The 57,671-nt window shown below is 34.2% G+C and carries 52 protein-coding genes and 2 pseudogenes (2 of these 54 only partly in view); 32 read left to right on the top strand and 22 right to left on the bottom strand.

Features of this window, described 5'->3' with window-relative positions:
- From F6U93_RS13740 to F6U93_RS13750, 3 genes and pseudogenes are all read right to left on the bottom strand, one after another.
- Positions 1-867 (bottom strand): annotated as a pseudogene (locus tag F6U93_RS13740) (M1 family peptidase); the annotation flags it as partial.
- A gap of 138 nt (positions 868-1,005) precedes the next feature.
- The gene (locus tag F6U93_RS13745; RefSeq protein WP_150940804.1) at positions 1,006-2,616 is read right to left on the bottom strand and encodes a S8 family peptidase; all 1,611 of its coding nucleotides are present in this window, start codon (positions 2,614-2,616) and stop codon (positions 1,006-1,008) included.
- Between the two features lie 30 nt (positions 2,617-2,646).
- Positions 2,647-3,507 carry an MBL fold metallo-hydrolase gene (locus F6U93_RS13750; RefSeq protein WP_150940805.1) on the bottom strand — a complete coding sequence of 287 codons (861 nt, stop codon included), beginning with the start codon at positions 3,505-3,507 and terminating at the stop codon, positions 2,647-2,649.
- 320 nt (positions 3,508-3,827) lie between these two features.
- On the opposite strand from F6U93_RS13750, the gene F6U93_RS13755 reads away from it, so the two are divergent.
- Positions 3,828-5,672 carry a cation:proton antiporter gene (locus F6U93_RS13755; RefSeq protein WP_150940806.1) on the top strand — a complete coding sequence of 615 codons (1,845 nt, stop codon included), beginning with the start codon at positions 3,828-3,830 and terminating at the stop codon, positions 5,670-5,672.
- A gap of 69 nt (positions 5,673-5,741) precedes the next feature.
- Here the strand turns inward: F6U93_RS13755 and F6U93_RS13760 are convergent, their stop codons facing one another.
- The 6 genes from F6U93_RS13760 to F6U93_RS13785 all read right to left on the bottom strand — a co-directional run bounded on the left by F6U93_RS13760 (position 5,742) and on the right by F6U93_RS13785 (position 12,072).
- Positions 5,742-8,147, bottom strand: coding sequence for a glycoside hydrolase family 31 protein (locus F6U93_RS13760; RefSeq protein ID WP_150940807.1), 2,406 nt, complete (start codon positions 8,145-8,147; stop codon positions 5,742-5,744).
- Positions 8,148-8,358: 211 nt separating this feature from the next.
- Positions 8,359-9,324: a tRNA dihydrouridine synthase gene (locus tag F6U93_RS13765; RefSeq protein WP_150940808.1), complete on the bottom strand. Its 966-nt coding sequence runs from the start codon at positions 9,322-9,324 to the stop codon at positions 8,359-8,361.
- A 62-nt stretch (positions 9,325-9,386) separates the two neighbouring features.
- On the bottom strand, positions 9,387-10,085 hold the full coding sequence (locus F6U93_RS13770; protein ID WP_150940809.1) for a DUF2490 domain-containing protein: 699 nt from the start codon (positions 10,083-10,085) through the stop codon (positions 9,387-9,389).
- Between the two features lie 118 nt (positions 10,086-10,203).
- Positions 10,204-10,620 carry a DUF3995 domain-containing protein gene (locus F6U93_RS13775; protein WP_150940810.1) on the bottom strand — a complete coding sequence of 139 codons (417 nt, stop codon included), beginning with the start codon at positions 10,618-10,620 and terminating at the stop codon, positions 10,204-10,206.
- A gap of 24 nt (positions 10,621-10,644) precedes the next feature.
- Positions 10,645-11,025: a DUF2200 domain-containing protein gene (locus F6U93_RS13780; protein ID WP_150940811.1), complete on the bottom strand. Its 381-nt coding sequence runs from the start codon at positions 11,023-11,025 to the stop codon at positions 10,645-10,647.
- A gap of 135 nt (positions 11,026-11,160) precedes the next feature.
- Complete coding sequence (locus tag F6U93_RS13785; RefSeq protein ID WP_191963526.1) at positions 11,161-12,072, bottom strand: polysaccharide lyase family 7 protein; 912 nt, start codon at positions 12,070-12,072, stop codon at positions 11,161-11,163.
- Positions 12,073-12,329: 257 nt separating this feature from the next.
- Here F6U93_RS13785 and F6U93_RS13790 point away from each other — a divergent pair, with 257 nt between their 5' ends.
- Positions 12,330-12,716, top strand: coding sequence for a hypothetical protein (locus F6U93_RS13790; protein ID WP_150940813.1), 387 nt, complete (start codon positions 12,330-12,332; stop codon positions 12,714-12,716).
- Positions 12,717-12,759: 43 nt separating this feature from the next.
- On the opposite strand, the gene F6U93_RS13795 is transcribed toward F6U93_RS13790, so the two are convergent.
- The 9 genes and pseudogenes from F6U93_RS13795 to lepA all read right to left on the bottom strand — a co-directional run bounded on the left by F6U93_RS13795 (position 12,760) and on the right by lepA (position 22,529).
- Positions 12,760-13,533 (bottom strand): peroxiredoxin-like family protein, encoded by a 774-nt coding sequence (locus F6U93_RS13795; RefSeq protein ID WP_150940814.1) that lies wholly within the window; start codon positions 13,531-13,533, stop codon positions 12,760-12,762.
- 156 nt (positions 13,534-13,689) lie between these two features.
- Positions 13,690-14,271 (bottom strand): outer membrane beta-barrel protein, encoded by a 582-nt coding sequence (locus F6U93_RS13800; RefSeq protein ID WP_150940815.1) that lies wholly within the window; start codon positions 14,269-14,271, stop codon positions 13,690-13,692.
- Between the two features lie 37 nt (positions 14,272-14,308).
- Positions 14,309-14,827: pseudogene (locus tag F6U93_RS14915) on the bottom strand (GNAT family N-acetyltransferase).
- 23 nt (positions 14,828-14,850) lie between these two features.
- The gene (locus tag F6U93_RS13815) at positions 14,851-15,309 is read right to left on the bottom strand and encodes a GNAT family N-acetyltransferase (protein WP_225312718.1); all 459 of its coding nucleotides are present in this window, start codon (positions 15,307-15,309) and stop codon (positions 14,851-14,853) included.
- Between the two features lie 34 nt (positions 15,310-15,343).
- The gene (gene glgB, locus F6U93_RS13820; RefSeq protein WP_150940819.1) at positions 15,344-17,251 is read right to left on the bottom strand and encodes a 1,4-alpha-glucan branching protein GlgB; all 1,908 of its coding nucleotides are present in this window, start codon (positions 17,249-17,251) and stop codon (positions 15,344-15,346) included.
- Positions 17,252-17,254: 3 nt separating this feature from the next.
- On the bottom strand, positions 17,255-18,520 hold the full coding sequence (locus F6U93_RS13825) for a glucose-1-phosphate adenylyltransferase (protein ID WP_150940820.1): 1,266 nt from the start codon (positions 18,518-18,520) through the stop codon (positions 17,255-17,257).
- 7 nt (positions 18,521-18,527) lie between these two features.
- Positions 18,528-19,937: a glycogen synthase gene (locus F6U93_RS13830; RefSeq protein WP_150940821.1), complete on the bottom strand. Its 1,410-nt coding sequence runs from the start codon at positions 19,935-19,937 to the stop codon at positions 18,528-18,530.
- A gap of 447 nt (positions 19,938-20,384) precedes the next feature.
- Complete coding sequence (locus F6U93_RS13835; protein WP_150940822.1) at positions 20,385-20,645, bottom strand: hypothetical protein; 261 nt, start codon at positions 20,643-20,645, stop codon at positions 20,385-20,387.
- 87 nt (positions 20,646-20,732) lie between these two features.
- Positions 20,733-22,529 (bottom strand): translation elongation factor 4, encoded by a 1,797-nt coding sequence (gene lepA, locus F6U93_RS13840; RefSeq protein ID WP_150940823.1) that lies wholly within the window; start codon positions 22,527-22,529, stop codon positions 20,733-20,735.
- Positions 22,530-22,747: 218 nt separating this feature from the next.
- On the opposite strand from lepA, the gene dusB reads away from it, so the two are divergent.
- The 4 genes from dusB (at position 22,748) to F6U93_RS13860 (ending at position 27,844) form a co-directional block, all read left to right on the top strand.
- Entirely contained in the window at positions 22,748-23,743 is a 996-nt protein-coding gene (dusB, locus tag F6U93_RS13845) for a tRNA dihydrouridine synthase DusB (protein WP_150940920.1), read from the top strand.
- A gap of 201 nt (positions 23,744-23,944) precedes the next feature.
- Positions 23,945-25,132 carry a phosphoglycerate kinase gene (locus tag F6U93_RS13850; RefSeq protein WP_150940824.1) on the top strand — a complete coding sequence of 396 codons (1,188 nt, stop codon included), beginning with the start codon at positions 23,945-23,947 and terminating at the stop codon, positions 25,130-25,132.
- Between the two features lie 82 nt (positions 25,133-25,214).
- Positions 25,215-26,795 carry a LysM peptidoglycan-binding domain-containing protein gene (locus F6U93_RS13855; RefSeq protein WP_150940825.1) on the top strand — a complete coding sequence of 527 codons (1,581 nt, stop codon included), beginning with the start codon at positions 25,215-25,217 and terminating at the stop codon, positions 26,793-26,795.
- Between the two features lie 65 nt (positions 26,796-26,860).
- Positions 26,861-27,844: a DUF4837 family protein gene (locus F6U93_RS13860; RefSeq protein ID WP_150940826.1), complete on the top strand. Its 984-nt coding sequence runs from the start codon at positions 26,861-26,863 to the stop codon at positions 27,842-27,844.
- A gap of 81 nt (positions 27,845-27,925) precedes the next feature.
- On the opposite strand, the gene tatA is transcribed toward F6U93_RS13860, so the two are convergent.
- On the bottom strand, positions 27,926-28,111 hold the full coding sequence (gene tatA / locus F6U93_RS13865; protein ID WP_150940827.1) for a twin-arginine translocase TatA/TatE family subunit: 186 nt from the start codon (positions 28,109-28,111) through the stop codon (positions 27,926-27,928).
- Positions 28,112-28,259: 148 nt separating this feature from the next.
- Here tatA and F6U93_RS13870 point away from each other — a divergent pair, with 148 nt between their 5' ends.
- The 24 genes from F6U93_RS13870 (at position 28,260) to F6U93_RS13985 (ending at position 53,690) form a co-directional block, all read left to right on the top strand.
- Complete coding sequence (locus tag F6U93_RS13870; protein ID WP_150940828.1) at positions 28,260-29,129, top strand: M23 family metallopeptidase; 870 nt, start codon at positions 28,260-28,262, stop codon at positions 29,127-29,129.
- A complete protein-coding gene (locus tag F6U93_RS13875) occupies positions 29,130-30,617 on the top strand; it encodes a GH3 auxin-responsive promoter family protein (protein ID WP_191963528.1) in 1,488 nt (495 codons plus the stop codon). It abuts the gene before it with no gap.
- A 45-nt stretch (positions 30,618-30,662) separates the two neighbouring features.
- Positions 30,663-32,351 (top strand): DUF6909 family protein, encoded by a 1,689-nt coding sequence (locus F6U93_RS13880; RefSeq protein WP_150940829.1) that lies wholly within the window; start codon positions 30,663-30,665, stop codon positions 32,349-32,351.
- A gap of 6 nt (positions 32,352-32,357) precedes the next feature.
- The gene (locus tag F6U93_RS13885; protein WP_150940830.1) at positions 32,358-33,425 is read left to right on the top strand and encodes a hypothetical protein; all 1,068 of its coding nucleotides are present in this window, start codon (positions 32,358-32,360) and stop codon (positions 33,423-33,425) included.
- Between the two features lie 82 nt (positions 33,426-33,507).
- A complete protein-coding gene (gene rfbB, locus F6U93_RS13890; protein ID WP_150940831.1) occupies positions 33,508-34,551 on the top strand; it encodes a dTDP-glucose 4,6-dehydratase in 1,044 nt (347 codons plus the stop codon).
- Positions 34,552-34,561: 10 nt separating this feature from the next.
- On the top strand, positions 34,562-35,428 hold the full coding sequence (rfbA, locus tag F6U93_RS13895) for a glucose-1-phosphate thymidylyltransferase RfbA (RefSeq protein ID WP_150940832.1): 867 nt from the start codon (positions 34,562-34,564) through the stop codon (positions 35,426-35,428).
- Positions 35,429-35,974, top strand: a complete 546-nt coding sequence (gene rfbC / locus F6U93_RS13900; RefSeq protein ID WP_150940833.1) for a dTDP-4-dehydrorhamnose 3,5-epimerase — start codon at positions 35,429-35,431, stop codon at positions 35,972-35,974.
- Positions 35,971-36,825 carry a dTDP-4-dehydrorhamnose reductase gene (gene rfbD, locus F6U93_RS13905; protein ID WP_150940834.1) on the top strand — a complete coding sequence of 285 codons (855 nt, stop codon included), beginning with the start codon at positions 35,971-35,973 and terminating at the stop codon, positions 36,823-36,825. Before rfbC ends, rfbD begins: the two co-directional genes overlap by 4 nt.
- A 109-nt stretch (positions 36,826-36,934) precedes the next feature.
- Complete coding sequence (gene gmd / locus F6U93_RS13910; RefSeq protein WP_150940835.1) at positions 36,935-38,053, top strand: GDP-mannose 4,6-dehydratase; 1,119 nt, start codon at positions 36,935-36,937, stop codon at positions 38,051-38,053.
- Between the two features lie 6 nt (positions 38,054-38,059).
- Complete coding sequence (locus F6U93_RS13915; RefSeq protein WP_150940836.1) at positions 38,060-39,112, top strand: GDP-L-fucose synthase family protein; 1,053 nt, start codon at positions 38,060-38,062, stop codon at positions 39,110-39,112.
- Positions 39,113-39,134: 22 nt separating this feature from the next.
- Positions 39,135-39,785, top strand: a complete 651-nt coding sequence (locus F6U93_RS13920; RefSeq protein WP_150940837.1) for a phage head spike fiber domain-containing protein — start codon at positions 39,135-39,137, stop codon at positions 39,783-39,785.
- Between the two features lie 43 nt (positions 39,786-39,828).
- Positions 39,829-41,379 (top strand): aldolase catalytic domain-containing protein, encoded by a 1,551-nt coding sequence (locus tag F6U93_RS13925; RefSeq protein ID WP_150940838.1) that lies wholly within the window; start codon positions 39,829-39,831, stop codon positions 41,377-41,379.
- Positions 41,376-42,053, top strand: coding sequence for an acylneuraminate cytidylyltransferase family protein (locus tag F6U93_RS13930; protein WP_150940839.1), 678 nt, complete (start codon positions 41,376-41,378; stop codon positions 42,051-42,053). Before F6U93_RS13925 ends, F6U93_RS13930 begins: the two co-directional genes overlap by 4 nt.
- 13 nt (positions 42,054-42,066) lie before the next feature.
- Entirely contained in the window at positions 42,067-42,684 is a 618-nt protein-coding gene (locus tag F6U93_RS13935) for an HAD family hydrolase (protein WP_225312720.1), read from the top strand.
- 6 nt (positions 42,685-42,690) lie between these two features.
- Complete coding sequence (locus F6U93_RS13940) at positions 42,691-43,914, top strand: hypothetical protein (protein WP_150940841.1); 1,224 nt, start codon at positions 42,691-42,693, stop codon at positions 43,912-43,914.
- Position 43,915: 1 nt separating this feature from the next.
- Positions 43,916-45,148, top strand: coding sequence for a hypothetical protein (locus F6U93_RS13945; protein WP_150940842.1), 1,233 nt, complete (start codon positions 43,916-43,918; stop codon positions 45,146-45,148).
- A gap of 43 nt (positions 45,149-45,191) precedes the next feature.
- Entirely contained in the window at positions 45,192-46,454 is a 1,263-nt protein-coding gene (locus F6U93_RS14705) for an O-antigen polymerase (RefSeq protein WP_191963529.1), read from the top strand.
- Positions 46,451-47,698 carry an O-antigen ligase family protein gene (locus F6U93_RS13955; protein WP_150940843.1) on the top strand — a complete coding sequence of 416 codons (1,248 nt, stop codon included), beginning with the start codon at positions 46,451-46,453 and terminating at the stop codon, positions 47,696-47,698. Before F6U93_RS14705 ends, F6U93_RS13955 begins: the two co-directional genes overlap by 4 nt.
- The gene (locus tag F6U93_RS13960) at positions 47,691-48,779 is read left to right on the top strand and encodes a glycosyltransferase family 4 protein (protein ID WP_150940844.1); all 1,089 of its coding nucleotides are present in this window, start codon (positions 47,691-47,693) and stop codon (positions 48,777-48,779) included. Before F6U93_RS13955 ends, F6U93_RS13960 begins: the two co-directional genes overlap by 8 nt.
- Positions 48,776-49,330: a WcaF family extracellular polysaccharide biosynthesis acetyltransferase gene (locus F6U93_RS13965; protein WP_317132892.1), complete on the top strand. Its 555-nt coding sequence runs from the start codon at positions 48,776-48,778 to the stop codon at positions 49,328-49,330. The genes F6U93_RS13960 and F6U93_RS13965 overlap by 4 nt, the downstream gene beginning before the upstream one ends.
- Entirely contained in the window at positions 49,323-50,534 is a 1,212-nt protein-coding gene (locus F6U93_RS13970) for a WcaI family glycosyltransferase (RefSeq protein WP_191963530.1), read from the top strand. The genes F6U93_RS13965 and F6U93_RS13970 overlap by 8 nt, the downstream gene beginning before the upstream one ends.
- Positions 50,535-50,552: 18 nt before the next feature.
- The gene (locus tag F6U93_RS13975; RefSeq protein WP_150940845.1) at positions 50,553-51,539 is read left to right on the top strand and encodes a UDP-glucuronic acid decarboxylase family protein; all 987 of its coding nucleotides are present in this window, start codon (positions 50,553-50,555) and stop codon (positions 51,537-51,539) included.
- Positions 51,540-52,892, top strand: coding sequence for an exopolysaccharide biosynthesis polyprenyl glycosylphosphotransferase (locus F6U93_RS13980; protein WP_150940846.1), 1,353 nt, complete (start codon positions 51,540-51,542; stop codon positions 52,890-52,892).
- Between the two features lie 18 nt (positions 52,893-52,910).
- Positions 52,911-53,690, top strand: coding sequence for a glycosyltransferase family 2 protein (locus tag F6U93_RS13985; protein ID WP_150940847.1), 780 nt, complete (start codon positions 52,911-52,913; stop codon positions 53,688-53,690).
- On the opposite strand, the gene F6U93_RS13990 is transcribed toward F6U93_RS13985, so the two are convergent.
- Entirely contained in the window at positions 53,674-54,981 is a 1,308-nt protein-coding gene (locus F6U93_RS13990) for a phenylacetate--CoA ligase family protein (RefSeq protein ID WP_150940848.1), read from the bottom strand. The two genes, F6U93_RS13985 and F6U93_RS13990, sit on opposite strands and share 17 nt — an antisense overlap.
- A gap of 172 nt (positions 54,982-55,153) precedes the next feature.
- Between F6U93_RS13990 and purD the strand changes: the two genes are divergently transcribed.
- On the top strand, positions 55,154-56,428 hold the full coding sequence (purD, locus tag F6U93_RS13995; protein ID WP_150940849.1) for a phosphoribosylamine--glycine ligase: 1,275 nt from the start codon (positions 55,154-55,156) through the stop codon (positions 56,426-56,428).
- A gap of 18 nt (positions 56,429-56,446) precedes the next feature.
- On the opposite strand, the gene F6U93_RS14000 is transcribed toward purD, so the two are convergent.
- Positions 56,447-56,674, bottom strand: coding sequence for a DUF6341 family protein (locus tag F6U93_RS14000; RefSeq protein ID WP_150940850.1), 228 nt, complete (start codon positions 56,672-56,674; stop codon positions 56,447-56,449).
- Between the two features lie 73 nt (positions 56,675-56,747).
- Here F6U93_RS14000 and F6U93_RS14005 point away from each other — a divergent pair, with 73 nt between their 5' ends.
- A protein-coding gene (locus F6U93_RS14005) for a DUF6427 family protein (protein ID WP_150940851.1) crosses the window boundary here: on the top strand, positions 56,748-57,671 show its 5' portion. 21 nt of this gene lie beyond the right edge of the window; the window shows 924 of its 945 coding nt (coding positions 1-924); its start codon is at positions 56,748-56,750; the stop codon falls past the right edge of the window.
- On the bottom strand, positions 57,663-57,671 hold the final stretch of the coding sequence (gene upp, locus F6U93_RS14010; protein ID WP_150940852.1) for a uracil phosphoribosyltransferase. The gene runs 651 nt beyond the window's last position; 9 of the gene's 660 nt are visible here — the last part of the coding sequence; its start codon lies beyond the right edge, outside the window — the gene reads right to left on this strand; the stop codon is at positions 57,663-57,665. The genes F6U93_RS14005 and upp overlap by 30 nt on opposite strands.

Here is a 57,671-nt window from a genome sequence, read left to right on the forward strand (position 1 = left end):
TCCGTTAGGCACTTGCATGGTATCATGCTTATATTCTGGATCAGCAGCCCAAGTAAAATCATGCACGTTTGGTGCTTTAAAATGCCAAGTAAGTTTCTCTGATTTTGGCGTTTTTACAGTTCCTGTTTCATAGCCATGACCAACTTCATTTGGGTTTTGTAGATACCCCGTTCCTCCTACTACATAATTTTTATCTATGTGCAGTGTCACATCAAAATTTCCCCAAACACCGTGAAATTCACGACCTATATATGGGTCGGCATGCCAACCTTCATAGTCGTATTCTGCTAATTTAGGGTACCATTGTGTCATAGAAAGCGCCACACCTTCTTTGTTATTTCGTCCAGAACGACGAATTTGAACAGGTACTTGCGCATCAAAAACCATATCGAAAGTTACACTTTCACCTGGTTGAATAGCTTTTGCCAGTTCAACTTCTAAAACCGTACCCACGGTTTCATGGTTAATAGTAACGCCATTTTGTTTTAGCGAATTGACTTTGATATAACCAATTTCATTGGGTTTTAGTTTGGCAATGCGGCCTTTTACCCTAGCGTCTGGATCTGGTATATTTTGTGAACGTACGTCCATTTCACTGCCTGGTTGAAAGGCATTAAAGTATAAATGATAAAATACTTTATTTAAAACATCAGGAGAATTATTGGTATAAACCAATTTTTGTGTGCCTTTGTATTGATAGGTATTAACATCCATATCGATATCCATTTCATAATCGGCATGTTGTTGCCAATAAGTCGAAGCACTTTCGTTTGACGTTGATGTGTTTTTTGAAGAAGATGTATTTTGTGCAGGTTTACAGGAAATGATTAACGAGACACAAAAAACAGATATTAAGACACGTTTCATAATATAAATTTATTTATAAGGAATAATATAAGTAAAAATGCCTGTTTGATAACAATCGTACTGTTTTAAATTTAAACAGGAATTTGCAGTTAGCGATTATTATTAAACAGGCATAAATGCTTTTGAACGGTTCTAAAATTATTTAGAAGCGGATACTTGTGCCGCTAAAATTAAGGCGTTATAAGCGTTTACCATTTTAGCAGATTTTGTTAAATCGGCAAAAGGGCGGATATCAGAGGTATTTCCTCCAACAATAACTTTTCTGTTAATCGCTAAACCAGAATCTAAGATGATGTTTTTAACTTCAGAAGCTGTTAAATCTGGATAGTAAGAACGGATTAAAGCAGCAATACCAGCAACAGCAGGAGCAGCCATAGAAGTACCACCTTTAGTACCGTATTCGTTTTCTGGAGTTGTAGAATACACACTAGCTCCTGGAGCAAAAACGTCTACATTTTTCTTTCCGTAGTTAGAAAAACCAGCAACCATTTTAGAACCATAAGTTGGGGCTAAAGCACCTACTCTAATATAATTATCTGCAATTTCAATACCGTTTACATTATCATCTGGGAAGTTAGGTTCCGTATCTACATCCTTACTATCATTTCCTGCAGCGTGAACAAAAACTACATCGTTATTAGCAGCGTATTTAATAGCATCATGTACCCAATCAGCGTGTGGTGAGTAACTTTTACCAAAACTACCATTAATTACTGTAGCACCATTATCAACGGCATAACGAATAGCTAAAGCTACATCTTTATCATATTCATCACCATTAGGAACGGCTCTAATACTCATGATCTCTACGTTATTTGCTACACCATTAGCACCTAATCCGTTGTTACGCTCTGCAGCAATAATTCCAGCTACGTGCGTACCGTGACTTTCAGATTTTTTAACAGGTTTTACGTTTCCGTCACCATAGAATTTAGTAGACATATCGTTTGGATCATCACCATTTACACGTCCGTTAAAGTCTTTATTTAAATTATAGTTTAAACGGTCGTTGATACTTTCAACCCCGTTAGCAATTTCTTTTTCAGCATCAGCTAAAGAATCTACGCCATTACCATACATACTCATGGCAATTTGTTTTGCTTTTGCTAAATCAGCATCTTCTGTTTCAAGTGCTTTAACCTCTTCTTTAGTGTAGTCTGCTTTACCAAAGTGAGCGGTTAATGTTGCGTTGGCATCTTTAATTACCCCGTAAATGTTGTCGTATTGTGTTTTTCTACCAACCCAAGTTTCATATTCAGAATTGTATTCAGCCTCTGCTCTAGCGTAATCTTCAGAGTCTTTATCTCCATTAACTAAAATTCTCACTAATTCTAATTGCTCGTCGTAACCTTTACCTAAGAAGTTCCAACCGTGAATGTCATCAATGTAACCATTTTTATCATCGTCGATGCCGTTTCCAGGAATTTCATCTTCGTTAGTCCAAAGCACGTCATTTAAATCTTCGTGGTCGATATCAATACCAGAATCGATAACGGCAACAATAACTTTTTTACCTTTTTTATTTTTAATTAATTCCGCGTAAGCGCGATCAACACTCATTCCAGGAATGGTATCTTTAACGAGGTCTAAATGCCCCCAATTATGCGCTTCGGCTTCAGTAAGTTCTGATACTTTTAAAGGTGAAGAATCAATGTTTTCAACTGGTGTAGAAACAATACTTGATCCACCGCAGCCATAAAGTAAAACAGCTGCAAAAGCTGAAGTTGCTATTGTTTTAAATGTTTTCATAGTTACTTTTTAATTATTATAAATGTGTTATTAGTTGAATATATCTTGTGTTGTAAATGTGTCTTTTAGTCGTACACCTTTTTCGGTATGTTGCACGGTAATAATTTCATTGTGTGCGTCGTGCTCTAAAAACAGGTAGAGGTTTTCGTTGGCAGCCATGTTTAGAAATTTTTCTTTTTCGTCCATGGTTAATAAAGGCCTGGTATCGTATCCCATAACGTATGGAAGCGGTAAATGGCCAACAGTTGGTAATAAATCGGCCATAAAAGCAATGGTTTTATCTTGATATTTTATCATAGGAATCATTTGCTTATCGGTATGCCCGTTAGCAAAAAAGATATCAAATCCTAAAGCTGAATTTTTAAGTACATCGTTTTCTGGAAGGGCTGTAAATTTAAGCTGACCACTTTCTTCCATAGGCAGGATGTTTTCTTTTAAAAAGGACGCTTTTTCACGGCGGTTAGGTGCTGTGGCCCATTGCCAGTGATCTTCATTGCTCCAAAAATGTGCATTTTTAAAAGCGGTTTCGTAACCCGTTTTATCTTTATTCCACTGAATACTACCGCCACAATGATCAAAATGTAAGTGTGTTAAAAAAACATCGGTGATATCATCGCGATGAAAACCGTACTTTTTTAATGAACTATCAAGGTTGAAATCACCCCATTGGTAATAATAGCTGAAAAATTTATCAGATTGTTTGTTTCCCATACCATTATCGATTAAAATCAGTCGATCACCATCTTGAATAAGAAGGCATCTTGCCGTTAGATCAATCATATTATTGGCATCAGAAGGATTGGTACGCTGCCAAATAGATTTTGGAACGACGCCAAACATAGCACCACCATCAAGTTTAAAATTGCCTGCGTTTATAGGAAATAAGGTCATAGGGAAACAAAACTAACGAATCTATTGTCAAACGTCTAAAATGTTAAGAATATATTAAGAATATTTGGGAGAAAAACGATTAACAAAGGCTGTTTTCAATAATATGAAGTTCTACTATTGGTTAGGCGGTTAAATATTATCTAAAAAAACTGATTATCAAATGACCTTAATAAAGTAAATTCAATGAAATATTGATTAGAAATACCGTTTTAACAAATAAAGCACAGATTTTCTGCTTTTGAATAAGAAAGATCGTCTATTTAAAAACCTTAAGTGGTCTGTTTTCTTTAAATTAGTGCCTTCATTCAGATTTTGATTATATGTTAGAACTAGCTGGAATTATTATTTTAGGAATATTGGCACAATGGGTTGCTTGGAAATTTAAGATTCCCGCCATTTTACCTTTAATTTTAATAGGGCTTTTAGTAGGCCCAATTGCAGCAGAGTTTATTACTCAAGATGGCTCTAAATGGATTGAACCGGTTTGGAATGGTAAAAAAGGCTTTTTCCCTGGTGACGGACTCTATTACTTTGTGTCTTTAGCCATAAGTATCATTCTTTTTGAAGGGGGATTAACACTTAAACGCGCTGAAATAAAAAATGTAGGCCCTGTGATTACTAAGTTAATTACTGTGGGATCGGCCATTACCTTTTTAGGGTCTGGTGTGTTAGCGCATGAGATTTTTGGTTTGAGCTGGGAGATTTCTTTCCTCTTTGCAGGTCTTATTATAGTAACTGGACCAACCGTGATCACGCCAATTTTGCGTAATATTCCGCTTAAAAAAGATGTTTCGGCTGTTTTAAAATGGGAGGGTATTTTAATTGACCCGATCGGTGCCTTAGTTGCTGTATTGGTTTTTGAATTTATTAGTGTTGAAGGGCATGTTGGTTTTACAAAAATGGCCTTAATTGAATTTGGGAAAATTATATTATTTGGTACTACTTTCGGTTTCACCTTTGCCCATGCTTTGGCATTTATGATTAACAGAAAGTTGATTCCGCACTATCTTTTAAATGTGGTTTCTTTATCTACCGTATTATTGGTTTTTGTAGAATCAGAACTCTTTGCTCACGAATCAGGACTACTAGCGGTGGTGGTTATGGGTATGGTTTTAGGAAACGGAAAATTAAAAAACCTTAAAGAATTACTTTATTTTAAAGAGTCTTTAAGTGTATTATTAATTTCTATTCTTTTTATTCTACTTGCAGCTAATATTGACTTTGAAGACCTTTTATTGCTTTACAACTGGAAAACATTAGCCTTATTCTTATCGGTAGTTTTTGTTGTTAGACCATTAGCGGTGTTTTTAAGCACCATGAATTCCTCTTTAAAATTTAATGAAAGACTCTTTATTAGTTGGGTAGGGCCACGTGGTATTGTTGCCGCCGGTATCGCGTCTCTTTTTGGAAGTAAATTGCTAAAAGAAGGGGTGGAAGGCGCCGAGTACATTACACCATTGGTATTTATGATTGTATTAGGTACCGTATTACTAAACGCCACTACGGCACGTTTGTTTGCTAAATTGGTTGGTGTGTTCCTTACGAAATCTGACGGTATTTTAATCGTAGGCGCATCAAAAGTATCTCGACTTTTAGGACATTATTTATATGAAAACGGCAGGCATGTGGTGCTTATTGATAGTAATGAGAAAAACATTGAGAAAGCTAAAGAACTTGGCTTAGAAGCCTTAACCACTAACATCTATTCAGATACCTTAATGGATAACATTGAATTGAATGATGTGGGGTATTTAATGGCGTTAACGGGGAATTCAGACATTAATAAATATGCTATAACCAAGTACGGTGAGGATTTTGGTGAAAATGGAGCTTACAGACTCGTAACACCTTTAGAAATGCTAGATGACAGCGATAACCCAAAGGAAGGCCTGTTTTCTCATAAAGACGATTACAGTACACTATATGCTTTGGCACGTAAGCATCCGTCAATCAATGAAATTGAATTAGAAGATAAAGAACATTATCAAGATTTGATTGAAGTCACTAATAAAGACAAGGATATGATTCCTTTATTTATTAAAGATACTGAAGGCGAACTTCATATTATATCTTCTTTCAATTTAGAGGTTGAAGCCATTGAAAAAGGTTACCAATTGGTTTACATCGGAAAACCTTTTGATGTTGAAAAAGTGCAGACGACTTAAAGAGGTCTTTTATTAAAAAAGCCTTCATTTTAAATTAAATGGAGGCTTTTACTGTATAAAGGGTTTGTACTATTCTCCAATAATATGAAGTTCTGTAAATTCTTTGGTCAGTTTTAAACTTGTTCCGCCTTTAAATCTAAGTTCTTCAAAAGGAATAATCACATTGTCAATTTCTATTTCCTTGATTTTAAAAGGCAACCCATGGAAATGAAGTCTAAAGGTTTTATAGGTTGTAATATATTTTCCAGATTTATGTTGCTGAATAATAATTTCCTTTTCCTTTCCTTGAAATTTGAAATTTCTTAAGCTATAACGGCCTTTGATGTAGTCATAACCATCAGTAGCATCTTCATAAACCTCAGAGATTTCATTACCTTCTTTATAATAAACATCGAGGGTTAATTCTTCAACCGTTTTTTCACCAACATACTGCTGGATTGGGTATTTAGGAATAATAGCCCCTTCTTTCACAAAAATAGGCATACTGTCTAAATCGGCATCCACCCAAATTTCTTGTCCGCCACTCACTACTTCATCGGTCCAAAAGTTAAACCACTTCCCAATAGGGATGTACATGCGTCTTCCTTTTAAATTCGGACCCGTAATTGGGCAGGCTAATATTTGTTCACCAAAAACAAACTCATCATTTCGGTAATGGGTTTGGGCATCATATTGATCATAAAGTACTAATGACTTTAAGATAGGAATACCTTCTTCGGCATACTTCCAAAAAGCAGTGTATAGATAGGGTAGAAGCTGGTATCGCAATTCGATAAACTTTCTAACCACGTCGGTAATGGTTGTTCCAAAAGCCCATGGTTCTTGATCACCGTGGTCTCCCGAAGAGTGCGTTCTACAAAACGGGTGAAAAATACCCAATTGTATCCAACGCGCATAGAGTTCTCCGTTAGGTTGTTCGGCAAAACCACCAATATCAGACCCAATAAACGAGAATCCAGACATACACATACGTTGTGCTTGTAGGTTAGCTATGTTGAGGTGATCCCAAGTCGCCACGTTATCACCAGTCCAACTTGAGGTGTAACGCTGTGTTCCAGAATAAGCCGCTCTTGTAATTACAAAAGGTCTATTCGGGTATGAGAACTTCTTTAAACCTTGGTAGGTTGCACGAGCCATTTGCATGCCGTAAACGTTATGCGCTTTTCTGTGGCTACATTGGTTGCCGTCGTAATCATGACGCACATCGTTAGGGAATGTTTTTCCAGGAACATCCATTACAGCAGGTTCGTTCATATCGTTCCATACCCCTCGAACACCTATGTCTTCAACAAGTTCTTTAAATAAATCGGCCCACCACTCTCTTACTTCTGGGTTAGTGAAATCTGGGAAATAACACTCTCCAGGCCAAACTTTACCTTTCATATAAGGGCCATCGGCACGTTTGCAGAAATAGTCTTTTTCAAGCCCTTCCTTAAACACCGAATAATCCATGTCTATTTTAATACCAGGATCAATAATGACAATGGTTTTAAAGCCATCGTCAGCCAGTTCCTTAACCATGCGTTTTGGATCAGGGAAGTATTGTTTGCTCCAAGTAAAACACCTAAAGCCTTCCATATAATCGATATCTAAATAAATCGCGTCACAAGGAATTTGTAATTCCCTAAACTTAGCAGTAATTTCTTTAACGTTAGATTCTGGGTAGTAACTCCATTTACATTGGTGGTACCCTAGCGCCCAAAGTGCAGGCATGGCGTGTGGTTTCCCGGTTAAATCGGTGTAATTCATAACCACATCACTCATGTCTGGTCCGTAAATGAAATAGTAGTTCATTTCGCCACCATGCGCCCAGAAACTGCTAATGTTTCTACGTTCATGACAGAAATCGAAGTACGATCTAAAGGTATTATCGAAAAATATACCGTAAGATTTTTTATTGTGTAGCGCCGTGTAAAACGGAATGGTTTTATAAATAGGATCGGTATCACGACCGTAAGCGTACGAATCGGTTACCCAGTTTTCAAAACGTTTTCCTTTGAGGTTATTATCTACAGGTTTATCTCCTAAACCATAATAACTTTCTCCTGGTTGTGCGGTTTTAGACATTTTTACAACATCGCCACCAAACTCGTAACTTTCTTCCCAGTGAAACCCAAGTTCATCTTCGCAAATTAACGACTTATCTTTAGCATCATATATAGAAGTTCGTAAGTCTAATTTTGAGATGTTACAGATAAGTTTTGATGTGGTTATGGTATAATGATCGTCGTCTTCGGTAACTTCAAGGTGGTTGTAACCTCTACTTGCATATTTTGTTATGGCATAAGAGAAATCGTTGTCGAAAATACCTGTAGTTGTAAATCTGAAACGGAGAATACTATCTCTTCTAACCGTAACTTCTAAAATTACACCGTTCTCGGTAGTAAAGGAAAGTACATTAAGATTTTTCTCGTATTTAATTATTTTGGTAGGAAACAGGTTCCCTTTATATTCTAATTCGGTATTTAAAATCATATGTGGTAGTTATTAGAATTCATTGACCAATTTAGTAAATTTAAGGCTGCATTCATATCGCTTTTCATTAAAAAACCAATGTATATGTTATGTAATGAACAAATAATGAGGTGCTTAATTAACTAATTCCTAAATGAAGACAAAATGAAAGAATTTTACGACTCACATTATTCTAAAATCTAAAAAAACCAATGGATTGTAGTATTAATAGCTATGATGAAGATTGTAATTTCATTTCAGCATTTATAATTTGTTTAACCGCCTGTTTGTATTTTACAGGGTTTGATGCTTTTTTTATGGCTTTGTAGGTTTTCTGCGGATTTGAAGTTGTTTGCGCAAAATACTCCCAGAAACCAAGCATTTTCATTTTGATAGGAGTGGGGCCAGAGAGGTAAGCATCGTATTGCTGATAAATGGTATCGTGAAATTCTGAAAAAATAGTCCAACGGTTTTCAGGGTAAACGGTGGTATTATTTTTTATCATGCTAGGCAGAAAAGGGTCGGCAATTAAACCACGCCCAATCATAAAGTGATCGATCTTCGGAAAACGTTCTTCAATAGCTTTAAAGGCTGAAACACTAGTGATATCGCCATTATAATACAATTTGTGTTTGGTGCTACTGATGCATTTTTCAAAAGATTCTAAATCTACATCACCTTTGTAAAGCTGTTTTCCAATTCTGGCGTGAATGGCCACATTTTTAAGCGGGTATTGGTCTAAAACAGGAAAAGCACTCAGAATTTCTTGAGCGTTTTCATAACCCATACGCATTTTCATCGATACCAAAATATCGGTTTCACTGTGCGCTTTGTCAAGCACCTCGTTTATTCTATTCGGGTTACAAATAAGCCCAGAACCCATACCCGATTTGGTGACCATAGGGTAGGGGCAGCCTAAATTCCAGTTAAGTTCTTTATAGCCTAAACTTTGCACGTATTTGGCAACATAAACAAATTCATCAGGGTCGTTTGTAATCACCTGAGGAATCACTTCCAGCGTGGTATTGTTTTCAGGTAACAAATCGTTTTGATAAGACTGCTTAATTTTCAGCTTACCGTTTAGCCTAATATAAGGCGCATAAAACGTATCAATACCACCAAAATAATGGTTGAAAGCATTACGAAACCTGAAATCTGTAAAACCTTGTAACGGTGATGAAAGTAGAGTAGAAGCCATCTTTTAATTTAATGGAGCAAAGATAGGCTAAATCTAGAATGGTTTAATTTTATTGCTAATTATTAAATCTTATGATGCAGACTTAGCTGTAACTGGTTTTTATTCCAATTGTTGGTCGTTTGGTTCATCACCCCAAATTGCACTTTAAGGTTGTCTTTGATCATGTAGCCAATAGCGGAATAAAAACGGTTTCTATCGAAAATTTCAACGTCGATGCCGTTGCCTATGTCTCTTTGCCCATTAATAAACAGTTCGTTGTAGAATGCCAAATAGAAGGTGTTTTTCTCTAAGGAAGCTGAATTTAAAGGGATATTTAAAAATAGGTTATAACGGTATCGAGTTCTAAAATCTTGGTTTTCAACAAAACGTTGTTCAAAACGGAAGCGGTGGTTGGTGTAAAATCGTTTTCCAAATTTTACTGGAAATAAAGCTTCTTGATAAATTCGACTTTCTTGGGTGGTATCGTCAATATCTCCATAGGTTCCCGTGGTAATGTGGCCGTAACCTAGTGTAAATTTTATATCCGCTTGTTTTGGTTTATAGGTTAAACCGCCTCTTAAAAGGAGTTGTTCAAGGTCGCCACCCATATTCCAGTTACGATATTGTATATCGCCTTGTACACCCCAGGAGCTGTCTTTAAAAGTCGTGTCGAAAAAATACATATACCATGCCCCTAGGCTATTTTCATCTATTTGTGCATTTCCAGTTTTCGGATTTAAAAATAAGAGGCTAACAGTGATTACGAATAAGTACTTTTTCATTTAAGACAGTTTTTTGCAAAAATAAAAGTTATCTGTAGAAATACCATTTCAACAGCACGACGTTTTTTGTTTTTTTACTTAAATGTTTAAGTGACTTGACTGAAGGGATGGAGTAATATTACGAGAGCTGAATAATAACTCCTGAAACCGCTATAAACAAGCATAAAGGCGAAAATAGTTTGGTGTCTGCCTTAGCGAATTGGGTTTGTTTTACTTTTTTAAAGAAGCCCACATATTTAAATTCTCCAATGGCTCGAATGAGGAAGATTATTGGAATAATCCACCCGCCATAAGTGAATACCCATTCCGGTAACGTAAAATTAAGTAGTCCTGCTTTGAGGCTATAAAAAAGCGCAAAGGCTGTTAAACCCAAACCTACAATGGCGCTATCGTATTTTTTTGGCTTTAACATGATTTCTCCGTTTTCGTTGGTAGGTAATGAGGCATGTAAGCCGAATTGGCCTCCAATGACCCAGTTGAAGTGAATAAGTGCTAGTGTTATAAAGATGGTGGTTAGTATTGTTGGTAAAATCATGAATTTTAGTAGCTTAGTTTTATTTTATTTTTTAGCAGCTGAATCCCTCAAAATTTTCTCCATTTTTCGACCTTTAGCCAATTCATCAACCAGTTTATCTAAATAGCGTACTTGTTGCGTTAATGGGGTTGTAATATCCTCAATACGATAGCCACAAATAACACCTTTTATGAGCTGGGCATTTTCATTTAAAGTCGCTTGCTCGAAGAATGTTTTAAAAGTGACTTTCTCTTGAATAAGGTTTTCTATTTTTTCTGAAGAAAAACCCGTTAGCCATTCAATAACTTGATTTAATTCGGCTTTGGTCCGCCCTTTTTTCTCAACTTTTGTGATGTAATGTGGGTAAACAGAAGCAAAAATAAGTTTGGCTACACGTGTGTCGTGTTCTAGAGTTGTGGTTGACATGATATAAATTTACAAAAAAATCCAACTTTAAACTTTTTTAGAAAGCCTTAAGTTGGATTTGTGTTGTTTCGTGATAAAAACTTGAATCAAGTTTAACTTGACCATATGTTTTCTTTTCAAGTTGTTTTATGCGACTTAATCGGTATGTTCTGTCACGACTTCGTGCAATACCACTTGAGCTGCTGCTTCATAATCATCATGCCACCCAAAATAATTACCTGTTTTAAAGTAGTTTTCATGAACGTAACCATTTCCTACATAATCGTAAATTTCGGTATAGTCTATGTTTAAATCTTTGGCTTCACAAACTAAAGCACAATACATTTTACCGTTTTCAATTTTAATTTTGAAAGTGAATTTTTCATTATCTACACGTCCGAAATCTAATTTCTTATCATAGCTACTTGTCCAAGCTTCTCCTTCTGCTGGTTTGGTGTAGTAATCGATTTGAATCATACCACTGTTCCATCTAATTTTTACGGTAGCAGGATTTCCGCTAATGCCAGCAGATTCTTTACCATGAATTTGAGCAACGATGGTACGACCGTTACCTTCTACAAAATCTACATGCATGGTAGATTCTAAAATATGAGTTCCGGTAGCCATTGACCAGTTGTCATTAGTATCTTGATTGCCTCGCCAGTATTCTCTCAACTCTGTACGGCAGTATTTACCACCTAAATCAGCCTGGCCAGAAGTTGTAAATCCTGTAAATTTTGTATAAAGGGTGTAGCTGCCATCTTCATTTCTATAGAAGTATTGTGATTCGTTTTCGGTTAAATTGTCATTAACAATATCTTCATAACCAATAGAAGTGGCACTACCATTACCGCGGTCAATAGGCACTGAAAGGTACCAGTTTTTCCAATTGATGTTCGTGATTTCTTCTTCCTCTTCAACAGGAGGTGTTACTTCTTCTTCAACCTCTTCTTCCGGTTCTTTTTCAGCTTCTGGAGTTTTAGGGTTGTCACTTGCACTGCAAGCGGTCATAAAAATAAGTGAAAACAATACGATTAACTCATGTTGTAAATTTGTTTTAATTTTCATAAACATAAAAAGTTATTTCTGTTTTTTAGCGAGACACTTCTTATATGGTAGGAATAAAAAGTAAGTTTTTTTTGAATACGAAGCAGTTGTTTGCTATTTTATTTAAGACTGCAAAGATATAATTTTAAAATTTTCTTTTGAACAATATTAGTTAACCCTTAACACAATCATTATTAATATGAACAGCCTAAGGGCTTATTATTCTTGAAATTAGTGTTACTTTTGAAGTTTTTACAATATAATTATAAGCTGAAGTGATGACTTATCAAGAAGCATTTGTTGATTTTTGGGAACAGGTAAAGGCGAGTGTTCAAGAAGAACGTTTTGCTAAATTAACTATGGCAAAAACCATTGGTAAGCCTGATTTGAAAAATATATTTGTGAGGCCCCTTGCTTCAGAAGGCGATTTTAAAGTGTTACTAAAGTTTAGTTACCGTTTAAAGGAAACAGAGGATGAGGAGCAGGAACTTTCTTTAGAACAGGCATTCGAAGTTTTAAAATCACATCTTAAAAAGCCTTTTTTAACGGTATTGTTATTTACCACCACCAAAGATGTGACTTTCAAAATTAACAAAAAAGGTGTTGGAAGCTTCACCGAGGGCGCACCGACTTTTCAAGATGTGAGATTGGCTGATCGGGATTAATACATCCCAAAATCAAGAGTTTGTTACCAGAATTAAAATGGTATTATTTGTTATCTTTTAAAAACGTAGTTAATTCTGAAGGTTCTGCTCTATTGCGATAATCGGCATCTAAAAAAGCATATTCAATTTCGCCATTTTGATTGATGATGTAGGTCGCTGCTAAAGGCAATTCGTTTGACGTATCTCCGTTATGGTTGTTCATATCAAAAGCTGCGTTGTATGCTTCAGCTACTTCATCTGTAAGTTTAAAAACAATGCCGTATTCTTTAGCGATTTTATTTCCAAGGTCACTTAAAACTTCAAATTCTAAATCGTTTTTCTCTGAGGTGCTCATCGATTCGTCTGGCAGCTCAGGCGTTAAAGCGAGTAATGTGGCACCATTGGCTTTAAAGTTAGGTAGTTCTTCTTGTAACTCATGAAGCGTAAGGTTGCAATATGGGCACCACCCACCGCGATACCAAGTTAAGACAACTTTGCCTTCTTTCAGGTAGTCGTTTAATGAAACAGGTTCGTCTAGTGCATTTTTTAAAGTGAAGTTAGGCGCTTGGTCTCCAACTTGTTTTGCGCTGCTTGTGATTCCGCTGTTTTCAACAGATTCAATACCTTCTGCATAAATTTTCTTTTTATAGTCGTCGGCTTTAAGCTCAAAATTGGCTTTCTTTTCGTCCAATTGCGACTTCAACGTTGGCTCTTCCATAGTTTTTTCTTTTTTTTCAGGTTCTACTTCGGTTACGGCGTTTTGCTTTTTGTCGTTTTTTCCGCCGCAGGCTATCAAAGTAGCACCTAGAAATAATGTAGATAAAATTTTAATTTTCATAAGTCTTTTTTTTTGCGCAATAAAGAACTTAAAAAAGGGAAGGATTTTGCTATAATTATTTGTTAAAATTGAAGTAAAGCTTTTAACCTCTTATTTAATTCCAGAGCAACTGTTGAGTGTGTTGAAATAAAAGTTTCTATGGCACTCTAATCGTTTTTAAAATTGATAACCTATACCAAGTTGTACACCAAACTCGGTAAGACTTTGTTGATGGTCTTCTTTTTTAAATGGAATGAGAGCATGCATTTTTAAGTTCGGATTTAAATAAATTAAAAACCTCTTAAAATTGTATTTTCCACCAAAGCCGATTCCTAAACCAAATCCGGATTGTGAATCAAAAGATTCTCCTGAATTTTGAAAATCTAATTGCGGACCGCCATTTAGGAAAAAATAACTTCCAATCGTATAATTAAAATACATCGGGATTGACACCATTTTTAAATACGTATGCCTTTGGTTATTCGTTCCAAGGCTATTAGAGTTTATTTGAACCTTAGAGCTTAAATAGTTTATCCCGGTTTCAAGTGATAGTTTAGGCGTTAATTTTCTTAAATACCGTATTCCAAATTCATAGGAGTCTTCTAAGTCGTAGTTTCCTGAACCATCTAAGATCTCACTGCTTAGAAATTCGCTATTCATGAGTCCAAAGTACGTTCGAAATTCATTAGAGTCTTGGGAATAAGTGCTGTTACTAAGAAAAAGTGTGCTTATTAGTAGAGCTATGAATTTTACTTTCATGTGATCAATTTTGTTTTTTTAGTAATGATAGCGTTTTTTATTCTGTTTTATTAGTAATCTCATATTCATAAAAATCTACATCATCTTCATTTGGTTCACTTTTTACTAACTTCATGCCACAATGTTCAGATAATTTAATCGAAGCAATGTTTTTTTTAAACATTCGAGCAGTTAATTTTTCCAATTTTAATTTTTGAAATGCGTAATTAATCAAGGCATTACAAATTTCAGAACCATAGCCGTTTTTCTAGAATTTATGGTCAACAATATAACCTAACTCCAATTGTTTTAAGTTTTGAAACGAATTGAATAGACCAGCTTCTCCTATGACCGTGTCATTATCTTTAAGCTGGACAAGGAAAACACCAAAGCCATTACTGTAGTCTTGATTTATTTTATGGTATTTCTCTTTTAGTTTTGATTCAGTCCACTTACAATTTGAATTTGGTATACAAACCATGTTCTGTGGATTGTTATAAATTTGAAGTAAACAAGAGATATCTTCAGACGTTATTTTTCTAATCCAAAGTCTGTTTGTTTCAATAATGTTTTGCATTCAATAAGAAAATCGATTTGTAACTATTCTGAAATATCTGCTTTATTTGGCATTTTCATCTCATAAAGATCAAAGTCTTTAGCCCAAAAATCCTTTTCGATTCTAATGAGTTTGAATCCTGTTTTTTCATAAAATTGAAAGGCTAGCTGCGTGGTTCGAACCACGATGAATTCTATATTTGGCTTTTCTATTAGGTGATTCATTCGGTATTGCATTAATGCTTTTCCGATGCCTTTTCCTTGGTGATTTGGATGAATGATGTCCCAAGAAATTCGTGCTATTTTATCATTTGGAAAGTAATTAATACCGCCAGCTCCAATAATTTCAGAATGCTGTTCATAAACAAAATAATCTTCTACTTCATTTTCAAAATCTATTTCCTCTGAAGGGACAAAATATTTTGGAGTATTTTGTCTCAACAATTTTATAACTTTCTGTTTATCCTCTTTGGAATATTTTCTAATCATTTTGATTGTTTTCAATGATTTTTAAAATAAAAATAACCAAAATAGGATTCTACTTAAACTTAAAAACCATTACAGCCAAAGGCGCTAACGTGATTTCAGCAGAAAAAGGTTTACCATTCCAAGCGTCTTTTTTAATGGTGATGGCTTTCTTATTGCTTATACCGCTACCACCAAAAGTTTCGGCATCACTATTAAAAATTTCTTCGAGTTTTCCTTTTGTTTTAACTCCAATTTTATAGTTTTCTAAAACGGCAGGTGTCATATTACAAACTACTACGACGTTTTCTTTTTCTTTATAGCCTTTTCTTATATAGGAAATCACAGCATTTTCATGGTCGCCATAGCTAATCCATTCAAAACCATCTTGACTAAACCCTTGTTCGTAGAGTGCTGGTGTGGTTTTATACAGTTTATTAAGCGCTTTGTAATAGTTTAGGGTGTCTTGATGCGGTTTAAAATCTAGTAAGTTCCATTCAACACTCTCTTGAAAATTCCATTCGTTATATTGACCTAATTCGCCACCCATAAATAAAAGTTTGGTACCTGGGTGTGTAAACATATAACCGTATAGTAAGCGCAGGTTAGCAAAGCGTTGCCATTCATCGCCCGGCAAGCGTCCTAAAATGGAGTTTTTGCCGTAAACCACTTCATCATGTGATAGCGGAAGCATGAAATTTTCAGTAAAAGCATAGGCTAAACTGAAGGTGATATCATTTTGATGGTATTTTCTATATATAGGATCTTTAGCAAAATACTCTAAGGTATCGTGCATCCAGCCCATCATCCATTTCATACCGAAGCCTAAGCCACCAACAAAAGTGGGTTTAGAGACCATAGGAAAGGCTGTAGATTCTTCAGCAATGGTTTGTACATCTGGGAAAGAAGCATAAACCTCTTCGTTTAATTCTTTAAAGAAACTTATGGCGGCTAAATTTTCTCTTCCACCGTAAATATTAGGCTCCCATTCACCATCTTCTCTAGAATAATCTAAAAACAACATAGAGGCGACGGCATCAACACGTAAACCATCAGCATGGTATTGGTCTAGCCAAAATACCGCATTACTAATTAAAAAGGAGCGGACTTCATTACGCTCATAGTTAAATATGAGGCTTTTCCAATCTTGGTGATAGCCTTTTTTAGGGTCTGGATGTTCGTAAAGATTTGACCCATCAAAAAAGCCTAAACCGTGAGCGTCTTCCGGGAAGTGTGATGGTACCCAGTCTAAAATAATGCCTATATCATTTTGATGTAGTTTATCAACAAGGTATTTGAATTCTTCAGGATAGCCAAAGCGCGAGGTTGGTGCAAAATAACCCGTAATTTGATAGCCCCAAGACGGGTCGTAAGGAAACTCCATGATAGGCATCAGCTCGACATGGGTGAAATTCATGTCTTTAACATAGTTTACCAATTCGTCTGCCAACTCGTAGTAAGAAAGAAAGCGGTTTTCTTCTACATTTTTCTTCCAAGAGCCCAAATGCACTTCGTAAACCGAATAAGGTGCATCAATGGCATTGTGTTTTTTACGTTTTTTGAGCCAACTTTTATCTTTCCATTTGTAGCTATCATCCCAAACGATAGAAGCCGTTTTTGGCGGATGCTCATAACGCCTAGCGTAAGGATCGGCTTTTTCGGTTTTTATGCCGTTGTTATTGTTTTCAATTTTGTATTTGTAGGTGGTGCCTTTGCCTACAAGCGGAATAAAACCTTCCCAGATACCACTCGAATCCCAGCGCACATTGAGTTGGTGCTCACCTTCTGTCCAGAAATTAAAGTCGCCAATTACAGAGACTTGTTTTGCTGAAGGTGCCCAAACGGCGAAATAAACGCCATCGATACCATCAACGGTGACGATATGAGAACCAAATTTCTCATAGAGTCTAAAATGCTTTCCAGCTTTAAAAAGGTTGATATCAAATTCGGTGAATAAACTAAAAGATTTTACCTGTGCCATATATTATATTACAAACCCGTGAGGGATGATTGCTCCATTTTTAATTACTACAATGCCTTCTTTGACTACGTAAGTATCAGTTTCGACATCCTCTAAATGTGGTCCACCATTAATTCTAACATCATCACCAATGCGGCAATTTTTATCGATAATGGCGTTCTTAATGAAACAGCGGTCGCCAATACCCATCAAAATTTCAATTTTCTTTTCATCAATTTCTTGCAGGGTTTCGTAATAGTCGCTACCCATCATATAGGTGTTGATAACGGTAGTTTCTGTGCCTATTCTTGACCGAATTCCAATAACCGATTTTTCAATTTTTGCAGCGCCAATAATACAGCCTTCAGCAATAACAGCTTTATCTAAAGTGGTACCAGCAACTTTAGTGGTTGGAAGCATTCTGGCGTGCGTATAAATACGTTTCGACTTATCGTATAAATCAAATTTAGGAATATCATCAGTTAAGCCAATATTCGCTTCAAAGAAAGAATCGATGTTCCCGATATCGGTCCAATAGCCTTCATATTGAAAGCTTAGTGTTTTGTGTTTTTCAATAGACTGCGGAATAATTTCTTTTCCAAAATCTATGGTGTTTTCGTCAGCCATCAGTTTCACCAACAAATCTCTGTTGAAAATATAAATACCCATAGAAGCCAAATAGTTTCTGCCTTGAGATTTCATTTCTTCACTAACATCTGAAGTCCAATCGGGTAATAAGCTCGAATCAGGTTTTTCAATAAATGAGGTGATGACGCTGTCGTCATCAGATTTTAGAATTCCAAAACTAGGGGCGTCTTTAGCATTTACTGGAATGGTTGCGATAGAGATTTCAGCGCCACTTGCTTCATGGGCTTCAACCATTTTCACATAGTCCATTTGGTATAATTGATCGCCTGAAAGGATTAACGCATATTCAAAATCATGTCTTAAAAAGTGGTGCATGCTTTGCCTTACGGCATCAGCTGTACCTTGAAACCAGCCTTTATGTCCGGGGGTTTGCTCGGCGGCCAATACATCAACAAAGGCGCTACTAAAAAAACTAAAATGGTAGGTGTCTTTAATATGACGGTTTAAGGATGCCGAATTAAACTGGGTCAATACAAACATACGTTTGATATCTGCATTTATACAGTTTGAAATGGGAATGTCAACCAATCTGTATTTTCCTGCTATGGGCACCGCAGGTTTTGATCTTTGGTGAGTTAATGGGTACAATCTAGAACCTTGTCCTCCTCCTAAAATGATGGATAAAACCTTGTTGTTAATCATATTTTAATTAGTTTTTAATGGAATGGTATAATTTAATATAGTCTTGGGCAGAAACATCCCACGAATGGTCTATTTCCATAATTTGTTTTTGAATGGCTTTATATTTGGGTTGACTTTTATAAAGTGCAACACCTCTGTTTATTGCTTCGGTAATTTCTGTAACGGTTACGTTTTGGTGGCAAATACCAAAGCCATTTTCTTCTTCAATATCTATAACGGTATCTTTTAAACCGCCAATGCTTCGTACTATCGGGATGGTGCCATATCGTAAGGCATACATTTGATTTAAACCACAAGGTTCAACACGTGATGGCATGAGTAAAAAATCGGCTCCTGCATAAACGATATGCGACAGTTGCTCGTCGTAGCCAATGTGTGCATTAAATCTTCCGGTAAAAAGTGGTTTTAAAGCTTCAAGTTGCGCTTCCGTCTCTGGGTTTCCCGAGCCTAATAAAAGTATTGAAATATCATTCTCTTCTAAGGTTTGCTTGAAAACTTCAGGAAAAATATCTGAACCTTTTTCGTACACCAAGCGTCCAATAAAGGCGAAAAGTGGTTTTTTTGGATTCAGATTAAAGGCATTACATAAGTGTTTTTTATTGGCTGTGGCACCAGCGCTCACATTTTTTAATTTGTAATTTTTAACTAAATAATGGTCGGTTTCTGGGTTCCATACATTCGTGTCGATACCATTTAAAATACCTACGCACTTGTCACTTTCTGCGCTAAGCAAAGGTTCTAAGCCATTGGCGGCTTGTTTGAGTTCTTCCATATAACTCGGTGAAACCGTGGTAATGCGCCAAGCACATTTAATAGCGGCCGCTAACGGATTAATATTGCCGCCCCAGTCTAATAAGCCCACATGGTCAAAATTAAATGGCGGAATTAAACCCACTTTATCATGTGAAAACCAACCTTGATACTGGGCATTATGTATGGTTAAAATATTTGGTATTTTTCTAAAGGCCTCATATTTAAAACTCTCTTGAAGCATGAATGGAATGAGCCCCGTATGGTGATCGTGACAGTGAATAATATCAGGATAGCTTTCCCAAGTAAGGAGCCAATCTAGAGTAGCAATTTGAAAGGCTAAAAAGCGCTCAGTATCTGATGATGAATACACATAATTTTTGAATAATAAATCAGGGATGTCTATAAAAAACACATCAAATTCTAATGGTTTCTCATCTAACACTAAAATATTAAACGCGTAGCTTTGATCACCTAAAATAATGCTTGATTGCTGTATGGTAGCAAAAGAGTTTGCTTTTGTAAAAGCATTATCATAAAATGGCACAATAACCTGCGACCTTACATTTTCGTTATTTTGGTATTTTGGTAAGGCTCCAACAACATCGGCAAGACCGCCAACTTTAGCTATGGGATAACATTCTGCACTTATATGAATAATGTTCATTATATGAATAATTATCAGTGATACTTAGGTTCGCTTATAAAATTACGAAATTATCATCTACTTATTCACCCTATTTATTATTAAGTCGTAAAAATTACATTATTAGGACTTTATGCTGTATTCAATAGTAATACGTAGTAAAAAACCGAAACTTTTTGTTGTATTTTAGTTGTTGTGCGGTTAAATCTATTAAATATTTACTTCATCAGGTTTTATGGAATGCATGAGGTTTGAGCATAAAAAAACCACCTATCAAATTAGATTTATACTAAAAGGATAGATAGTTTTTACTTTTTTTACCTCACCTAAAGTTTATGTAAACCTTGGTGTTATCCGTGATATACAGCCTTTTGTACAGGTGTAATGCCATACGCCAGCAGCATTTTGACTAGGTTCTGCTGCAAATGGTGACGAAGATTGTATGTTAGTCGCATTCGTATGGTACGTTTAATTATGCATTAAAGCCAAGCCACAAGCTTTACAGTTGCCAGCAGTTCCAGAACCTCCCGGACAGCCTTTCATGCATGTGTAATGCCAAGTTCCGTTTGCGTTTTGAGCAGGCTCAGTAGTTGCTGTCTTTGTAGTTGTTGCCGTTGTTGTAACTGGTTTTGCTATTTCTTGTTTAGGAGCTTTGGCTTCTTCTTTACAAGATGATAAGGTCAATACAAGACCGAAAAGAAGCATGCTTAAGATTTTAATAGATTTCATATTAGGGCTTTTTTAAAAATTGAATTATACAAAAAAGACCATCCTTTTTAGAATAGTCTTTATTTGATTTTATAAGGCGTATGGAACTTAATCGTTCAGTTTTAAAACTGCCATAAATGCTTGTTGCGGTATTTCTACATTACCCACTTGACGCATACGTTTTTTACCTTTCTTTTGTTTTTCAAGAAGTTTACGTTTACGCGAAATATCACCACCGTAACATTTGGCTGTAACGTCTTTACGCAGCGCTTTAATAGTTTCACGAGAAACAATTTTAGCACCAATGGCTGCTTGAATTGGTATATCAAATTGCTGACGCGGAATTAATTCTCTTAATTTCTCACACATTTTTTTACCAATATTTTGTGCATTATCAGCATGGATTAAAGCAGAAAGTGCATCTACAGGTTGTGCATTTAGTAAAATATCTAAACGTACTAATTTTGATGTTTTCATGCCTATTGGTGAATAATCAAAAGAAGCATAACCTTTTGAAACGGTTTTAAGCCTATCGTAAAAATCGAATACAATTTCAGCTAAAGGCATTTCAAAAATTAACTCAACACGTTCTGGTGTTAAATACGTTTGATTTATAATGTTTCCACGTTTTTCAATACATAGCGACATCACGTTACCTACAAAATCGGCTTTGGTGATTATAGTGGCTTTAATATAAGGTTCTTCAACACGATTAATTGTTGAAGGGTCTGGTAAATCAGATGGGTTGTTTACAATAAACGCTTCATCAGGATTTTTGTTTGTAAAGGCGTGGTAAGATACATTGGGAACCGTTGTGATTACCGTCATATCAAACTCACGTTCTAAACGCTCTTGTATAATTTCCATGTGAAGCATGCCTAAGAATCCGCAACGGAAACCAAAACCTAAAGCGGCAGAACTTTCTGGAGCAAAAACTAATGAGGCATCATTTAGTTGTAGTTTTTCCATAGAATTACGAAGCTCTTCATAATCCTCAGTGTCAACAGGGTAAATTCCAGCAAAAACCATTGGTTTTACATCTTCGAAACCTTCAACAATATTGGTTGTAGGTTTAGCAAAATCGGTAATGGTATCACCTACTTTTACTTCTTTGGCGGTTTTAATTCCAGTAATGAGGTAACCTACGTCTCCAGCTTTTACACTTTTCTTGGCAACTTGAGTTAATTTCAACGTACCAACTTCATCTGCAAAATATTCTTTATCCGTCGCAACGAATTTTATTTTTTGTCCTTTTTTAATTTCACCATTAAAAACTCTAAAATATGTTTCAATACCTCTAAAAGTATTGTAAACCGAGTCAAAAATTAAAGCTTGTAAAGGTGCTTCTGGATCACCTTTTGGAGCAGGAATACGTTCTATAATGGCAGCTAAAATGTTATCAACACCAAAACCCGTTTTTCCACTGGCGTGAATCACTTCTTCTGGGTCGCAACCTAATAAATCTACAATATCGTCGGTAACTTCTTCTGGATTGGCGCTTGGTAAATCTACTTTATTTAAAACAGGAATAATTTCTAAATCGTTTTCTAAAGCTAAATATAAATTAGAAATGGTTTGCGCCTGTATGCTTTGTGCGGCATCTACAATTAAAAGAGCCCCTTCACATGCTGCGATAGAACGAGAAACTTCATAAGAGAAATCAACGTGACCAGGGGTGTCAATCAGGTTTAAAATATATTTTTCACCTTCATATTCATAATCCATTTGTATGGCGTGTGATTTAATGGTGATACCACGTTCACGCTCTAAATCCATGCTGTCTAGCAATTGATCTTGCTTTTCTCTAGCAGTCACAGAGCCTGTGTGATCTAATAAACGGTCAGCCAAAGTACTTTTACCGTGATCAATATGTGCAATAATGCAAAAGTTTCTAATGTTCTTCATAAAAAGGAATCTATTACCTAGATTTAATTTGCAAATATAGGCGTTTTATCGGTTTATATCTATTGTTTTTAGCAGCTTAGTAAGCCTGTATTTAGTTAAGTTTTTAGATGAAGCAGTAAGTTTTGGTTTTTTCAGCTGCTTTGTGAATCTATTTCAGTGGGGTTAAAAACTTTATGTTTCATTAAAAAACTGTAATTTTGCGCACAATTATAGATGTTTTGGTAAAAATAGACAACATAGAACTTCCAGATTTTCCATTGCTTTTAGCGCCAATGGAAGATGTTAGCGACCCGCCATTTCGTGCTTTGTGTAAAGAACAAGGTGCTGATGTGGTGTATACCGAATTTGTTTCGAGTGAAGGTTTAATTCGTAACGCAGCAAAAAGCGTTATGAAATTAGATATTTACGAAAAAGAACGCCCAGTGGGTATTCAAATTTTTGGTGCTAATTTGGATAGCATGCTACAAACTATTGATATTGTAGCAGAGTCAAAACCAGATATCATTGATATTAATTTTGGTTGCCCCGTAAAAAAAGTGGTGAGCAAAGGCGCAGGCGCAGGGATTTTAAAAGACGTGTGTTTGATGGAACAGCTTACTGCCGAAATGGTAAAACGCACCAATATTCCTATTACTGTTAAAACCCGTTTGGGTTGGGACCATGACTCCATTCGTATTGTGGAGGTGGCTGAACGTTTGCAAGATGTAGGTTGTAAAGCCATTGCTATTCACGGTCGTACACGTGCGCAGATGTACAAAGGTGAAGCCGATTGGAAACCTATAATGGAAGTGAAAAACAACCCGCGCATGCACATTCCTGTTTTTGGTAATGGCGATGTAGATACCCCAGAAAAAGCCATGCTCATGCGTGACGAATTTGGTTTAGATGGTTGTATGATTGGTCGTGCCAGTATAGGAAATCCATGGTTTTTCAAGCAAGTGAAGCATTTTTTTGAAACCGGTGAGCACTTGGCACCTATTTCATTAGAAGAACGTGTTGAAGCGGCACGTCGTCATTTACAAATGTCTATCGACTGGAAAGGTGAAATTCTTGGCGTTTTTGAAACCCGCAGACATTATACCAATTACTTTAAAGGGATTCCGCATTTTAAAGAATACCGCATGAAAATGGTGACTTCAGACCATTCCGAGGATGTTTTTGCAGCCTTTGATGAGGTTTTAGAAAAATTCGCAGGTTATCAGTTTACAGAATAGTTTTTTTAGAATTTAAATTCATCTGAAAAACGACCATTTAAAGGCGTAAATCTTTCGCTTTTAACTTATAGTTTCCCGTTTATCATGGAATATGTTAATTTCTTTAAAATTTCAAACGTTTTCGTGAAAAAACAGATTTTTTAACACTCTTTATTTAGTTACATTTGTATGTAAAATATTTAAAAGTTAAAAAATAGAGCTATGAAAACGTTAAACGATTTTGATTTCAAAGATAAAAAAGCCTTAATTAGAGTAGATTTTAATGTGCCTTTAAACGACAAGTTTGAGGTGACTGATGCTACTAGAATTGTATCTGCAAAACCAACAATAATCAAGATTTTAGAAGATGGCGGAAGCTGTATTTTAATGTCGCACTTAGGGCGTCCAAAAGGATTTCAAGACGAGTTTTCTTTAAAGCATATTGCAGATAAAGTTTCAGAAATTTTAGGTGTAGAAGTAGAGTTTGTAGACGATTGTATTGGTGAAAAGGCTGAAGCAGCTGCAGCAAGCTTAGAGCCGGGTAAAGTGTTATTACTAGAAAATTTACGTTTTTATTCAGAAGAAACTGCTGGTGATGTCGCTTTCGCGGAAAAATTATCGAAACTAGGTGATATCTATGTAAACGATGCCTTTGGTACTGCACATAGAGCACATGCTTCAACAACTATTGTAGCTCAGTTTTTTGAAGGTAAAAAATGTTTCGGAAACTTATTAGCTCAAGAAATTGAAAGCATTAATAAAGTGATGGAAACAGGAGAAAAACCTGTGTTAGCTATTTTAGGTGGTGCAAAAGTATCTTCAAAAATTACAATTATAGAGAATATTCTTGATAAAGTAGATCATCTTATAATTGGTGGTGGTATGGCCTTTACTTTTGTAAAAGCTCAAGGCGGAAAAATAGGAAACTCTATTTGTGAGGATGATAAAATGCCATTGGCCTTAGAGATTTTAGAGCAAGCTAAAGCTAAGAATGTACAGGTACATATTCCTGTTGATACCATTGCTGCTGACGATTTTAGCAATGATGCCAACAAGCAAACTGTTGATATTACTGCTATTCCTGATGGTTGGGAAGGTGTTGATGCCGGACCAAAATCTATTGCTGCTTTTGATAAAGTGGTTAAAGAATCTAAAACTATTCTTTGGAACGGTCCATTAGGGGTTTTTGAAATGGAATCTTTCGCAAACGGAACGATTGAATTAGGAAACTCTATTGCTGAAGCTACTAAAAACGGCGCCTTCTCACTTGTTGGTGGTGGTGATTCTGTTGCGGCTGTGAAGCAATTTGGATTTGAAAATAAAGTGAGTTATGTAAGTACTGGAGGTGGTGCTATGCTAGAAAGTTTAGAGGGTAAAACCTTACCTGGTATTGCTGCCATTCTAGAATAATAGCGCTTAAGTTTTTAGTTTCGCGTAAAATATACGAATTTTGCCATAATTATCGTTCAGTTAATTAATTGATACAGATTTTATGGCAATTCGTTTTTTTATACTTTTCCTAGTGCTTAACATAAGTGTGGGATTCTCTCAAACACAAGATTCTATTTCACTTTATAATTCTTCGCAAAAGGATTCCTCATACATTGGAAAGTCTCAAATCAAGGATACTTTATTAGATGCAAAACAGGCTTCAGTAAAATCTGTTGCTATAGATAGCTTTTCAATAAAAAACTTAAAAGACAATACTTTAGCAGCTCAGTTTGATAAGAAATGGCGTGATGAACTGTATAACAGTCATGACCTCTATGATACCATTTCAAAAAGTGTTGCCGATCTAGATTACGAACCGGTTATTTATAATGACTTGCCTACTGATACCCTCAAGGCACGTTTGAAAGCATTAAATGCAAGAACACCATTTAATGTAGAATACAATCCTGCATTAGAAAGTGTTATTAAATCCTATTTAAAGAATAGACCAAAAACTTTGCAAAGGCTTATTAATATGAGTGCTTTCTATTTTCCAATGTTTGAAGCTGAACTTGATAAGTATAACATGCCATTAGAGATTAAATATTTGGCGGTTGTAGAATCGGCTTTAAAACCAAGAGCCAAATCTAGAGTTGGGGCAACAGGTTTGTGGCAGTTTATGTATACGACTGGTAAAAGTTATGGTTTGCATGTCACTAGTTATGTTGATGAGCGTAGTGACCCTATTATGTCTACTGAAGCAGCAGCTAAATACTTATCACGACTTTATGATATTTTTGATGATTGGGACTTGGCTTTAGCGGCTTATAACTCAGGACCAGGAAACGTGAATAAAGCGATTAGACGCTCTGGAGGGTATAAAAACTACTGGAATATACGTCATAATTTGCCAAGAGAAACAGCGGGGTATTTACCAGCTTTTTTAGCCAATATGTATATTTTTGAATATGCCGAGGAACATGGTTTTACAAAACCAAATCCTGAAATTGCCTATTTCCAAACCGATACGGTTAAAGTAAAACATATGATTACTTTAGATCATGTTTCAGAAGTTACGGGAACACCTATTGAGGAGCTTCAGTTTTTAAACCCTTCTTATAAATTAGATATCATTCCTTATATAAAAGACGAAGATTATGTATTGCGTTTGCCAATTGAAGTGGTTGGCAAGTTTGTTAATAATGAAGCTGAAATTTATCACTACGCTAAAACAGAATTCAACAAGCGTGAAAAACCATTACCGCAGTATTCCAAAACGAGCAATAAAATAAGATACCGTGTAAAGTCTGGTGATTACCTTGGGAAAATTGCTAGAAAATATGGGGTTCGCATTAGCGATATCAAACGATGGAATAGCTTACGAAGTAATAACATAGATATTGGACAGCGTCTTACTATTTATCCGAAACATCCGCAGGGAGCCAGTTCGGCCAGTTCAAATACTGTAAGTACCAAGGAAATTTCGGGTGGTGAACTGGTGTATACCGTTAAAAATGGAGACTCCCTTTGGAGTATTTCACAAAAATTTTCTGGAGTTTCTGTTCAAAATATTATAGATTGGAACGGTATTAGTGGTACTAAATTAAAACCTGGAATGAAATTAAAAATTTCCAAAGGATAATTTATACCAATTATAGGGCTCGTTTTAGGTTATAATTGGTATTAGTAAAAAATCAGACTTGTATTATGAAACATACCATATGTTTAGCTTTTATTGTATTGCTTTTTATCTCTTGTGGAGATAATAAAAAAAAATCTAACGCAGTAGACTTTCTTCCAGATGCATCAGGGGCTATTAATAATGTTTCGGTAGTGACCGATAATGATTATTGGGATGGCCGTGTTGGTGATGCCATTCGTTCGGTTTTAACCAAACCTATTTATGGATTGCCCCAGGATGAACCTATGTTTAGTATCAGTCAAATTCCGTCATCTGTTTTCTCTGGTTTTGTCACTAAAAATAGAACGGTTTTAATCATAAATCCAAAAAAAGCAAAAGGTTTTAATATTGCTACAAATGTTTATGCGAAACCGCAAAAAGTCATTACGGTTTCCGGTCAAACTAAAGAAGACATTATCACAGTACTTGCAGAAAACGAAGCTGAAATTATAGATGTTTTTAGACAGGAAGAATTGGCTGAACGCCAACGTCAAATGATGAAGTCGCCGCATACCTTTAAAACCATTCAAGAAAAGTTGGGTTTAACCATGCAGTTTGCTTCCATTTATAGAAAAGCTACCGAAACAGATAGTTTTTTCTGGTTTAGAAAAGACATCACTACTGGTACGAATAATTTAATGCTTTATGAATTGCCTTTAAATGCCATTCAACGTAATGATAGTGTGGTTAATCAGATTATCAAAATTAGAGATTCCATTGGAAAAACATATATTGAAGGGCCTATAGAAGGTTCATATATGGTTACCGAAGATGCTTATGCGCCGTTCATTACAGAAACCACAATAGATGGTAAACCCGCGCTTGAGGTAAGAGGTATTTGGGATGTAAAAAACGCCTTTATGGGTGGGCCTTTTATTAATTATGCCATTGAGGACAAAGCTAATAACCGTTGGGTGTTTGTAGAAGGTTTTTCCTTTGCACCATCTGTTGAAAAAAGAAATTATATGTTAGAATTAGAGTCTATTATCAAATCAGTTAAATTCGATTAAAGATTCCAATTTTAAACGATTAAAACCAAAAAGACCAGCAAATTTTGTTTGCTGGTCTTTTTGTATTAGTATAAAAACAATTTAGTCTTTTTTATCTACGCTAGTTTCTTCATCTTCTTTACTAGCATCCTTGAATTCTTTAATGCCACTACCTAAACCGCGCATTAATTCTGGAATTTTTTTACCTCCAAATAAAAGTAAAACAACCACCACGATTAGGGCAATTTGCCAAGGTCCGATGGCTAATGGTAACATATATAAGTTCATAGTTATAAATTTAAAAAACAAAGTTAATAATTAAAGTTTAATAATACCGTTTTAAGTATAACTTTAGCATTTTGTAGTTAGTAGAATTCAAAGAGACTTTGCTTGAAGAGCTCTACTATTTCATAAATTCTCTCTATTTTTGCAACACATGTCAGATCAAGAAAAGAAACCAAAAAAAAGAATTAGAAAACTACTGGATAAGTACCGGTTAGTCATTCTTAATGAAAATACTTTTGAGGAGCGTCTATCATTTAAGCTAACCCGATTAAACGTTTTTGTTATAGGGTCCTTAATGGCTGTGTTTTTTATTTCAATTACCTATTTAATTATTGCCTTAACACCCTTAAGAGAATATATTCCAGGCTATTCTTCTACAGCTTTGAAAAAGAAGGCTACCGAACTTAGTTATAAAACCGATTCTTTACAGCAAGTGATTAGTATGAATAATCGTTATTATAGCTCTATTAAAAAAGTATTAACGGGTGACGTTAGTACGGTAGATTTTAACAGAGATTCAATAATTAACGCTGTGAAAATTGAAGCTAGCGAGGTAGATTTTGCTCCGAGTCCAGAAGATTCTTTGTTGCGTGAAAAAGTAGATAAAGAAGATAAATATAATCTATTTGAATCGGCAACCTCGGCAACCAACTTTGTTTTATTTCCGCCAGTAAGTGGGGTTATTAGTGAAAACTATAACCCAAAGAATAAGCATTATGCTGTTGATGTTACTGTAGCCAAAGACACGCCTATTTTGGCGACTGCCGATGGTGTAGTAATTTTTGCCGAATGGAGTGCCAGTACGGGCTATGTTATTATTCTTGAACATAGTGAAGGCTTAATATCTATTTATAAACACTGTTCTTCACTAACTAAAGAACAAGGCGATTTAGTAAAATCTGGTGAAGTGATTGCCACTGCTGGTAACACCGGAGAATTATCAACAGGACCACATTTACATTTTGAACTTTGGAACGACGGTTATCCAATTAATCCTACAAACTTTATCGATTTTAATTAAATGATATCAATAAAATCTGCTTTAGCAAAACCATTTGCAAAAATTATATATAAAAAGGTTCAAAAATGGGCTAATAACCCTGTGGACACTCAAAAAAAGGTGTTTGAAGAACTTATAGCACAAGGCGCAAGTACAGCTTTTGGGCAAGATCATGATTTTGTGAGTATCAATAATCACAGTGATTTTGTGAAACGTGTACCTGTGCGCGATTATGAAGCGCTAAAACCTTATGTAGAACGTGTGGTTGCTGGTGAGCCTGATGTGCTCTGGAAAGGGAAACCTTTGTATTTTGCAAAAACTTCTGGTACGACTTCAGGGGCAAAATACATTCCGCTAACTAAGGAGAGTATGCCTAATCATGTAGAGGCTGCTAGAAATGCTATTTTATTATACATCAACGAAACTGGTAATGCCAAGTTTGTAGATGGCAAAATGATATTTTTACAAGGCAGCCCGGAGTTGAAAGAACAGAATGGTATACAATTGGGGAGATTGTCTGGAATCGTAGCTCATTATGTGCCTAAGTACCTTCAGAAGAACCGTATGCCTTCATGGGAAACCAATTGTATTGATGATTGGGAAACTAAGGTTGATGCTGTAGTAGAGGAAACCCTTCCCGAAAATATGACGGTTATTTCTGGAATTCCGTCTTGGGTTCAAATGTATTTTGAAAAAATTCAGCAGAAAACAGGAAAGGCTGTAGGTGATGTTTTCAAAAACTTTAATCTATTCATTTTTGGAGGTGTAAATTACGAACCTTATCGTGCAAAATTTGAAAACCTTATTGGTAGAAAAGTAGATAGCATTGAATTGTACCCTGCCAGTGAAGGCTTTTTTGCTTACCAAGACAAGCAGAACGAGAGAGGTATGTTGCTTTTGTTAAACTCAGGAATTTTTTATGAGTTTATCAAGGCTGATGAATTTTTTACTGAAAACCCAAAGCGTCTTACGATAAAGGACGTTGAGGTTGGTGTGAATTATGTGATGATTATTTCGTCAAACGCTGGACTTTGGGGCTATAACTTAGGAGATACCATTCAGTTTACTTCTACAAAACCTTATCGTGTGATTGTTTCAGGGCGTATCAAACATTTTATTTCAGCCTTTGGCGAACATGTGATAGGTAAAGAAGTGGAACAGGCCATGCAAGAAGCTACTGAAGGTACAGACATTCGTGTTTCAGAGTTTACGGTCGCACCGCAAATTACACCAGAAGAAGGTTTGCCGTATCATGAATGGTTTATCGAATTTGAAAATGAACCACAAGATTTTTCCGCTTTGGCGAAAAAATTAGATAACTCCCTGCAAAAGCAAAACAGTTACTATTACGATTTAATTGTTGGGAAGGTTTTGCAACCCTTGAAAATAAATTCAGTGAAAAAAGGTGGTTTTCAGGCTTATATGAAATCGCAAGGGAAGTTGGGCGGACAAAATAAAATTCCGAGATTGTCTAACGACCGAAAAATTGTTGAAGGCATTCCACAGTAAGATTAGCTCAATAATGTTATCTTTGGCGAGCATTTAAAAGTATTTATGGCGCATAAAAAACTTCATACCAGAACCCGAGCTCAAGAGAGTTCGAACGCGATAGAGCGGCTGTATATCACCATGCGTCACTTGTTTAATCGTGGGTTTTATAAGCCTATGGGGATTTCAGGCGAAACCTTGAGAGAAGCACTTTTGCTTTTAAGACCTGAAATTTATGGTTCAGTTGGTGAAGAAAAAGCTGAATTGCAAGGTTTGCTTTATGTTATTGACCGTTTGCCTCAAGGCATTGAAGAATGCACGTTTATTAATTTAACGAGTGATGAAGGCTATTCAAACTCACATTTTCAATCGATAGTCCCGAAAAAACGTCGTCGTAACTGTTATCGTATTGATAACGAACAGATGAATATTGAAATTACACGAGGGCGATCAGAGATTTATGATATATTAACCCATCTTACGTTTATTTTTATTGAATCTCATAAAATTGGCCAGCGTGTCTTAATTGATGAAGATGGTGCCACGACTAGGGATTGGGTGAAGCTTGAAAAAGCAGTATTATCTAAAAAGAAGTTTACTAGAGAGGAACGTGAAGTCGCTATTACGCATGCAGCCAACATATTGGGGCGTACGTTTAATGAAATACATTTAATTTATAATGAGTTTGCTACCAACTCACAGCCAGAGCGCTTTTTACATATTGTATATTGGTTGGGTAAGCTAGCTATAGAAGAACTCATTAATAAAGAAAAAAGAACCATTACCTTTAGTCCTGTGTTACGTGAACGCATAGGGCATCATATTCACGGCGAAGTATGGGCCGATACCATAAAGGAAACGCTTTTTAAAGAAGGATTACTTAATCGTCCATTACATATTATTAGTGCAAACATGCACAGCGTAATGAATACCTTTTTTGCGCAGAGTGCTTTAAAAGTCAAAAACTCTAAGAAGGATATTTTTGATATTTATGAGTCTTTAAGTCAGTCTGATAATGAAACGTCTCGCCATAAAGTCTCTAAAGAAGCCATGCAAAATGGCATGATTTATATTAAAGATACTTCAGGTGCAAATATTGATGTTCAACTATTTGATTCGGCTAAATTTGATGCCTCCAAACTTGGCATTGAAGTTTCTGAAACTATCATAAATGATGAAAAGCCTGTTATTTTGGTTATGGATTATGCTTTTGGAGAGCAGGCCTATGAAACCATAGATGAATTACTCAAACCCTATAAAGTTGAAGATGAAGAAATACATATGAATGTAGGTTCTGTTTCTATTATGGGGAAAGCAGGAATTTTAGAAGGTGGTAAAGGTGATATTATGATTCCTTCGGCGCATATTTTTGAAGGTACAGCCGATAATTACCCGTTTCAAAACGAGCTTAAAAAAGAAGATTTAGAAGGTCAAGGCGTTTCGGTTTATGAAGGTTCTATGATTACGGTATTGGGAACCTCATTACAGAATAAAGATATTTTAAAATTCTTTTACAATTCCACTTGGAAAGTTATTGGTTTAGAAATGGAGGGTGCCCATTACCAGAAAGCCATTCAAGCGGCTTCAAAGGTAAGAGGTAGTATAAGCGAAAATGTAAAAGTTCGTTATGCTTACTATGCAAGTGATAATCCATTAGAAACAGGAGCTACATTGGCGTCGGGAGGTTTAGGAACATCGGGAGTAAAACCAACATATTTAATAACAAAAACCATATTAGAACAAATACTTAATTAAATTATTATGAGTAACGAAGGGCAGAAATCGCAACAGTCTGAAGAAGTAGATTTAGGACAATTATTTAAGGTTATCGGGAGAGGTTTTGATAAGTTGTTTAAGTTTATAGCAAGCATTTTTATTGGTTTATATAGGTTGGTAATTGCTTTACTGTCACATTTTTACCGACGTAAATTATGGTATGGTTTGGCAATAGTGATTGGAGTTGTTATTGGTTTTGTTGTAGATTCTAAATCTGATAAATTGTATGGCGCAAATATGTTTATTGAAACTAATTTCAAGTCGGCACATCAAGTTTATGAAAATGTAAAACAGCTTCATCAATTAGCCATTGATAAAGATTCAATGAGGCTATCAAAGATTCTTGGTGTCGATCCTTCTCAAGCATCAAAACTAAAAGGGTTCTATATTAAAGCTTCTATAGATGAAAACCAGGTTGCCGAAATGTATTCTGAGTTTTATATGAAATTAGATTCTTTATCTAGAACTACAATGACTTTTGATCGTTATTTAGGTTCTTTACATGCTACAGATTATCCAGAACACCAAATTGGCGTGGCATCTACAAATAAATCCATTTTTCGATTAATTGAATCTAGATTTACAAATAAACTAATAGATAACCCATATTTAGAAAATTTAGTAATTACTAATAAGAGAAATTTAGAATTGGAGGAAAATGCCTTAAAAAGTCAAATTCAGAAAACAGATTCTTTAGCTAATGAATATTTAAAAATTAGAATTAACGAATCACGTAAAGATCCTGTTGTTGGCTCTGGAACAAACCTATATTTAGCAGGAGATAATGAATCTCAAGGATTATTAATGGATGAATCTAAAGTGATTGAAAAACGTTTAAATCTTGAGGAGTTGAGACGTGAAGTAAATCTTCGAAAAGCTGAGGAATATGGGGTAGTTAATGTATTAGGAGGCTTTCCTGAAACAGGTTATGATATTAGAGAGTGGACCGACAAAATGAAATTTGTATTCCCTTTAGTTTTATTTGCGTTAACTTTAGGAATGTTTTCGATTTTAGGTTTAGGTAAATTCTTGGAAAACGAAACTAAGAAGTAGATGGTTTAACCATTTAAGGCATGTGTTTAGAGTATTGTAAATTTGTGTCGTATAAATAAGTATCTAAATATTAAGAAGACGTATGCGTATTTTAATTACAGGTGGAGCAGGGTTTATAGGTTCTCATGTGGTAAGGTTGTTTGTTGAAACTTATCCGAAATACCAAATTTTTAATTTGGATTTACTCACTTATGCCGGCAATTTAGAGAACTTAAAAGATCTTGAAAATAAGACTAATTATACTTTTCTGAAAGGCGATATTACTGATGAAATATTTATAGAAACCCTATTTGAAAATTATCAATTTGATGGGGTGATACACTTAGCGGCTGAGTCTCATGTTGATCGTTCGATTACAGATCCTTTGGCATTTGTAAAAACAAATGTTATAGGAACCATGGTATTACTTAATGCCTTTAAAAATTTATGGCAAGGTGATTTTGAAAATAAACGTTTTTATCACGTTAGTACTGATGAGGTTTACGGAACACTAGGCCAAACAGGCTTGTTTACTGAAACGACTGCCTACGATCCAAATTCGCCTTATTCAGCTTCAAAAGCTAGCTCTGATCATTTTGTTCGTGCTTACGGTGAAACTTATAATTTACCCTATGTTATTTCAAATTGTTCTAATAATTATGGGCAAAATCAATTTCCTGAGAAGCTTATTCCTTTGTTTATAAATAATATCATCCACAACAAACCTTTACCGGTTTATGGCGATGGTAATTACACGCGAGACTGGTTGTATGTTAAAGATCATGCTGTTGCTATCGATATGGTTTTTCATAAAGGACAAAATGGTGAAACTTATAATATTGGTGGTTTTAATGAGTGGAAAAACATTGATTTAGTTAAATTACTTTGCGCTCAAATGGATGATAAGTTAGGTCGAGCTCCAGGGACTTCAGAAGCCTTACTTACTTTTGTGAAAGATAGACCAGGACATGATTTAAGATATGCCATTGATGCCTCAAAAATTAAAGAAGAACTCGGCTGGGTGCCTTCAGTGACTTTTGAGCAGGGTCTTAAAAAAACAATCGATTGGTATCTGAGTAATAAAGACTGGTTAGAAAATGTGACCAGTGGTGTGTATCAATCATACTATAAAAAACAGTACAGTTAATCTTGTTTATATGAAAGGAATAGTTTTAGCAGGAGGTTCAGGAACACGATTACACCCACTAACTTTATCGGTGAGTAAACAGCTCATGCCTGTTTACGACAAGCCTATGATATACTACCCGATATCTACATTAATGTATGCCGGGATTAATGAAATTTTAATTATTTCAACGCCTAAAGATTTACCCTTATTTAAAGATTTATTAGGTGATGGTAAAAAATACGGTTGCATTTTTGATTACGCCGTACAAGAAGAACCAAACGGATTAGCAGAGGCTTTCATTATTGGAGAAGATTTTGTTGGAAACGATAAGGTGGCGTTAATTTTAGGAGACAATATATTTTACGGTACAGGGTTGTCTGATTTACTTCAAACAAATAATGATCCTGACGGTGGTATTATATATGCCTACCAGGTTCATGATCCTGAACGCTATGGCGTTGTAGAATTTAATGATTCTGGACAGGCCATATCAATCGAAGAAAAACCGGAAGCCCCAAAATCAAGTTATGCAGTCCCAGGTATTTATTTCTATGATAATACGGTTATAAAAATTGCTAAAAATATTAAGCCAAGCCCTAGAGGAGAACTAGAAATAACCGATGTTAATAAAGTTTACCTTGAGCAGGGCAATTTAAATGTAAGTATTTTAGACCGTGGAACAGCATGGTTGGATACAGGAACGTTTCAATCGCTTATGCAAGCATCACAGTTTGTTGAGGTGATTGAAGAAAGGCAGGGCTTAAAAATTGGGGCAATTGAAGCTGCCGCTTATGAAATGGGATATATTGATGAAGCTGCTTTTAAAGCCTTGGCTAAACCCTTGCTTAAGAGTGGTTATGGGAAGAATCTATTAGCACTACTGAAAAATAAATAAATGCAACTTACCGAAACAAAACTTAAAGGGTGCTTTCTTATCGAGCCTACTGTGTTTGAAGATAAAAGAGGTTATTTTTTAGAGTCTTATAATCAAAAAGCTTTTAATGAGGGTGTTGGCTCTAATGTTAATTTTGTTCAAGACAATGAATCGTATTCTTCAAGAGGGGTATTGCGAGGCCTTCATTTTCAAAAAGGAGAATTTGCTCAAGCGAAGTTAGTACGTGTGATAAAAGGAAAGGTTTTAGATGTAGCTTTAGATTTGAGAAAAGACTCAACTACTTATGGTGAATATTTTTCAGTAGAGTTGTCTGAAGAAAATAAAAAGCAATTATTTGTACCTCGTGGATTTGCTCATGGTTTTGTCGTGTTAAGTGAAACTGCTTTGTTTGCTTATAAATGCGATAATTTTTATAATAAATCTTCAGAAGGAGGGATTATGTATAACGATAGTACCTTAAATATAGATTGGCAATTAAATCCCGATGAATTTATAATTTCAGAAAAAGATTTAATCCTTCCAAGTTTTGAAAGCTTAAGTTTATGATTGATGTTTTAGTTACAGGAGCTAAAGGCCAATTGGCAAGTTGTATAAGAGATTTAGAGGCGCAATATCGCCATTTAAATTTTATTTATGCCGATGCTTCAATGTTGGATATCTGTGATGTAAATCAAGTTTTATCCTTCTTCAAAGCTCAAAAATCAATTGATTATTGTATTAACTGTGCTGCATATACTGCGGTGGATAAAGCTGAAAATGAACAACAAAAGGCCTTTCAGATTAATGCAGAAGGTCCCAGAAATTTAGCAAGAGTATGTGTTGAGTTTAAGGCGACGTTATTGCATGTTTCAACCGATTTTGTGTTCGATGGAGAAAGCGATAAACCTTATGTTGAGCATGATATACCCAACCCAATTAGTGTTTATGGGGCGTCTAAGCTTAAAGGTGAGGAAGCAATTAAAGAAGTTTTAAAAAGGTATTTTATTTTTAGGACGTCATGGTTGTATTCCGAACATGGGAATAATTTTATGAAAACCATGTTACGTCTGGCCGAAACCCGCGATACGTTAGGTGTAGTTAGTGATCAAATAGGTGCCCCAACTTATGCGAAGGATTTAGCTAAAGTCTTATTGGATGTTATCGATGCAAATAATAATAACTATGGTTTGTATCATTATAGCAATGGAGGTATTACGAGTTGGTACGATTTTGCCAAAGAGATATTTAAGCTTTCAAATACAAACATAACTGTTAATCCTATCACTACATTAGAATACCCTACCCCTGCTAGACGTCCAAAATACAGTGTTTTAGATAAGTCGAAAGTAAAACAAATTTTGAGTTGCGAAATTCAAGAATGGGAAATGAGTCTCAAGGTCGCTTTGACAAGATTATAGCAAAAAAAAACACCTGCCACTTCATTATTTAGGATGAATCTTCGTGAAGAGCAAAACAAATATCTTACTTTTGCCATTCATGTTAAATTTAAGGTTTAAAAAAATATAAATGCAGAAAAAAGTTGCTTTAATAACAGGTGTTACAGGACAAGATGGTGCTTATTTAAGTGAATTTTTACTTAAAAAAGGGTATGAAGTTCATGGTGTAAAAAGACGATCGTCTTTATTTAATACAGATCGTATAGATCATTTGTATCAAGATCCACACGTTGAAAATCAAAATTTCTTTTTGCATTATGGCGATTTAACCGATAGTACTAACCTAACGCGATTAATACAAGAGGTTCAGCCTGATGAGATTTATAACCTTGCCGCGATGAGTCACGTACATGTATCTTTTGAAATGCCAGAATATACAGCTAATGCCGACGGTATTGGGACACTTAGACTTTTAGAGGCTATTAGACTTCTAGGTCTTGAAAAGAAAACTAGAATATACCAAGCATCTACATCAGAGTTGTACGGTAAAGTTCAAGAAGTACCTCAAACAGAAACGACACCTTTCTATCCAAGAAGTCCGTACGCTGTTGCAAAAATGTACGCCTATTGGATTACAGTTAACTACAGAGAAGCCTACGGTATGTATGCTTGTAATGGTATTTTGTTTAATCATGAGTCGCCTATTCGAGGCGAAACTTTTGTGACTAGAAAGATTACTCGAGCAACTTCTAAAATCGCATTAGGCTTACAGGATAAATTTTATTTAGGGAATTTAGATGCCCAACGAGACTGGGGACATGCCAAGGATTATGTACGTATGATGTGGATGATTTTGCAAGCCGATGAAGCTGAAGATTGGGTAATTGCCACAAATAAAACGACCACTGTTCGTGATTTTGTTAGCATGTGTTTTGCGCATGTAGGTGTTGAACTGGAATTTAAAGGTGAAGATGAAGAGGAAAAAGGTTTTGTGAAAAAATGTAATAACCCGAACTATCAGTTAGAAATAGGGAAAGAAGTGGTTTCTGTAGACCCTAAATATTTTAGACCAACCGAAGTAGAGTTGTTAATAGGTGATGCTACTAAAGCTAAAGAAAAATTAGGATGGGTTCCTAAGTATGATTTAAAAGGCTTAGTAGAAGACATGATGCAAAGTGATATTAAACTCATGGAGAAAGAGCAGTACCTAAAAGATGGTGGTTATAAAACAATGAATTATTTTGAGTAAATTTTTATGAATAAAAACTCTAAAATTTATGTTGCTGGTCACAGAGGTCTCGTAGGAAGTGCCATTTTAGCAAACCTTGAAAGTAAGGGGTATCAAAATATTATTATAAGAACCCATAGCCAATTAGATTTAACAAACCAGGAGGCCGTTGCTCATTTTTTTCAAGAGCAAAAGCCTGACTATGTGTTTTTAGCAGCCGCAAAAGTTGGTGGTATTGTGGCAAATAATACCTATAGAGCCGATTTTATATATGAAAATATGATGATTCAAAATAATGTGATTCATCAAAGTTATATTCATCAGGTTAAAAAATTATTATTCTTAGGAAGCACTTGTATCTATCCTAAAAACGCACCTCAACCCATGAAGGAAGACTGTTTGTTAACGGGGCCCTTAGAATATACAAACGAGCCTTATGCTATAGCGAAAATAGCAGGCATAAAAATGTGTGAGAGTTATAACCTGCAGTATAATACAAATTTTATTTCAGTGATGCCTACAAATCTATATGGGCCTAATGATAATTTCGATTTAGAAAAATCACATGTTTTACCCGCTTTAATAAGAAAAATTCATTTAGCTAAGTTATTGTCGGAGAATAAGCATGATGAGGTTGTTAAAGATTTAAAAGTTAATACTATTGAAGAAGCAGAAGCCTATTTAAAAGGTTTTGGAGTTTCTGGAAATAGCGTTGAAATTTGGGGTTCTGGAAAACCAAAACGCGAATTTTTATGGAGTGAGGATATGGCTGATGCTTGTGTGTTTATTATGGAAAACAGAGATTTTTCAGACACCTACCAATCTGATGAAAAGGAGGTTAGAAACACGCATATTAACATTGGAACAGGTGAAGATGTTTCAATAAAGGAATTGGCAGAAACTATAAAAGAAACCGTTGGTTTTAAAGGTAATTTGGTATTTAATACCGATAAGCCTGACGGGACCATGCGTAAGTTGACAGATGTTTCTAAATTGAATGATTTAGGATGGAAGCGCGGTGTTGAGTTGCAAGAAGGTGTTTCAAGAGTTTATAAATGGTATCAGGAGGGGCAAGAATAATATTAATTAATATTTGATAGCAATGTACAAATTAATAGTGTTTTTCATCTTTTTGCTCACTTTTTCTTGTAAACAAAGTACAAGTAGTACGGAGGATGTTAATATTAAAACCGCACGCGTATCTACGGTAAAAAATGAAAATGTAATCCATAGTTTTGATAGTGAAGACTTGGTTACATGGTCAAGAGTAAGAGTAGATATCGAACCTAGTTCATTCTATTATTCAGGTTTAAGAGCTTATTCTATTTCTAGAGGAACAGCCTTAGAACCTTCTTATTTAGAAACAACCTCAGTCCAGGTGAAGCCAGGAAAAACCTACAAGGTAAGCTTGGTTGTTAAAAAAAGTGATGAATGCCCATTTTTAGGGTTAAGAATTGTAGGGAAGTATCCCGATAGAGTTGATGCTATTTATAATCTAGATAATGGCACTGTTTTAGGAGTTAAAGTTGCTAAGGATTTTCAAAACCCAAAAGCAGATATTGAAAAGCTAAAAGACGATTGGTTTAAATGTAGTTTAACTGCACAGCTGCCATCAAGTGATATAAAATTAATTATGGGTGCTACTACCAAGGATAAAGATGTTTCTAGGTGGGAAGGAAAAACCAACAAATTAGTAAAAACTTATATTGTGCCATCGAGTATAATTATAGAAGAAGTCTTTTCACAACATTAATAATAAAAGAGTTTTTTAGAACTTATTTTGAATTATTTTAAAAATGATTAATAACACAAAAATATTAGATTGCACACTTCGAGATGGAGGTTATTATACTAATTGGGACTTCGATAATAAATTGGTCTTAAATTACTGTAAATTGATGGAAAGTTTACCCATTGATTATGTCGAAATTGGTTATCGTAGTATTTCGTTAAAAGGATATTTAGGAGAGTATTTTTACTTACCGGTATATCTCCTAAAACGTTTAAAGTTATTAATGCCTTCCAAAAAACTCACCATTATACTTAACGAGAAGGATATACGACCAGAGCACTTAGATGAGGTTTTAGCTCCTTGTAAACCATACGTTACTTTAGTAAGGATTGCCATTGACCCTAAAAACTTTGAAAGAGCAATTGCTTTGGCCGTTGCGGTGAAAAGTATGGGTTTTGAAGTTGGTTTTAATGTTATGTATATGTCGAAATGGAAGGAAGATCCTTCGTTTTTAGACTTGTTAGAAGGTATAGATGAGACTGTAGATTATTTTTATATGGTCGATTCTTTTGGTGGTGTAAACCCGAGTGAAGTACAGGAAATTATTAGCCTTGTTAAGTCAAAAACGAATATCCCATTAGGGTTTCATGGACATAACAATTTAGAAATGGCCCTTATAAACACCTTAACTGCTGTAGAGCAAGGTTGTAGTATCATTGATGGTACCATAACAGGAATGGGGCGAGGAGCCGGTAATTTGCGTACAGAATTGTTTTTAATCTATTCAAGTAGTAGGGGAAATATAGACATTAATTATACAGAATTAGGTAACGTTGTTTCAGGATTTGAAGCGCTTAAAAGTAATTATAATTGGGGTACAAATCTTCCGTATATGTTTTCTGGGGCAAATTCATTGCCTCAAAAACAAGTTATGGAATGGGTTGGGCTAAACAGGTACCCGATTAGTAGTATTTTAAATGCCTTAAAAAATCAAAAGGACGATGTTAGTGATAATATCAAGCTTCCTGTTTTAGAAAAATCCAGCACTTTTAAAAAAGCTGTAATTTTAGGAGGTGGTAATTATGCAAAAGAGCATGAAGATGCCATTAAAATTCTAATTGAAAAGGATGAAAATATTTGCTTAATTCATGCAGGAACTAGAAATGTTTCTAGTTATTTAGATAGTAAAAGCAAACAATTTTATACGCTTATTGGTTTTGAAAGTGAAAAATTACTCAATCAAATAGGTGATTTTTCTAAAATTAAGCATAAGTGTATTTATCCGCCGTATCCAAGAAAAATGGGTACAATAATACCAGAGGAAATTAAAGATGATTCTTTGGAAGTTGAAGAAATAGAATTCACAAATCTAACCTCAGAATCACCATTGTGTATTGCTGTTCAAGCCGCTATAGATTTAGGTGTTTCTTCCATTTTATTAGCAGGATTTGATGGCTATGAGACGACCTTAAATCAGCATCAATTTACCTTATCTCAAGAAAATCAACAAATCATTGATGACCTACTTGAGGTAGATAATGTTGAATTGGTTTCTATTACGCCAACTAAATATAAAAACATAATTACCAAATCAATATATAGCCTAATAGAATGATAACAGTTTTTTTACCTTGTAGAGCTGGAAGTGAGAGAGTTCCTAAAAAAAACACAAAACCCTTTGCAGGAGTTGAAGGTGGACTTTTAGTTATTAAACTAAAGGAATTATTAAAAGTAAACCTAGTAAGTAAAATTGTGTTATCAACAAATGACCCTGTAGTTATTGATATAGCAGAAAGTCTTAAGTCCAATAATATTTTAATTGATAAAAGGCCTGAGGCATTAGCCTCATCTTCAACAAGTACTGATGATCTAATTAAATATGTTCCAGAAGTTATTAAAGAAGGTCATATTATGTGGACACATGTGACCTCACCTTTTCTAGACTCTAAAGTTTATACCGAAATTATAGAAGCCTACTTAAATGGTTTAGATAATGGGAACGATAGTTTAATGACCGTCAACAAAATTCAAACTTTTTTATGGAATGAAGAAGGTAGTTTGAATTATGATAGGAAAATTGAAAAATGGCCAAGAACCCAAACACTTCCTAAGTTGTATGAAGTGAATAGTGGCGTTTTTATAAACTCGTATGAAAACTATGTAAAATATCAAGATAGAATAGGTGAGGATCCTTATTTGTTTGAAACTGAGGGATACGCATCATTTGATATAGATTGGATTGAAGATTTTAACCTTGGTGAATTTATTTATAAATCATTAAATCATTAAATATTTAATTATTTTGAAAACTATATTTTGGGATTTTGATGGTGTGATTCTTGATTCAATGGCGGTAAGAGATTTTGGTTTTGAGCAGATTTTTAAAGCTTATGAAAAATCAGAAGTAGATGCCTTATTGCATTTTCATCGAATAAATGGAGGTTTATCGAGATATGTTAAAATACGCTATTTCTTTAATGAAATTTTAAATTCAGAAATTTCAGATGAAGAAGTGTTGAATTATGCATCTCGTTTTTCAGATATTATGAAAAAGGAGCTTATCAAAAAAGAGAATTTAATTACAGAAACTGTAAATTATATTAAGAGTAATTATGATAAGTATAACTTTCATATTGTATCGGGGTCAGATCAGGAGGAGTTGCGGTTTTTATGTAAAGAGCTAGGTGTTGCCCAGTATTTTTTAACAATAAATGGATCTCCAACGCATAAAAATATTTTGGTAAGCCGAATACTTGAAACTTACAACTATTCTAAATCTAAGTGTTGTTTAATTGGTGATTCAATTAACGATCTAGACGCCGCTAACCATAATAAGATTTCTTTTTTTGGGTTTAATAATCAGGAGCTCAATAAAAATGACTTAAGTTATATTGAAAATTTTAGTAAATTTTATTTTTAAAATCATATGAAGAAGATCTTGTACTTAGATAATTGGAATATTGGTTATCGTAATTTTTTGAGATTAGATCAAAAATTTAAAGAAAGAGGTTATGAGACGCTACTAGTACATACAACTTCATGGATGGATTTGGAGTATGAATCTGAAAGTGAATGTGAAGGCATGAAACTTAGAGATATTTCATACTATAAAACCAATAGGATTAAAAAAATAATTAAGCAAGAAAAGCCGTCGGCCATATTGATTTTAAATTTGTCATTTATATTAGATAGGGCGATAGTAAAAATATGTAAAGACTTAAATATTAACCTATATTATCTAGCTCACGGAAAACTTATAACTGTCGAAGGCCAGGCTGTTTTCAAGGATAATATGAAAAAGTTTGGAGAAAGTAAACTAAGCTCCAAAATTAAAAGAAAGAACCTCTTGTCGTTATATAACTATTTTATAGAAATGAAAAGCATTCCTAAGTTTTTTCAGTTTTTTTATAAGGCAGCACAGAATTATACTCAATTTACGGCTTTTCCAAAATATAGTGAGGAATTGAAGGTTAATAAATCAATGGTTTATTACCCTATAGATTATAGTGTTATGGTCGATGAGTTTGGTTTTCCAGAAGATAATGTTATAGTTGTTGGAAACCCAGAATTAGATTTCTTTTATGATACTAAAATTGTTGACAAAGAAGAATATTGTTTAAACGAACTTAAAATTAAAAGTCCAAACTACGTCGCATATATTGACGACGGGTTGTCCTCTATAAGAAATTGGGATAATAACCGTTGGTTGGATTTTTTAAAAGATGTTAATGACGTTTTAAAAAAACATAATTTAGAATTAGTCATTAAACTTCATCCACGGAGGGATTTAAGTGGTTGTGAATCTTTTCTAGACCGAGAGGGAATAAAGTATTATAACGATATAGACTTTAAAAATTTCGTTCATCATTCTTTGTTCGTATTTAGTCATTTTTCTTCAGTAATCGTATACGGGTTATTGTTGAATAAAAGTATAAAATCTCCTCGTTGGGGTGACTCTGTTGGGATTGAAGAAAATTTTCCACATGATGTTGTTAATTACTATTACAGTAAAGAAGACTTTATTAAAGATCTGTTTAATGTAAATGTTGATGAAGAGGCGATTAAAAAATATTTAGTATCAGAAATAGGAACAAGTTTTGATGGAAATTGTAGAGATCGTATTGTAAATCAGGTCTTAGAAGGTTTATAACATGGCGAAAAACATAGGTTTTTTTTTAAATTCCATTAAGTATATCGTTGTTTCGGGTGCGTCTAAAGGTTTTAATTATATATTATTACTTTATCTAGCCGTTGGAGCTTTTACCGAGCAGTATGTTATTATACTCTTATTATTGTCATTGGAACAAATACTAAGTTTATTATTACCATTAAACAATCCCAATATTATCTATTCAAAAAGTATTTCCCAATACGAGGTAATAACTAATAAACTCATATCAAATTCGCTTATTGTTATTTTATTATACCTCCTGCTATTTGTTGTTTTTAGAGAGTTTATTTATGAATACTTTGAAGTAAATAACTTGTTAGTTTATTTAAGTATTGTAGTAAACATTCTTATAAATTCTTATTTAGTTTATCTCACAAATTATTACAAATTAATAGAAAAGCATCAAACAGCCTTATTAATTCAAGCCTTGTTATTAATTTCATTTGTATCAATTTTAGTATCGGTATTAATTTTTGATAATAAAATAAGCTCTTTTTTTGTGGGTAAAGCCTTTGGTTTAACTATTGTTTTAGTGATTATTACCTTTTTAAAACTAAACCTTTCTAAGTTTAGTTTTACTTTGTTAAACACTTCGGAGCTTAAGAAAATAATTAATCTATTGTTGGTTAGTGTTTTAGGTTGGGTTTCTGGATTAGGCTTTATGAATGTAGCTAAAATTTATGCATCAGACGAAGAGTTGCTAAAAGTAGGCTATATTTTGAATATTTGTAATGTGTTTTTATTAATAAGTATAGGTGTAAATTCTGTTTATAATCCGCTTATAAAAAAGTATTTAAATGTAAATAATATTAAGGCATTAAGGATAAAACGAAACACGCTCTTAATTTATGTTTTAATAGCGGCAATCAGTTATTTGGGCTACTTACTGCTTATGAACTTTGATTTTAGTGGCGAGATTGAAACCATGGTTTCTGTAATTCCTTATGCTATATTAATATTTCTTTTTGGTGCCTTTCAGTCAGTTGTGCATCCATTTTATTTAATTACCGACCGATTTAAAGATTTTTCATATTTAAATATTTTATCTTATTTATTTTGGATTGGACTCATGTTAATTTGTACTTACTATGGTTATGATAATTATATTTGGTTTTTAGTTATCATTTATATGATAAAATCGGGTTTTGCCTATTTTTATGCTCAAAAAATGTTTACAGGTAAAATGTGTTCCTTAAAAGAGGCTGAGCAGTGATAACTAATAGTGCCAACAGTTTTTTTACACTTAAAGACTTAATATGATATATATTTTAATTTTTTTAGTTTTGATTCAATTGTTTTTATTGACTAGAAACTTAAAATATTATTTTTTAAGTCCTGTTTATATTTATGTTCTATTTTCAGGGATATCAATTTTAATATCAGTATTATATTTTTATTATTATGACGATAAATACAATATGTTTAGGTTAGATGAGGTTTCCAATGAAGATTTTATTAACACCATCGAGTGGTATCTTATTGCTTTAAACTCTTTTATTTTTGGATTTCTATTATATCATAATTTTTCTTTAAGGGCCACAAGAAATCTTTTAAGGAAACCCTTTAACGAATCCTTGTTTTTTAATTTAAAGTTACCCGAAAATATTGTTACTATTGTGTCTGGTTTATTTTTCACGATAGTCCTTCTTTATTTTGTTTCCTATGGAACTAGCTTGTTTTATAGAGATCAATATTTGCCCAAAGAGAACGTGAAGGCACTAATTGTTTTAATAAAATTACTGTCGTTGGTTCAGGTCATTTTATTAGGCATTATTTATGATAAAAATAAGTTATTAAGTATTACATACTTTTTTATTATGTTCCTATTGTCCATAGGTACGGGCTCAAGAACAGTGATTTTAACGTTGTTGCTTTATTTTATTTTAATTTTTATTTCAAAGGGTAATACGTTAAAAAATAAAATCACTTTTTTTATAAATATATTTTTAACTTTTATTTTTCTTGGGTATTTAATGAATTTTAGGTCTCAAGAAGCCCATGGTATTTTGCCATATATAGAAAGTATTTTTACTAGTGAGAGACAAAGAGACTCCTTTTTTAATGTATACTATTCGCTTATTTTTGGTGTTTTTGTAACTATTCGCACACTTAAAGATGCTTTACCCGATTGGCATGTTATCTATGTAAGTTTAAACCCTCTTCCAGGTTCGATGGTTGGTTGGTACGATATAGCTAGTGATATGAGAATTAATAGATATGCCCCCTTTTCATTGCACGGTAGGGTGTTTAAAATGGGCTTTTTATTTACTTTCTGCTACTTTATTTTTACAGGGCTTATATATTCCTTTTTTGAAAGGTTAATGAGGAGTTATTTAAATATAGGGAATAAGTGGGTACCGTTTATATTAGTCATCTTACTCACTTTACATATTGTATATGGTTTTGAATACAACATGCGTTCTTCTGTGAGATATTTGTATTATTCTTTTGCTTTTGTTGTGCTCGTAGTAGTGGCTAATAAAGTCTATAATAGCCTCATAAAACCAATAGAAAAATGATCGATTTAACTAAGCTTTTGTTGAAAAACCAACCAATAAGTATAGCTTTTATTTTATTAGGGTTGTTTCCTATATTTCCTTTTAACCTAAAACCTGTAATAGTTGGAGTAGTGATAGCAATAAGTGTTTTTTACTACTTTAAAAGGGCGGAAACCGTGTTTTCTAACATATACCTTTTCAACGGTATTCTTTTTATTTTATATGGGATATCATTCTTTTATTCTCAAGACAAAGTATATGCTTTAAAGAGACTCGAAACGTCATTATCGCTGGTGCTATTGCCGATATTCTTCATTTTATTATCGTCAGGTGTTTTAAGTAAAAAAACATTATTACATATAGAAAAAGTTTTTTTTAAAACATTCTATTTTTCTGTTCTTTTAATGAGTATTGTCATCTATATCTACATATGCTCATTGGGTTATTTTAACGGTTTAGTTAGCTACAGTTTTTGCCTGTCATATATTGAGCATCGGTTATGGGTTTTTAATGATCATCCAATCTATATTTCTATATTTCTTGCTATCGCTTTAATTTTTTCTATAAGGTTATATAAAAGCGGCTCTAAGTATATAAAAGCCCTTATTTTAATAGGTGATTTAGTTGTTTTGAGCACGCTGTTTTTCTTATCTAGAAAGGGAGTGATAATAGCTCTTATTATATCTTTTATTTTTTTAGCCTTTAAAACACTGCGGTTCACAAAAATTCGTGTGTTGTATTTAGCTGCTGTTGCTATTTTTATGGCTGTATTCTTTTTCATATCCTCATCGCAATCAAAACGATTTAAAGAAATTTTCAATCAAGAAACTTATACGAATTCAATAAACGAAAACTTATCCTCTACAAGTATTAGGTTTGGTATATATAAGTGCGCAGTAAAACAAATACCCCAATCTGGTTTTTTTGGATTTGGTATAGGAGATGTTAAACATGCTTTGCAGGATTGTTACCAAGAAACATCTGCATTATTGGTTAATAAAAATTATAATACTCACAACCAGTATCTCAACACGATACTGGCAACAGGTGTTATTGGTTTGTTAATCTTTTGTTTTAGTTTGTTTATGCTTTTTAGGTTCTCTATCAATAGGAACGATTATATTTTTACAGCCGTTTTAATTTTCTATTCCATAGCATTACTAACTGAGAATATTTTAGATAGGCAAAACGGGATTATCTTATTTTCCATTTTAATTAACTATTTCACTTTTCAAAATATATTAAAAATAAAGTTCGATGAATAAAATTTTAGTAATAGGTCCATTACCAGAACCTACAACGGGGGTGTCATTGGCAAATAAAGTAGTAGTAGAAAACCTAAATAAAAATAGTGGTTATGATGTAGATTTTATTAATACTTCTTTTGATAAATTTGACGAAAGTCTTGGGAAGTTTTCGTTACGAAAAATGTTTTTCTATCTAAAATTAAATGTTTTTTCTTATAAGATCTTCAGCAATAAGATTATTTATATAACCCCTGGTCAAACTTTCTTTGGAATTCTTAAATATGCCAATTTTATATTAATAAGTAAGCTTCTTGGAAGAGAGTTAATTATGCATATACATGGCAACTATGTTGGTAAAGAATACCGTTTATTAAAAGGATTAAAAAAGAGAATATTTAAACGATTATTTAGTCAAACAACTAAAGGGATCGTGTTGTCCGAATCATTAAGCGGTAATATGTCACCTTTTATTAGGGAAGATCAGATTTTTGTTTTGTATAATTTTGTAGAAGATTATTTGTTTCTTGAAGAACGAGTTGTTTTACCTTCTGAAAATAATAATTATCCAAAAGTTATTTTTTTAAGTAACTTGATGGAAGAAAAAGGAATATTAGATTTATTAGAGTCCTTTAAAATTTTGGAAGATCAAGGTGTTAAATTTGAAGCAAAAATAGCCGGTCATATTGATGCTAATAATAGAAATAAAATAGATGAGTATTTTAAAACCTTAAAAAATGTAACGTTTTGTGGGGTTGTTTCTGGTGAAGCAAAAAAAGAGTTATTAATTTGGGGAAATGTTTTTGTGTTACCTACTTATTACGAAATGGAAGGGCAACCAATATCCATTTTAGAAGCAATGGCTACAGGGAATTTGATTTTAACAACGAATCATTCTGGAATTCCAGATATTTTTAAAGATAGCGTAAATGGGTTTTATGTTGAAAAAAAGAATCCAAATAGTATAGCCTCAATAGTAGGAATGATTTCTCAGAATTCCGATAATTTTCTTAGTATTAGGAAGCATAACGTGGCGATGGCTCGTCAAAGCTATAGGGTAGATAATTTTATCTCTAATTTGGTAAAAATTATAGAGAAATGAGTAAAATACAAGATTTAAGTCTATATCAAAACCCAGATGGGTTTAGGGGTAGATCAAAAATTATGGTGCAACTTTGGTGGATTTGTTACGCCGTTTTTTTTAAACCCTCACCACAAGTTCTATATTCATGGAGACGTTTTTTATTGCGAATTTTTGGGGCTGAAATAGGAAAAAATGTTATCATTAGACCATCTGCAGAGTTTACATACCCATGGAAAATAAAGATAGGAGATAACAGTTGGATAGGGGACCAAGTTGTGCTTTACTCTTTAGGAGAAATTATTATTGGAAGTAATACCGTTGTTTCACAAAGGAGTTATATTTGCACAGGTACCCATAATTATAAAGAGATTGATTTTCCAATTTTAGAAAAAAGAATAATTATAGGGGATCAATGTTGGTTGGCTACAGATGTTTTTGTGTCTCCAGGGGTGTCTATTGGTAGTGGTGTGGTTGTAGGCGCAAGAAGCACCGTTATAAGCGATTTAGAGCCTAATGCTGTTTATGTTGGTTCTCCAGTAAAGTTTATAAAAAAACGAGAAATTGAGTAAAAAAATTACAATTATTGGTATTAACTACTATCCAGAAGATAGTGCTATTGGCTTATATACCACGCAAAAAGCAGAATACTTAGTTTCAAAAGGGTTTGATGTCACCGTTATTACAGGTTTTCCATATTATCCGCAATGGGAAATTAGGGAAGATTATAAATCAAAAAATTATTTAGTATCCGAAAACATCAATGGTGTTAAGGTTTTTAGAAGTAAACAATACGTGCCTAAAGACCCTACCTTTGCGAAACGCATAGTGCATTTAACAAGTTTTACATTTGGTAATTTTATTAATTTATTTAAAGTAGACAAGCCTGATATAGTGATATCTATCATTCCGTTTACTACATCTGGGTTATTGGGTTGGTTTTTGAAAAAACGTTATAAATGTAAACACTTAGTTCATATTCAAGATTTCGAATTCGATGCTGCGATAGATTCAGGGCTGTTAAGCGGGAACAAAAAAAGTGTTATTAAGATTTTACAAAACATTGAGAAATTTGTATTAAATAAAGCTGATGTTGTTTCAACCATAAGCTATGGAATGATTAATAAGTTGAAACAGAAAACAGACACTAATACATATTACCTCACTAATTGGATTGATGTAGACGCTTTTAACTATGAAAAATTAGAGCCGCATAGATATTTGAAGTCAGAAAAATTTAAAATTTTATATTCAGGAAATATTGGTGCAAAGCAAGATTGGGATTTGTTTGTTAAAGTATTAAGTCATTTAGAAAAGTTAGAAAATATAGAGGTTGTTGTTGTAGGAGAAGGGGCCGAAAAGGCTAAACTGCTAGAGGTCATAAAAGATTTTAATTTTGTGAAACACTTTAATTTAGTGCCCTATGAAGAATTACCACAATTGCTTTCAAGTGCAGATTTACATATTTTGTTTCAGAAAACAGATGTTATTGATACGGTAATGCCTTCGAAAATATTAGGTATGATGGCTAGTGAAAAGCCGTCTATTGTTACGGGTAATATGGAAAGTGAAGTCGCTAAAGTTTTTCAGGATTCAAAGGGAGGTTTTTATTTTAGCGGTAATTCTATCCATGAGATAATAGAACAAATTCAAGTTTTGAAGGAAGACAAGAGTCTTTGTGTTGAGCTTGGGGTTGGAGCAAAGAAATATGTAGTTGAAAAGTATTCTAAAAACATGGTACTCGATAAATTTATTAATAAACTTGAAAACCTTTGATAAGCTAAATCTAAATACATGAAAAAAATTTTAATAACAGGAGCGGCAGGTTTCTTAGGGTCTCATTTATGTGATCGATTTGTAAATGAAGGTTACCATGTTATTGGAATGGATAATCTTATTACTGGCGACAAAAAAAATATCGATCATTTAATTGGTTTAGATAATTTTGAGTTTATAGCTCACGATGTTACAAATTACATAGAATACAAGGGGAACCTTGATTATATCTTGCATTTTGCTTCACCAGCAAGCCCAATTGATTATCTTAAAATCCCTATTCAAACCTTAAAAGTAGGTGCTCTGGGGACCCATAACTTATTAGGATTAGCAAAGGCAAAAAATGCAAGAATGTTGATTGCATCAACATCTGAGGTTTATGGAGATCCTTTAGTGCATCCACAAAAAGAAGCCTACTACGGGAATGTAAATACCATTGGTCCACGTGGGGTGTACGATGAAGCTAAGCGTTTTCAAGAGTCCATTACTATGGCTTATCATCGTTTTCACGGGTTAGAAACACGTATTGTGCGTATATTTAACACCTATGGTCCTAGAATGCGACTCAACGACGGACGCGTAATACCGGCTTTTATGGGGCAGGCACTTCGAGGGGAAGATTTAACTGTTTTTGGAGATGGTTCACAAACACGATCGTTTTGTTATGTTGATGATCAGGTAGAAGGGATTTACAGATTGCTTTTAAGCGATTATGCCGAACCTATTAATATAGGAAACTCGCATGAAATTACTATAAGTGAGTTTGCCGAAGAAATCATTAAACTTACAGGAACCAACCAAAAGGTTATTTATAAAGATTTGCCAGTTGATGATCCTATGCAAAGGCAACCAGATATAAGTTTAGCAAAAAAAGTGTTAGATTGGGAACCTAAAATAGGTCGAGAAGAGGGTATGAAAAAAACCTTTGAATATTTTAAAGGTTTATCACAGGAGGAGCTTCATAAGAGTGAGCATAAAAATTTTAAAAGTCATATAAAAAAATAGGTGGATTATAAAAAAGGGAGATATTCTGGGTTCATAAAACCACTATTTGGTTTTATAGACTTGGTTATTATTAACATAGCGGTATTTTATTTCGATATAAACTTAACCAATGTTTATATGTTCTGTGGTTATATTTCCTTGTTATGGATTATAATCGCGGTAAAAAATCATTTTTATGAAATACAAAGGCATACCCGGTTAATTCAAATCATCCCCTTACTCTTTAAACAAATTATTATATTTTCAATAGTGCTTTATGCTTATATAGGGTTTTTTAAGCAGCCCAATATGAGTCGCTTACAGTTAGCGTTGTATTTGGTTGCTGTGTTTTTAGCCGTATCACTATTTAAGCTGTTTGTTACCTTTTTATTAAAAAAATACAGAGAAGTTTTAGGAGGTAATGTTAGAAATGTAATTGTTATTGGTCATAACTATAAAACCAGACAATTAATAAACACTTTCAAAAGGCGGTCTGATTATGGTTATGATTTTAAAGCCAGGTTTAGCACACAAGACATCGATTTTTCATTAGAAAAATGCTACAAGTATATTATAGATCATAATATTGATGAAATTTACTTTTCTGTAGCCGAGTTGTCAAATAAACAGATTAATAGTTTAATCGATTTTGCCGATAATAACCTGCGTGAACTCAAATTTATTCCCGATAATAAAGATATATACTCAAAACGTTTAAAATACGAATATTACGATTATATACCAGTTCTATCCATTAGAGATATTCCTTTGCAGGAACCTGCAAATATGTTTATTAAACGCATATACGATATCTTGTTTTCTGCCTTCATTATCATAGGTGTTTTATCGTGGTTAACGCCTATACTGGCTATTTTAATTCGATTGGAGTCTAAAGGCCCTATCTTTTTTAAGCAATCGAGAAATGGTTTTAACTATCAAGAGTTCGATTGTTATAAATTTAGGTCTATGAGGCCAAGTAAAGATGCGCATTTAAATCAGGCTACTAAAGGCGACATGCGTGTTACTAAAATAGGAGCGTTTATTAGAAAAACAAGTATCGACGAGTTACCTCAGTTTTTTAATGTGTTATTTGGCGACATGTCGGTTGTTGGCCCTAGGCCGCATATGGTATCTCATACCAATATGTATGCCCAGCGTATTGATAAATTTATGGTACGTCATTTCGTAAAACCAGGTATTACTGGCCTAGCTCAAACCAGTGGTTTTAGAGGTGAAATTGAAACCGATAAGGACATCATTAATCGTGTGAAGTATGATATTTTTTATATCGAAAACTGGTCACTTTTACTTGATATTAAAATCTCAATACAAACGTTTCTAAACGCTGTAAAAGGTGAAGAGAAAGCCTATTAACTATCATTTTTATTCTTTATGAAAAGCCTAGTTTCTATTATAACGCCCTTGTACAATTCAGAAGCGTTTATCTTAGAAACCATTAACAGCGTGATTCAACAAAGTTATAGGCCATGGGAGCTTCTATTAATAGATGATGGCTCTACAGACGATACACTAAAAATCATTCAGCCTTACCTAGACAAATATTCAAATATCAAGCTTTTAAAAAATAAAATTAACTCTGGTGCTGCAGTTTCTAGAAATAAAGGTATTTATGCTGCAACTGGCGATTATATTGCTTTTTTAGATGCCGATGACTTATGGAAACCGAATAAGCTAGAAGTGCAAATTCGGTTTATGGAAACTAACAATTGCGATGTGTGTTTCTCGAGTTACGAACATATAGATGAAGCTGGTCATGCTTTAAACAAATTTTCTAAGGCATTAAAGGAATTATCGTATACCAAGCTTTTAAAAAGTAACTATATCGGGAATTTAACCGGTATATATAATGCTAAACGCTTGGGTAAAGTAATATCTCCAAACTTAAGGAAACGCCAAGATTGGTTGTTATGGCTAGCGGCTATTAAAAAATCTAGTAAGCCAGCTTTAGGTATCACAGAATCTTTAGCTTACTATCGCGTTCGTAAAAATTCGATTTCGGCAAATAAATGGGAGTTGATTAAGCATAATTATTTGGTATACCATAAGGGATTAGGTTTTTCAAAAATGACTTCCATCTACCTCATGGGGGTGTTTTTTAAGGAACATTTTTTTGTAAAATCGAAACAAATTCAAGCTAAAGGTGAGAGGTGAATTGCTTTAATTTCCCACGATTGGAGCGGTTTAATTGGTCTTGTTGTTCAAAAATAATCCTAAGGTTAGGTTCTAAATATTTTGTAATCGCTTGTTTTACGGCTTCAATGTTTTCTTCTGAAAGCGAGCTAGAACTCACATAACTTATTTTAAACGTATCTAGCTCGAGCTGATCAATTACAAACTCTTTAACGGTACTTTTATCTTCAATAATCGTTTTAGTTACATAGTAAAACGTTAATCCTGCTGCTGTTTTTCCGCTCGGCAGTTTTACCAGGTCACCCGTTCTTCCGTTAAGGCATTTTAAAATGGGTTTTTCTAGAGTACTCGATTCCGATAAGGCACCCAAGTCACCTAAATCGTAGCGTATAAAAGGCTGTGCTTTGTTATAGAGCGACGTAATTACAATACGACCAATCTCGCCATGTGGTAAGGGGTTATTATGCTCGTCTAAAATTTCAACAAATAGATCTTCATTATTAACCACCCATTGGTCGTGCGTATTTTGAAACGCAATAAGCCCTAATTCTGCAGCGCCATATTCATTAATTATCGGAATGTTAAATTGTGTAGCCAGCAGGCTTTTATCTGAGTCGAAAAGCATTTCAGAAGTCACAATACAAGCTTTCAGCGTTGGGCAGACTGTTTTTAAGACGATATTTCTTTTCTGAAGATACTTAGCGAACTGTACAATAGCACTGGTATAGCCATTAATATAATCGAAAGATGAAGCCTTGAATAGCGCAATGTTTTTTTCCATCTGCTCATCACTAAGATCAAATACCGAAAATCGAAAACGATTGCTAAGGCGGTCTTTAATACGTTCTTTATAGTATCCCTTTTTATCTAGAGGAATCCCGTAAAATCGAGCCTGTTTTGATGTGTGTACATCCAGGTCGAACCATTTATAGCGATCTATAAAATTAGCCCAAATTAAAGCATGACAAAATTTGTCTTTTGCAAACAGAAAAGGTGTTCCCGATGACCCTGAGGTTTTGTTTAAGTAAATATTCTTTCTTGAAAAACCATTGGAAAGTCTATCATTTAAAGGTTTTTGTAAATCCAATTTGGTCATAACAGGCAGCTCATTCCAAGTGGTAAAGTTTTCCGCATTAACAAAGGATCTATAAAACGGATTGTTTTTTAAATGATAGTTTACAATATCTTGCTTTTTAGTTTCGATATAGGTGTTACAATCAAGAGCAATCGCTTTTTGGATACTTTTAAGTGTCCTCGAAGCTTTTTTTATAGGGAAGCCGTTTAGTTGTAAAGAAAATTTAAATAAATTCATAGGTGTAAAGCCAAGAAACAAAGCTAAAGATAAATCCGATTTTTTAAGTTTTTAAAGTAAAAAATAAGAAAAAAAGGGAGGGCTTTGCGTTGCTAATTCTAAAAAGCCCTTATTTTTGCAAGCATATAATTAAAGCCATTCTCATACATTTGAGAATCTAAAAATCAATACAATGAATATCTTAATTCTTGGTTCTGGCGGAAGAGAACATACTTTCGCTTGGAAAATTGCTCAAAGTCCGAAATGTGAAAATCTATTTGTAGCTCCTGGAAATTCAGGAACTGCAGCAATAGCAACAAACGTAAATATTGGGGTTACCGATTTTCCTGCAATCAAGGCATTAGTGTTAGAGCATAACATTGATATGGTTGTGGTAGGTCCCGAAGACCCTTTGGTACAAGGGGTTCATGATTTTTTCTTGAATGACGATGCTATTAAGCACGTTTCTGTAATTGGGCCGGAAAAGGCAGCTGCAGAGTTAGAAGGTAGTAAAGAGTTTGCTAAAGAATTTCTTTACCGCCATAACATTCCAACGGCAGCTTACGAGAGTTTTACTGCCGAAACCGTAGAGAAAGGATATGCTTTTTTAGAAACATTACAAGCGCCTTATGTTTTAAAAGCCGATGGTTTAGCAGCCGGAAAAGGTGTAGTGATTTTAAATGATTTAGATGAGGCTAAGGCCGAATTAAAAAGCATGTTGGTCGATGCTAAATTTGGAGCTGCGAGTACTAAAGTGGTTATCGAAGAGTTTTTAGATGGTATCGAATTAAGTTGTTTTGTTTTAACCGATGGTGAAAATTATAAAATCTTACCAACGGCTAAAGATTATAAGCGTATTGGTGAAGGTGATACCGGTTTAAATACGGGTGGTATGGGCGCTGTTTCTCCAGTACCTTTTGCAACCGATGCTTTTTTAAATAAAATTGAAGAGCGTATTGTGAAACCAACCATTAGCGGCTTCAAAAAAGATAACTTACCTTATGTAGGTTTTGTATTTATTGGATTAATAAAAGTAGGAGACGACCCTAAAGTTATAGAGTATAACGTACGAATGGGTGATCCTGAAACCGAAGTGGTTTTTCCAAGAATGAAAAATGATTTGGTTGAAGTATTACAAGCTATGGCTAGCGGTACTTTAAACACCATTGATATTGAAATCGACGAGCGTGCAGCGACAACCATTATGTTAGTTTCTGGTGGTTACCCTGAAGCTTATGAAAAAGGAAAAGAAATTACTGGGGTAGAGAACATAGAAGATTCTATTGCATTTCACGCGGGTGCTGTTTTAAAAGACGGTAAAATAGTAACCTCTGGTGGTCGTGTGATGGCGATTACCTCATACGGAGACACTTACCAAGAGGCCATAAAAAAATCTTACCAAAGTATAGAAAAACTACATTTTGATAAGATGAATTATCGTAAAGATATAGGTTTCGATTTAAATTAATCGAAACCTAAATGTTTTTTATAAGTAAGAATGTGAAGAAATGCTTTTGTCTTCTTCATTATTATCATTAAAACCTTTTAATTGGATCATCCAATAAACCATGGCAACAATACCAATGATAATAAAGATCCAAGACATAAGGTTTGCTAAAAACCAATTTTCAAGCTCTAGAGCCCTAATCGCGTCTAAAGGTTTTAAAAGAACGTTAACAAATAAATCTTGTATCGCGTAGAAGAAATCTTTCATATTGAGTTTGTTTATTGGGTGTTAAACCCTATATAGTTAGTATATTTACGAAGCAAAAATACAAAAACAGTTAATGTTAACAAGCTTTTTTAATAAATCTAGACCAATAAATTTCATCATTGTATTTTTTATTACGCTCTTAGCTTTTGCTGTACCGCGTATAAATTTACCATTTGAAAGTCTAGAGATTATGGATATGGTAAAATTGGGCGGTTTGCTTCTTGCTCTTTATGCTTCTATTTTACTCATAAATTTCATTGCGATTAAGAATAGTTTAACCGATACTAATCGTTTTGAAATTTTACTTTTCAGCTTGTTTCTTTTGCTATTACCGCATGCAACTGTTTATAGTGATGTAATTTATGCGAATCTTTTTGTGCTTCTAGCTTTGCGACGAATCATAAGTTTGAGGTCCCAAAAAGAAGTTAAAAAGAAACTTTTTGATGCCGCCATTTGGATTACCATAGCCGCTTTGTTTTATTTTTGGTCTATATTGTTTTTTGCGCTAATCATCGCATCACTGGCTTTATACACCGATAATAATTTGCGCCACTGGGTGATTCCTTTTTTAGGTGTTGTTACGGTGCTTTTAATTGGCACTTCAATATCAATTGTTTTATATGATAGCTTTTTTGAGATTTTTAAACTCGAAGGCATCAAAATGAGTTATGATTTTAGTGCTTATAACTCCATAACGTATTTATTAGGTATTACCCTTTTAGTGTCTTTTGGGGTATGGTCTTCGTTTTACTATCTGAAAAATATTAAAAAGAAGAAAAAGGTGTTCCGTGGCTCTTTTAAAACCATTGTATTTGCTGCAATTATTGGGTTTTTAATAGTGGTCTTCGCCCCTGAAAAAAATGGTAGCGAATTTCTTTTTGTTTTCACACCCTTAGCTATTATTCTAGCGAGTTATATTGAAATCATTGAAGAGAAATGGTTTAAAGAGATTTTTGTAGCAGTACTTATTCTCGTGCCGTTTATTTCATTATTGCTG

Origin of the sequence: Pseudotamlana haliotis (genome assembly GCF_008806375.1) — a bacterium.
GTDB classification, from domain to species: domain Bacteria; phylum Bacteroidota; class Bacteroidia; order Flavobacteriales; family Flavobacteriaceae; genus Pseudotamlana; species Pseudotamlana haliotis.

Bases quoted from the DNA above. Each gene is read 5' to 3' on its own strand.
- F6U93_RS13990 (WP_150940848.1), bottom strand. From the start codon at position 54,981: ATGAATTTATTTAAATTTTCTTTACAACTAAACGGCTTCCCTATAAAA.
- F6U93_RS13960 (WP_150940844.1), top strand. From the start codon at position 47,691: ATGAATAAAATTTTAGTAATAGGTCCATTACCAGAACCTACAACGGGG.
- F6U93_RS13875 (WP_191963528.1), top strand. From the start codon at position 29,130: ATGATATCAATAAAATCTGCTTTAGCAAAACCATTTGCAAAAATTATA.
- F6U93_RS13755 (WP_150940806.1), top strand. From the start codon at position 3,828: ATGTTAGAACTAGCTGGAATTATTATTTTAGGAATATTGGCACAATGG.
- F6U93_RS13795 (WP_150940814.1), bottom strand. From the start codon at position 13,533: ATGAAAATTAAAATTTTATCTACATTATTTCTAGGTGCTACTTTGATA.
- F6U93_RS13945 (WP_150940842.1), top strand. From the start codon at position 43,916: ATGGCGAAAAACATAGGTTTTTTTTTAAATTCCATTAAGTATATCGTT.
- F6U93_RS13855 (WP_150940825.1), top strand. From the start codon at position 25,215: ATGGCAATTCGTTTTTTTATACTTTTCCTAGTGCTTAACATAAGTGTG.
- F6U93_RS13940 (WP_150940841.1), top strand. From the start codon at position 42,691: ATGAAGAAGATCTTGTACTTAGATAATTGGAATATTGGTTATCGTAAT.
- glgB (WP_150940819.1), bottom strand. From the start codon at position 17,251: ATGGCACAGGTAAAATCTTTTAGTTTATTCACCGAATTTGATATCAAC.
- F6U93_RS13850 (WP_150940824.1), top strand. From the start codon at position 23,945: ATGAAAACGTTAAACGATTTTGATTTCAAAGATAAAAAAGCCTTAATT.
- F6U93_RS13915 (WP_150940836.1), top strand. From the start codon at position 38,060: ATGAATAAAAACTCTAAAATTTATGTTGCTGGTCACAGAGGTCTCGTA.
- F6U93_RS13830 (WP_150940821.1), bottom strand. From the start codon at position 19,937: ATGAACATTATTCATATAAGTGCAGAATGTTATCCCATAGCTAAAGTT.
- F6U93_RS13975 (WP_150940845.1), top strand. From the start codon at position 50,553: ATGAAAAAAATTTTAATAACAGGAGCGGCAGGTTTCTTAGGGTCTCAT.
- gmd (WP_150940835.1), top strand. From the start codon at position 36,935: ATGCAGAAAAAAGTTGCTTTAATAACAGGTGTTACAGGACAAGATGGT.
- F6U93_RS13780 (WP_150940811.1), bottom strand. From the start codon at position 11,025: ATGTCAACCACAACTCTAGAACACGACACACGTGTAGCCAAACTTATT.
- F6U93_RS13790 (WP_150940813.1), top strand. From the start codon at position 12,330: ATGACTTATCAAGAAGCATTTGTTGATTTTTGGGAACAGGTAAAGGCG.
- F6U93_RS13955 (WP_150940843.1), top strand. From the start codon at position 46,451: ATGATCGATTTAACTAAGCTTTTGTTGAAAAACCAACCAATAAGTATA.
- F6U93_RS13760 (WP_150940807.1), bottom strand. From the start codon at position 8,147: ATGATTTTAAATACCGAATTAGAATATAAAGGGAACCTGTTTCCTACC.
- F6U93_RS13870 (WP_150940828.1), top strand. From the start codon at position 28,260: ATGTCAGATCAAGAAAAGAAACCAAAAAAAAGAATTAGAAAACTACTG.
- F6U93_RS13925 (WP_150940838.1), top strand. From the start codon at position 39,829: ATGATTAATAACACAAAAATATTAGATTGCACACTTCGAGATGGAGGT.
- F6U93_RS13985 (WP_150940847.1), top strand. From the start codon at position 52,911: ATGAAAAGCCTAGTTTCTATTATAACGCCCTTGTACAATTCAGAAGCG.
- rfbA (WP_150940832.1), top strand. From the start codon at position 34,562: ATGAAAGGAATAGTTTTAGCAGGAGGTTCAGGAACACGATTACACCCA.
- tatA (WP_150940827.1), bottom strand. From the start codon at position 28,111: ATGAACTTATATATGTTACCATTAGCCATCGGACCTTGGCAAATTGCC.
- F6U93_RS13765 (WP_150940808.1), bottom strand. From the start codon at position 9,324: ATGGCTTCTACTCTACTTTCATCACCGTTACAAGGTTTTACAGATTTC.
- purD (WP_150940849.1), top strand. From the start codon at position 55,154: ATGAATATCTTAATTCTTGGTTCTGGCGGAAGAGAACATACTTTCGCT.
- lepA (WP_150940823.1), bottom strand. From the start codon at position 22,529: ATGAAGAACATTAGAAACTTTTGCATTATTGCACATATTGATCACGGT.
- F6U93_RS13750 (WP_150940805.1), bottom strand. From the start codon at position 3,507: ATGACCTTATTTCCTATAAACGCAGGCAATTTTAAACTTGATGGTGGT.
- F6U93_RS13930 (WP_150940839.1), top strand. From the start codon at position 41,376: ATGATAACAGTTTTTTTACCTTGTAGAGCTGGAAGTGAGAGAGTTCCT.
- F6U93_RS13745 (WP_150940804.1), bottom strand. From the start codon at position 2,616: ATGAAAACATTTAAAACAATAGCAACTTCAGCTTTTGCAGCTGTTTTA.
- F6U93_RS13965 (WP_317132892.1), top strand. From the start codon at position 48,776: ATGAGTAAAATACAAGATTTAAGTCTATATCAAAACCCAGATGGGTTT.
- F6U93_RS13920 (WP_150940837.1), top strand. From the start codon at position 39,135: ATGTACAAATTAATAGTGTTTTTCATCTTTTTGCTCACTTTTTCTTGT.
- F6U93_RS14000 (WP_150940850.1), bottom strand. From the start codon at position 56,674: ATGAAAGATTTCTTCTACGCGATACAAGATTTATTTGTTAACGTTCTT.
- rfbB (WP_150940831.1), top strand. From the start codon at position 33,508: ATGCGTATTTTAATTACAGGTGGAGCAGGGTTTATAGGTTCTCATGTG.
- F6U93_RS14705 (WP_191963529.1), top strand. From the start codon at position 45,192: ATGATATATATTTTAATTTTTTTAGTTTTGATTCAATTGTTTTTATTG.
- rfbC (WP_150940833.1), top strand. From the start codon at position 35,429: ATGCAACTTACCGAAACAAAACTTAAAGGGTGCTTTCTTATCGAGCCT.
- F6U93_RS13770 (WP_150940809.1), bottom strand. From the start codon at position 10,085: ATGAAAAAGTACTTATTCGTAATCACTGTTAGCCTCTTATTTTTAAAT.
- F6U93_RS13775 (WP_150940810.1), bottom strand. From the start codon at position 10,620: ATGATTTTACCAACAATACTAACCACCATCTTTATAACACTAGCACTT.
- F6U93_RS13785 (WP_191963526.1), bottom strand. From the start codon at position 12,072: ATGAAAATTAAAACAAATTTACAACATGAGTTAATCGTATTGTTTTCA.
- F6U93_RS13885 (WP_150940830.1), top strand. From the start codon at position 32,358: ATGAGTAACGAAGGGCAGAAATCGCAACAGTCTGAAGAAGTAGATTTA.
- rfbD (WP_150940834.1), top strand. From the start codon at position 35,971: ATGATTGATGTTTTAGTTACAGGAGCTAAAGGCCAATTGGCAAGTTGT.
- F6U93_RS13860 (WP_150940826.1), top strand. From the start codon at position 26,861: ATGAAACATACCATATGTTTAGCTTTTATTGTATTGCTTTTTATCTCT.
- F6U93_RS13800 (WP_150940815.1), bottom strand. From the start codon at position 14,271: ATGAAAGTAAAATTCATAGCTCTACTAATAAGCACACTTTTTCTTAGT.
- F6U93_RS13835 (WP_150940822.1), bottom strand. From the start codon at position 20,645: ATGAAATCTATTAAAATCTTAAGCATGCTTCTTTTCGGTCTTGTATTG.
- F6U93_RS13880 (WP_150940829.1), top strand. From the start codon at position 30,663: ATGGCGCATAAAAAACTTCATACCAGAACCCGAGCTCAAGAGAGTTCG.
- F6U93_RS13825 (WP_150940820.1), bottom strand. From the start codon at position 18,520: ATGATTAACAACAAGGTTTTATCCATCATTTTAGGAGGAGGACAAGGT.